This is a genomic window from Beutenbergia cavernae DSM 12333, from assembly GCF_000023105.1.
GTDB classification, from domain to species: domain Bacteria; phylum Actinomycetota; class Actinomycetes; order Actinomycetales; family Beutenbergiaceae; genus Beutenbergia; species Beutenbergia cavernae.
Window position 1 is genome coordinate 3,253,298 of sequence record NC_012669.1, and the last position, 55,888, is coordinate 3,309,185.

At 73.9% G+C, this 55,888-nt stretch carries 55 protein-coding genes (2 of these 55 cut by a window edge); 24 read left to right on the top strand and 31 right to left on the bottom strand.

Going from position 1 to position 55,888, the window contains the following annotated elements; genetic code table 11:
- Positions 1–1,001: the 3' portion of a DUF2079 domain-containing protein gene (locus BCAV_RS14675; protein ID WP_015883396.1), read on the top strand. Its footprint begins 484 nt before the window's first position; the window shows 1,001 of its 1,485 coding nt (coding positions 485–1,485); the start codon falls outside the window, past its left edge; its stop codon occupies positions 999–1,001.
- Between the two features lies 1 nt (position 1,002).
- On the opposite strand, the gene BCAV_RS14680 is transcribed toward BCAV_RS14675, so the two are convergent.
- Positions 1,003–1,719 carry a general stress protein gene (locus tag BCAV_RS14680; protein ID WP_015883397.1) on the bottom strand — a complete coding sequence of 239 codons (717 nt, stop codon included), beginning with the start codon at positions 1,717–1,719 and terminating at the stop codon, positions 1,003–1,005.
- A gap of 110 nt (positions 1,720–1,829) precedes the next feature.
- On the opposite strand from BCAV_RS14680, the gene BCAV_RS14685 reads away from it, so the two are divergent.
- Entirely contained in the window at positions 1,830–3,122 is a 1,293-nt protein-coding gene (locus tag BCAV_RS14685) for a magnesium transporter MgtE N-terminal domain-containing protein (RefSeq protein WP_015883398.1), read from the top strand.
- Entirely contained in the window at positions 3,115–3,636 is a 522-nt protein-coding gene (locus tag BCAV_RS14690; protein ID WP_015883399.1) for a DUF1003 domain-containing protein, read from the top strand. The genes BCAV_RS14685 and BCAV_RS14690 overlap by 8 nt, the downstream gene beginning before the upstream one ends.
- 3 nt (positions 3,637–3,639) lie before the next feature.
- Here the strand turns inward: BCAV_RS14690 and BCAV_RS14695 are convergent, their stop codons facing one another.
- Positions 3,640–4,449 carry a maleylpyruvate isomerase N-terminal domain-containing protein gene (locus BCAV_RS14695; RefSeq protein WP_015883400.1) on the bottom strand — a complete coding sequence of 270 codons (810 nt, stop codon included), beginning with the start codon at positions 4,447–4,449 and terminating at the stop codon, positions 3,640–3,642.
- Between the two features lie 71 nt (positions 4,450–4,520).
- Here BCAV_RS14695 and BCAV_RS14700 point away from each other — a divergent pair, with 71 nt between their 5' ends.
- Together BCAV_RS14700 and BCAV_RS14705 are read left to right on the top strand one after the other, a co-directional pair.
- Positions 4,521–5,690 (top strand): Mrp/NBP35 family ATP-binding protein, encoded by a 1,170-nt coding sequence (locus tag BCAV_RS14700; protein ID WP_015883401.1) that lies wholly within the window; start codon positions 4,521–4,523, stop codon positions 5,688–5,690.
- 76 nt (positions 5,691–5,766) lie between these two features.
- Complete coding sequence (locus tag BCAV_RS14705; protein ID WP_015883402.1) at positions 5,767–6,123, top strand: VOC family protein; 357 nt, start codon at positions 5,767–5,769, stop codon at positions 6,121–6,123.
- Positions 6,124–6,136: 13 nt separating this feature from the next.
- Here BCAV_RS14705 and BCAV_RS14710 read toward each other — a convergent pair whose 3' ends face one another.
- The 4 genes from BCAV_RS14710 to sigE all read right to left on the bottom strand — a co-directional run bounded on the left by BCAV_RS14710 (position 6,137) and on the right by sigE (position 9,804).
- Complete coding sequence (locus BCAV_RS14710) at positions 6,137–6,520, bottom strand: sec-independent translocase (protein WP_015883403.1); 384 nt, start codon at positions 6,518–6,520, stop codon at positions 6,137–6,139.
- A 98-nt stretch (positions 6,521–6,618) separates the two neighbouring features.
- Complete coding sequence (locus BCAV_RS14715; protein ID WP_015883404.1) at positions 6,619–8,295, bottom strand: S1C family serine protease; 1,677 nt, start codon at positions 8,293–8,295, stop codon at positions 6,619–6,621.
- Between the two features lie 22 nt (positions 8,296–8,317).
- On the bottom strand, positions 8,318–9,220 hold the full coding sequence (locus BCAV_RS21715) for a hypothetical protein (RefSeq protein WP_015883405.1): 903 nt from the start codon (positions 9,218–9,220) through the stop codon (positions 8,318–8,320).
- Entirely contained in the window at positions 9,217–9,804 is a 588-nt protein-coding gene (gene sigE, locus BCAV_RS14725) for an RNA polymerase sigma factor SigE (RefSeq protein WP_015883406.1), read from the bottom strand. Before sigE ends, BCAV_RS21715 begins: the two co-directional genes overlap by 4 nt.
- Positions 9,805–9,927: 123 nt before the next feature.
- Between sigE and BCAV_RS14730 the strand changes: the two genes are divergently transcribed.
- Positions 9,928–10,560, top strand: coding sequence for an O-methyltransferase (locus tag BCAV_RS14730; protein ID WP_015883407.1), 633 nt, complete (start codon positions 9,928–9,930; stop codon positions 10,558–10,560).
- The gene (locus BCAV_RS14735; protein ID WP_015883408.1) at positions 10,557–11,540 is read left to right on the top strand and encodes a phosphotransferase; all 984 of its coding nucleotides are present in this window, start codon (positions 10,557–10,559) and stop codon (positions 11,538–11,540) included. The genes BCAV_RS14730 and BCAV_RS14735 overlap by 4 nt, the downstream gene beginning before the upstream one ends.
- A gap of 52 nt (positions 11,541–11,592) precedes the next feature.
- On the opposite strand, the gene BCAV_RS14740 is transcribed toward BCAV_RS14735, so the two are convergent.
- From BCAV_RS14740 to BCAV_RS14775, 9 genes are all read right to left on the bottom strand, one after another.
- Entirely contained in the window at positions 11,593–13,167 is a 1,575-nt protein-coding gene (locus BCAV_RS14740) for a leucyl aminopeptidase family protein (RefSeq protein WP_015883409.1), read from the bottom strand.
- A 7-nt stretch (positions 13,168–13,174) separates the two neighbouring features.
- On the bottom strand, positions 13,175–13,342 hold the full coding sequence (locus BCAV_RS22290) for a DUF3117 domain-containing protein (protein ID WP_015883410.1): 168 nt from the start codon (positions 13,340–13,342) through the stop codon (positions 13,175–13,177).
- Positions 13,343–13,441: 99 nt separating this feature from the next.
- Positions 13,442–14,626 carry a hypothetical protein gene (locus BCAV_RS14745; protein ID WP_015883411.1) on the bottom strand — a complete coding sequence of 395 codons (1,185 nt, stop codon included), beginning with the start codon at positions 14,624–14,626 and terminating at the stop codon, positions 13,442–13,444.
- Entirely contained in the window at positions 14,623–14,877 is a 255-nt protein-coding gene (locus BCAV_RS14750; protein WP_015883412.1) for a hypothetical protein, read from the bottom strand. Before BCAV_RS14750 ends, BCAV_RS14745 begins: the two co-directional genes overlap by 4 nt.
- A 1-nt stretch (position 14,878) precedes the next feature.
- The gene (locus BCAV_RS14755) at positions 14,879–15,670 is read right to left on the bottom strand and encodes an LOG family protein (protein ID WP_015883413.1); all 792 of its coding nucleotides are present in this window, start codon (positions 15,668–15,670) and stop codon (positions 14,879–14,881) included.
- Positions 15,667–16,824: a succinyl-diaminopimelate desuccinylase gene (dapE, locus tag BCAV_RS14760; protein ID WP_050761745.1), complete on the bottom strand. Its 1,158-nt coding sequence runs from the start codon at positions 16,822–16,824 to the stop codon at positions 15,667–15,669. The genes BCAV_RS14755 and dapE overlap by 4 nt, the downstream gene beginning before the upstream one ends.
- A 97-nt stretch (positions 16,825–16,921) precedes the next feature.
- Positions 16,922–17,344, bottom strand: a complete 423-nt coding sequence (locus tag BCAV_RS14765) for a hypothetical protein (protein WP_015883415.1) — start codon at positions 17,342–17,344, stop codon at positions 16,922–16,924.
- A 54-nt stretch (positions 17,345–17,398) separates the two neighbouring features.
- On the bottom strand, positions 17,399–19,084 hold the full coding sequence (locus tag BCAV_RS14770) for an ABC-F family ATP-binding cassette domain-containing protein (RefSeq protein ID WP_015883416.1): 1,686 nt from the start codon (positions 19,082–19,084) through the stop codon (positions 17,399–17,401).
- 285 nt (positions 19,085–19,369) lie between these two features.
- Positions 19,370–20,845 carry an NAD(P)H-quinone dehydrogenase gene (locus tag BCAV_RS14775; protein WP_015883417.1) on the bottom strand — a complete coding sequence of 492 codons (1,476 nt, stop codon included), beginning with the start codon at positions 20,843–20,845 and terminating at the stop codon, positions 19,370–19,372.
- Between the two features lie 16 nt (positions 20,846–20,861).
- Between BCAV_RS14775 and BCAV_RS14780 the strand changes: the two genes are divergently transcribed.
- From BCAV_RS14780 to BCAV_RS14790, 3 genes are read left to right on the top strand one after another with little or no spacing between them, the layout of a single operon-like run.
- Positions 20,862–21,755 carry a purine-nucleoside phosphorylase gene (locus BCAV_RS14780; protein ID WP_015883418.1) on the top strand — a complete coding sequence of 298 codons (894 nt, stop codon included), beginning with the start codon at positions 20,862–20,864 and terminating at the stop codon, positions 21,753–21,755.
- Positions 21,752–23,527: a phospho-sugar mutase gene (locus tag BCAV_RS14785; protein ID WP_015883419.1), complete on the top strand. Its 1,776-nt coding sequence runs from the start codon at positions 21,752–21,754 to the stop codon at positions 23,525–23,527. The genes BCAV_RS14780 and BCAV_RS14785 overlap by 4 nt, the downstream gene beginning before the upstream one ends.
- Before the next feature lie 9 nt (positions 23,528–23,536).
- Positions 23,537–24,001 (top strand): MarR family winged helix-turn-helix transcriptional regulator, encoded by a 465-nt coding sequence (locus BCAV_RS14790; RefSeq protein ID WP_015883420.1) that lies wholly within the window; start codon positions 23,537–23,539, stop codon positions 23,999–24,001.
- 33 nt (positions 24,002–24,034) lie between these two features.
- Here the strand turns inward: BCAV_RS14790 and BCAV_RS14795 are convergent, their stop codons facing one another.
- The 5 genes from BCAV_RS14795 to BCAV_RS14815 form a co-directional block, all read right to left on the bottom strand.
- Entirely contained in the window at positions 24,035–25,153 is a 1,119-nt protein-coding gene (locus BCAV_RS14795) for an adenosine deaminase (RefSeq protein WP_015883421.1), read from the bottom strand.
- A 22-nt stretch (positions 25,154–25,175) separates the two neighbouring features.
- Positions 25,176–26,030 (bottom strand): hypothetical protein, encoded by an 855-nt coding sequence (locus tag BCAV_RS14800; protein ID WP_015883422.1) that lies wholly within the window; start codon positions 26,028–26,030, stop codon positions 25,176–25,178.
- Positions 26,023–26,355, bottom strand: a complete 333-nt coding sequence (locus tag BCAV_RS14805) for a DUF202 domain-containing protein (RefSeq protein ID WP_015883423.1) — start codon at positions 26,353–26,355, stop codon at positions 26,023–26,025. The genes BCAV_RS14800 and BCAV_RS14805 overlap by 8 nt, the downstream gene beginning before the upstream one ends.
- A complete protein-coding gene (locus tag BCAV_RS14810; protein ID WP_015883424.1) occupies positions 26,352–26,771 on the bottom strand; it encodes a YidH family protein in 420 nt (139 codons plus the stop codon). The genes BCAV_RS14805 and BCAV_RS14810 overlap by 4 nt, the downstream gene beginning before the upstream one ends.
- A gap of 100 nt (positions 26,772–26,871) precedes the next feature.
- A complete protein-coding gene (locus BCAV_RS14815) occupies positions 26,872–28,167 on the bottom strand; it encodes a thymidine phosphorylase (protein WP_015883425.1) in 1,296 nt (431 codons plus the stop codon).
- 201 nt (positions 28,168–28,368) lie between these two features.
- Between BCAV_RS14815 and BCAV_RS14820 the strand changes: the two genes are divergently transcribed.
- A complete protein-coding gene (locus tag BCAV_RS14820) occupies positions 28,369–29,094 on the top strand; it encodes a hypothetical protein (RefSeq protein ID WP_015883426.1) in 726 nt (241 codons plus the stop codon).
- A 66-nt stretch (positions 29,095–29,160) separates the two neighbouring features.
- Positions 29,161–30,441: a glycosyltransferase gene (locus tag BCAV_RS14825; protein WP_015883427.1), complete on the top strand. Its 1,281-nt coding sequence runs from the start codon at positions 29,161–29,163 to the stop codon at positions 30,439–30,441.
- Here BCAV_RS14825 and BCAV_RS14830 read toward each other — a convergent pair.
- The 7 genes from BCAV_RS14830 to BCAV_RS14860 form a co-directional block, all read right to left on the bottom strand.
- Entirely contained in the window at positions 30,438–30,854 is a 417-nt protein-coding gene (locus BCAV_RS14830; RefSeq protein WP_015883428.1) for a cytidine deaminase, read from the bottom strand. The two genes, BCAV_RS14825 and BCAV_RS14830, sit on opposite strands and share 4 nt — an antisense overlap.
- A gap of 10 nt (positions 30,855–30,864) precedes the next feature.
- Positions 30,865–32,154 (bottom strand): ABC transporter permease, encoded by a 1,290-nt coding sequence (locus tag BCAV_RS14835; protein WP_015883429.1) that lies wholly within the window; start codon positions 32,152–32,154, stop codon positions 30,865–30,867.
- Positions 32,151–33,398 carry an ABC transporter permease gene (locus tag BCAV_RS14840; RefSeq protein ID WP_015883430.1) on the bottom strand — a complete coding sequence of 416 codons (1,248 nt, stop codon included), beginning with the start codon at positions 33,396–33,398 and terminating at the stop codon, positions 32,151–32,153. Before BCAV_RS14840 ends, BCAV_RS14835 begins: the two co-directional genes overlap by 4 nt.
- Positions 33,395–34,978 carry an ABC transporter ATP-binding protein gene (locus BCAV_RS14845; RefSeq protein WP_015883431.1) on the bottom strand — a complete coding sequence of 528 codons (1,584 nt, stop codon included), beginning with the start codon at positions 34,976–34,978 and terminating at the stop codon, positions 33,395–33,397. The genes BCAV_RS14840 and BCAV_RS14845 overlap by 4 nt, the downstream gene beginning before the upstream one ends.
- 140 nt (positions 34,979–35,118) lie before the next feature.
- Positions 35,119–36,246: a BMP family lipoprotein gene (locus BCAV_RS14850; RefSeq protein ID WP_015883432.1), complete on the bottom strand. Its 1,128-nt coding sequence runs from the start codon at positions 36,244–36,246 to the stop codon at positions 35,119–35,121.
- A 164-nt stretch (positions 36,247–36,410) separates the two neighbouring features.
- The gene (locus tag BCAV_RS14855; RefSeq protein ID WP_015883433.1) at positions 36,411–37,658 is read right to left on the bottom strand and encodes an amidohydrolase; all 1,248 of its coding nucleotides are present in this window, start codon (positions 37,656–37,658) and stop codon (positions 36,411–36,413) included.
- 48 nt (positions 37,659–37,706) lie between these two features.
- On the bottom strand, positions 37,707–38,855 hold the full coding sequence (locus BCAV_RS14860) for a mannose-1-phosphate guanylyltransferase (protein WP_015883434.1): 1,149 nt from the start codon (positions 38,853–38,855) through the stop codon (positions 37,707–37,709).
- 214 nt (positions 38,856–39,069) lie between these two features.
- On the opposite strand from BCAV_RS14860, the gene sdhC reads away from it, so the two are divergent.
- From sdhC to BCAV_RS14885, 5 genes are all read left to right on the top strand, one after another.
- Entirely contained in the window at positions 39,070–39,498 is a 429-nt protein-coding gene (gene sdhC, locus BCAV_RS14865) for a succinate dehydrogenase, cytochrome b556 subunit (RefSeq protein WP_015883435.1), read from the top strand.
- Positions 39,498–39,956 (top strand): succinate dehydrogenase hydrophobic membrane anchor subunit, encoded by a 459-nt coding sequence (locus BCAV_RS14870; protein WP_015883436.1) that lies wholly within the window; start codon positions 39,498–39,500, stop codon positions 39,954–39,956. The genes sdhC and BCAV_RS14870 overlap by 1 nt, the downstream gene beginning before the upstream one ends.
- A 37-nt stretch (positions 39,957–39,993) precedes the next feature.
- Positions 39,994–41,796 (top strand): succinate dehydrogenase flavoprotein subunit, encoded by a 1,803-nt coding sequence (gene sdhA, locus BCAV_RS14875; protein WP_015883437.1) that lies wholly within the window; start codon positions 39,994–39,996, stop codon positions 41,794–41,796.
- Complete coding sequence (locus BCAV_RS14880; RefSeq protein ID WP_015883438.1) at positions 41,796–42,560, top strand: succinate dehydrogenase iron-sulfur subunit; 765 nt, start codon at positions 41,796–41,798, stop codon at positions 42,558–42,560. The genes sdhA and BCAV_RS14880 overlap by 1 nt, the downstream gene beginning before the upstream one ends.
- 91 nt (positions 42,561–42,651) lie before the next feature.
- Positions 42,652–43,419 carry a phosphotransferase gene (locus BCAV_RS14885; RefSeq protein WP_015883439.1) on the top strand — a complete coding sequence of 256 codons (768 nt, stop codon included), beginning with the start codon at positions 42,652–42,654 and terminating at the stop codon, positions 43,417–43,419.
- A 10-nt stretch (positions 43,420–43,429) separates the two neighbouring features.
- On the opposite strand, the gene BCAV_RS14890 is transcribed toward BCAV_RS14885, so the two are convergent.
- The 3 genes from BCAV_RS14890 to trpS all read right to left on the bottom strand — a co-directional run bounded on the left by BCAV_RS14890 (position 43,430) and on the right by trpS (position 46,383).
- Entirely contained in the window at positions 43,430–44,599 is a 1,170-nt protein-coding gene (locus tag BCAV_RS14890) for a YihY/virulence factor BrkB family protein (protein ID WP_015883440.1), read from the bottom strand.
- A gap of 61 nt (positions 44,600–44,660) precedes the next feature.
- Positions 44,661–45,230: a 2'-5' RNA ligase family protein gene (locus tag BCAV_RS14895; RefSeq protein ID WP_015883441.1), complete on the bottom strand. Its 570-nt coding sequence runs from the start codon at positions 45,228–45,230 to the stop codon at positions 44,661–44,663.
- A gap of 118 nt (positions 45,231–45,348) precedes the next feature.
- Positions 45,349–46,383, bottom strand: a complete 1,035-nt coding sequence (gene trpS, locus BCAV_RS14900) for a tryptophan--tRNA ligase (RefSeq protein WP_015883442.1) — start codon at positions 46,381–46,383, stop codon at positions 45,349–45,351.
- A 1,212-nt stretch (positions 46,384–47,595) separates the two neighbouring features.
- Here trpS and BCAV_RS14905 point away from each other — a divergent pair.
- The 7 genes from BCAV_RS14905 (at position 47,596) to BCAV_RS14935 (ending at position 55,503) form a co-directional block, all read left to right on the top strand.
- Complete coding sequence (locus BCAV_RS14905; protein ID WP_015883443.1) at positions 47,596–48,384, top strand: DeoR/GlpR family DNA-binding transcription regulator; 789 nt, start codon at positions 47,596–47,598, stop codon at positions 48,382–48,384.
- A complete protein-coding gene (gene galT / locus BCAV_RS14910; RefSeq protein WP_015883444.1) occupies positions 48,381–49,541 on the top strand; it encodes a galactose-1-phosphate uridylyltransferase in 1,161 nt (386 codons plus the stop codon). The genes BCAV_RS14905 and galT overlap by 4 nt, the downstream gene beginning before the upstream one ends.
- Positions 49,538–50,761: a galactokinase gene (gene galK / locus BCAV_RS14915; protein ID WP_015883445.1), complete on the top strand. Its 1,224-nt coding sequence runs from the start codon at positions 49,538–49,540 to the stop codon at positions 50,759–50,761. Before galT ends, galK begins: the two co-directional genes overlap by 4 nt.
- Positions 50,762–50,880: 119 nt before the next feature.
- Positions 50,881–51,867, top strand: a complete 987-nt coding sequence (locus tag BCAV_RS14920; protein ID WP_015883446.1) for a hypothetical protein — start codon at positions 50,881–50,883, stop codon at positions 51,865–51,867.
- Complete coding sequence (locus tag BCAV_RS14925; RefSeq protein ID WP_015883447.1) at positions 51,864–53,507, top strand: RND family efflux transporter; 1,644 nt, start codon at positions 51,864–51,866, stop codon at positions 53,505–53,507. The genes BCAV_RS14920 and BCAV_RS14925 overlap by 4 nt, the downstream gene beginning before the upstream one ends.
- Positions 53,504–54,259: an ABC transporter ATP-binding protein gene (locus tag BCAV_RS14930; protein WP_015883448.1), complete on the top strand. Its 756-nt coding sequence runs from the start codon at positions 53,504–53,506 to the stop codon at positions 54,257–54,259. Before BCAV_RS14925 ends, BCAV_RS14930 begins: the two co-directional genes overlap by 4 nt.
- Entirely contained in the window at positions 54,256–55,503 is a 1,248-nt protein-coding gene (locus BCAV_RS14935; RefSeq protein ID WP_015883449.1) for an ABC transporter permease, read from the top strand. Before BCAV_RS14930 ends, BCAV_RS14935 begins: the two co-directional genes overlap by 4 nt.
- Positions 55,504–55,517: 14 nt before the next feature.
- Here the strand turns inward: BCAV_RS14935 and BCAV_RS14940 are convergent, their stop codons facing one another.
- Positions 55,518–55,888: the 3' portion of a hypothetical protein gene (locus BCAV_RS14940; protein WP_015883450.1), read on the bottom strand. 862 nt of this gene lie beyond the right edge of the window; the window shows 371 of its 1,233 coding nt (coding positions 863–1,233); its start codon lies off the right edge, out of view; the stop codon is at positions 55,518–55,520.

The following is a 55,888-nucleotide window of genomic DNA, read 5'->3' on the forward strand; positions in this document are numbered from 1 at the left end:
CGCTCGCCTCAGCGGCCTACTCCCAGTTCCACGAGATCGCTCTCGCCCTCCCCCTGCTCGCCCTGTCGCTCGCAGCCCTCACGGAGGGGAGGCTGCGCCTGGCCGTCGCGTGGGCCGTCCCGATCGTCCTCGTCAAGGAGGACCTCGGGCTCACGCTGGCCGCGATCGGGTTCGTCGTCGCCCTGCGTGCCTCGACGCGCTCGGAGCGCCGGCTCGGGTGGGCCACTCTCGCGGGTGGCCTCGCAGCGTTCTTCGTGACGACGCTGCTCGTGCTCCCGGCGCTCAACCCGAGCGGCGTGTGGCCGTACGCGCAGGACTCGATCGCCGCGGCGTTCCTCGCCGACCCCGGCGCCGCCCTCGCGAGCCTCGGGACCGGGGCGCCCGAGAAGCTCCTCATGGTGCTGGCGCCGTTCGCGGTGACGGGCTTCGTCGCGCTCCGCTCCCCGATCGCCCTCGTCGCCGTCCCCACGCTCGCCTGGCGGCTGACGTCCGACGTGCCGTACCACTGGGGCGTGCGCTGGCACTACAGCGCGATCCTCGTGCCCATCGTCTTCTGCGCGCTCGTCGACGCGCTGCCCGCGATCCGGGAACAGGTGCGTCCGGCGTGGCGCGAGCACGTCGTGCCGGTGGTGAGCGGGGTGGTGGCGGTCGTCGCCCTCGCCCTGCTCCCGTTCTTCCCGCTGTGGACGCTCACGGATGCGGCGACGTACGCGCCCAGCGAGCGCGCCGCCGCGGCGCGGCGCATCGAGGCGCAGATCCCCGACGGCGCCCTCGTCGAGACCGATATCACCCTCATGGCGTACCTCGCGCCACGCACCACCGTGTACTGGGTGGGCAACGAGAACCCGACGCCGGACCTCCTCCCGATCGACACCCGGTCCGGCGTCCTGCACCCGCCACCGACCGACATCGTCGTGTACGCGCAGGGGCAGCACCCCGGGATCGCGTGGATCGAGATCGCCGACGACGGCGGCTTCCTCCTCGCGCGGCGCGCGGAGTAGGTCAGCTCTCCGGCGGGTTCGCCCCGTACCTCGGCGGGTTGGCGCCGTACCGGGGCTGCTGACCGGGCTGGTCCGGCTGCTGCTGCTCGGGCGCCGGCGCCGGGGGCGCGGCCGGTGCCTGCGTGGGCGGTGCCGGCGTGCTCGGCGGGGCGCCGGGTACCGGGTTCTCGCCGTAGCTCGGCGGCGTGGGGGCCTCCGGCGGCCGCGAGACGACCGTCGGGCCGCCGCGCTGCGAGCGGACCGGCGCCTCGGCGAGCAGAGCGCGTGCCTCGCCGGCACGCTCCGGCAGGCACAGCAGCGAGTACCGGTTCGCGACCACCTGCGAGCTGGACGTGAAGTCGCGCTTCCCGCCGGTGAACGAGTACGACACCACGCCGAACAGCATCCCGAAGGCAGCACCGATGGCCATGGCGGGGAGCAGGACCAGCAGGAGGTTCTGCCCCATGACGAGGCCGAGCAGGAGCCCCACGAAGATCCCGAACCAGGCGCCCGACAGCGCACCCGCGCCAGCCACGCGCGGGTACGTGAGACGGCCGGTGATGCGCTCGACCATCCGCAGGTCCGACCCGACGATCGTCACGTTCTGGACGGCGAACTCGCGGTCGGACAGGAAGTCGACCGCTTGCTGGGCCTCGAGATAGGTGGCGTAGGACGCGACCTCCTCACCCGTCGGGAGGGTCGGTACCTGTGGCGCTCTGCGTGTGCCGTACGACGTCATGCGATCGATTCTCCCCTGTTCGCCTGGAAGTTGCAGCCACGTTCGCTGAGAGCCGCCTGGGAACACGCCGCCGCGGGCCGCGGGCGGGGCCTGCGCCTAGGCTGACCCGCGTGAGCAGCCCCACCCGCGTGTTCGTCGCCCGGCTGGCGGGCGCCACGGTCTTCGACCCGCTCGGCGACGCCGTCGGGCGGGTGCACGACGTCGTCGTCCTCATCCGCGCGAAGGGTGCGCCGCGCGCCGTCGGGCTGGTCGTGGAGGTGCCGGGACGACGGCGTGTGTTCCTCCCGCTCAGCCGCGTCACCAGCATGGAGGTGGGCGCGGTCATCACGACCGGGCTCGTGAACATCCGCCGGTTCGAGCAGCGCACCGCCGAGACGCTCGTCGTCGCCCAGCTGTTCGACCGCCGGGTCACGCTAGCCGAGAGCGAGGGCGGCGGCGAGGCCACCATCGAGGACGCCGCGATCGAGCAGCAGCGCAACCGCGACTGGCTCGTCACGAAGCTGTTCGTCCGGAGACGCCGCCCCGGTTCCGGCCTGCGGTTGCGTCGAGGTGAAGGGCTGGTCGTCGACTCCGGGGCCGTGAGCGGTCTGACGGGCCGGCAGCAGCAGGGCGCTGCCGCCCTGCTCGCCACGCTCGAGGACCTCAAGCCCGCCGACCTGGCCGACGTGCTGCACGACCTGCCGGACACACGGCGCCTCGAGGTCGCCTCCGAGCTCGACGACGACCGGCTCGCGGACGTCCTCGAGGAGCTCGGCGAGGAGGACCGTGTCGAGATCGTGGTGGGCCTCCACCCGGACCGCGCCGCGCGGGTGCTCGACGTCATGCAGCCGGACGACGCCGCCGACCTCGTCGGCGAGCTGCCGGCCACCACGGCGGCCGAGCTGCTCGAGCGGATGGAGCCGGAGGAGGCCGACGACGTCCGCCGCCTCCTCGCGTACGACGAGCACACCGCCGGCGGCCTCATGACGACGGAGCCGCTGATCCTCGGGCCCGAGGCCACGATCGCGGCCGCTCTCGCCCATGCGCGCCGGCGTGACGTCACCCCGGCCCTGGCCGCGATGGTGTTCGTGGTCCGGCCGCCGCTCGACACGCCGACGGGCCGGTTCCTCGGCGTCGTCCACCTGCAGCACATGCTGCGGGAACCGCCGCACGACGCGATCGGCACGATCATCGACTCGGACATCGAGTCGCTCGCCGTCTCGGACCCCATCGGCAAGGTCACGCGGCTCCTCGCGACGTACAACCTGACGGCGCTCCCGGTGGTGGACGGCGACGGGCGCCTCGTGGGCGCGGTCAGCGTGGACGACGTGCTCGACCACCTGCTGCCCGACGACTGGCGGGATGCCGACGACGACGTGACCGACACCGCGATGAGCCCTCGAGGGAGCGTGACGCATGGCTGACCGCCTCGACACCCCGCTGGAGAAGGGCCGATCGTTCCTGCGCCGACCGCGCAGCGACGAGGACGCCGTCGGGCGCGCGTCCGAGGGCATCGCCCGGTTCCTCGGCACCCCCCGGTTCCTCGTCTACATGACGATCTTCTGCATCATGTGGCTGGCGTGGAACTCGTGGGGGCCGCAGGAGTACCGGTTCGACTCCGCCGCCAACGGCTTCACCGCCCTCACGCTCATGCTGTCGCTGCAGGCGTCGTACTCCGCGCCGCTCATCCTGCTCGCGCAGAACCGTCAGACGGACCGCGACCGGGTCAGCGCCGAGCAGGACCGCCAGCGGACGGAGCGCAACCTCGCGGACACGGAGTTCCTCGCGCGCGAGATGGCCTCGCTCCGCATGGCTCTCGCGGACGTCGCGACGCGCGACTTCGTGCGGTCCGAGATGCGCAACCTCCTCGAGGAGCTGCTCGACGAGCGCTCCGACGGAGCCCGGGAGCCTGCGGCCGCTCGCGCGGAGCCCGGCTGAGGCCTACTGCGTCGCCTCGGCGACGACGCCGCGGAGCCTCGGGACGAGGGCGGCGTCGCCCGTGACGTGCAGCGGGCCGGCGTCTCCGCGGCCCCACAGCCACAGGTCGAGGTCCCACGCCCGACCGCTGATCTCGACGTCGACAGCGCCGGCGTCGTCGGTGGGCTCCAGCCGGGCGGCGTCCCAGTCGAACTGTGTGCCGCTCTCCGGCCCGGTGCCGGTGAACCGGCCGAACGCGAGCGTCCAGACCGACGGCGCGGTGCCGCCCCCGGCGGTGGCGTGGGTGACGGCGTCGGTCGCCGACACCCGGGCGCGACGACCGTCCAAGGTCACGGTGCCCCAACCCGGGGCGTTGTCGACGCTCACGGTGAAGAGCTCGTCGACGCCGTCGGCAGCCAGTGCCGGCTCGGGCTCGGAGACCGCGAGCCCGGCCGTCTGCTCGGCGTCGACCCGGTGGACCAGCGCCTCGTGGGCCTGGCGACGCAGCACCCACGCGATCGTGCCGCCGGTCTCGCTCCACGACCAGGCCGGCTCCTCCGGGTCCCGCCGCGCCAGCTCGGCGCGCAGCCGCCCGCTGGCGGCGTCGAACGCCGCGAGGAGCTCCGCCTCCTCCGGCCGGGCGAGCTCCTCGGCATCCGCGCCCGTGGCCCCACCGGCGACCTGCGCCCAGAAGTGCTGCACCTCCGCGAGGTGGTACGTCAGATCGGCGGCGGTCCAGTCCGGGCACGCCGGCACGCGTGCCCCGCCGCTCCCGCTGCTGACCGCCGCGCGGAAGCGGTCCGACTCGCGGGCGATCACGTCCAGGAGGTCCATGTGACGCAGCGTAGATGTGGCCTCCGACACCCGGCAGCGTGAGCCCGCCCGGGCCGACCTACGATGGACGCATGCCCACGACGATCGAGCCGGTCAGCGAACAGGACGTCCGCGCGGCTCTCGATCGCGTCATCGACCCGGAGATCCGGCGTCCGATCACCGATCTGGACATGGTCCGCGACGTTCAGCTCGACGAGCGCGACGGCGCGACGCACGTCACCGTCGGCGTCGCCCTCACCACCGCCGGCTGCCCGCTGCGGGACACGATCACTCGTGACGTCAGGGAACGCGTCGGCGAGCTCGACGGCGTCGGTGGCCCCGACGCGGTGAGCGTCGTGATGACCGTGATGACCGACGACGAGCGCAAGGCGCTCCGGGTCAAGCTCCGCGGCACCGATGCCGAACCCGTGATCCCGTTCGCGCAGCCCGGGTCGCTGACCCGCGTGTACGCCGTCGCCTCCGGCAAGGGCGGCGTCGGGAAGTCCTCGGTGACGGCCAACCTGGCCGCCGCCATGGTGGCGGACGGGCTCAAGGTGGGCGTGCTCGACGCCGACATCTACGGCTTCTCGATCCCGCGCATGCTGGGCGTGACGCTGCCGCCGACCAAGGTCGACGACATGATCCTGCCGCCGGTCGCCCACGGCGTGAAGGTCATCTCGATCGGGATGTTCGCACCGCCCGGGCGGCCGGTGGTCTGGCGCGGCCCGATGCTGCACCGCGCGCTGCAGCAGTTCCTCGCCGACGTGTTCTGGGGCGACCTCGACGTTCTCCTCCTCGACCTGCCACCCGGGACCGGCGACATCGCGATCTCCGTCGCCCAGCTCCTGCCGAACGCGGAGCTGCTGCTCGTGACGACGCCGCAGCTCGCCGCCGCCGAGGTGGCCGAGCGCGCCGGCGCGATGGCGAAGCAGACGAACCAGAGGCTCGCCGGCGTCGTCGAGAACATGTCGTGGCTCACGCAGCCGGACGGGTCGCGGCTCGAGCTCTTCGGCGCGGGCGGCGGTGAGCGGGTCGCGTCGCGGCTGTCCGAGGTGCTCGGTGTCACCGTCCCGCTGCTCGGTCAGGTGCCGCTCGACGTCACCCTGCGCACCGGGGGCGACGACGGCGTCCCGTTCGTCCTCGCGGACGACTCGGGAACTCGCAGCGAGGCCGCCGAGGTGCTGCGTGGCGTCGCCCGCCGCCTGGGCGTGCGCGAGCGCGGGCTGGCCGGCATGCGGCTGGGCCTCACGCCCGTCGGCTGAGGGCGGCCGCCTTCGCCGAGCCGACCCTCGGCCTCGAACCTAGGGTGAGCACCGACGGTTCGACCGGGGAGGCAGCATGGGTGTGTTCATCGGAGCCGTCGTGCTCCACACGCCGGACCCGGGCGGCGCGAGCGAGTTCTGGCGAGGCGCCCTCGGCTACGACGCTGCGACGTCGAACGCCGACTTCCTGCACCCGCCCGAGTGGCACCCACCGTCGGGCTCGCGCGCGGAGCACGGCGCGCCGCACGTGCACCTGGACGGCGGGGACGCCACGCACCTGGACCTGTGGGTCGACGCAGACTCCGACCTCGAGACCGAGGTCGCGCGGCTGATCGCCCTCGGGGCGCGCCGCGTCGAGTGGACCTACGCCGAGGGCGCCGACCACGTCGTGCTCGAGGCACCGGACGGCACGCTGCTCTGCGTGATCCCCTGACGCGACGACGGCGTCAGGTCGCCTCGTCGTCGTACGGCGGTGTGCGGTGAGGCCGTGTCCGGGTGGCGGTCGCCGTCCCGTTCGACGCCCCGGCCGCCTTCGGCTTGGGTTTCGGCTTCGGGGTCGGGCTGAGGGAGAAGACCTCGTCGCCCAGCGCGTCGCGGATGATGCGCCGCGGGTCGTACTTGCGGGGGTCGAGGTCGGACAGGTCGAAGTCCTTGTACTCCTCGCCCAGCTCCTCCCGGACGCGCTCGGTCGCGCCCGTCGCCATGCGCTTGACCTCGCGCACGAGACGGCCCAGCTGCTCCGCGTACGTGGGTAGGCGCTCGGGCCCGATCACGATCGCCGCGACGACGAGGAGGAGCAGGATCTCACCCGTCGTGATGGAACCGAACACGCGTTGATCCTAGATGCTGAATCTGGTCCTGGTTGCTACTTCCCCCAAGATCCCGCTCGCAGCCCCCGCCGAGCACCACGGGATCGCGGCGCGAACGGCTAGTTGCTGCGCTCCTCGCCGAGCGTCACCTCGACGTCGCGGTCCTCCCCGTTCTCCCGCAGCGTGAGGACGACGACGTCGCCGGGTGCGCGGGCGCGGATCGCCACCACCAGCTCGTCCGGCACCGTGACCGGCTGCCCGTCGATCGCCACGATGACGTCCCCGGCCTCGATGCCTGCCTCGTCCGCCGGGCCTCCGGGGACGACCGGCTCGGTGTCGCCGTCGGCCTCCTCCAACACCTGGACACCCTCGCCGGTGTAGCGCTGGTCGAGCAGGACGCCGATCACGGGATACGTCGCGAAGCCGTTCTCGATCAGCTCGTCGGCCGTTCGACGCGCCTGGTTGCTCGGGATCGCGAAGCCGAGGCCGATGCTGCCGGTCTGCCCGGCCCCAGGAGTCTGCGCGATCGCGGAATTGATCCCGACCACCTCACCCGCGGCATTGAGCAGCGGACCGCCCGAGTTCCCGGGGTTGATCGCGGCGTCCGTCTGGATCGCGTTGATGTACGAGGCCTGGGTCGCATCCCCCGCCGTGACCGGACGATTCAGCGCGCTGACGATGCCTGAGGTCACGGTGCCCACCAGGCCGAGCGGTGCGCCGACGGCGACCACCGGGTCGCCGACCACGATCTGGTCCGAGTCCCCGAGCACGAGCGGCTCGAGGCCGTCACGGTCGATGTGGAGCACGGCGAGGTCGTAGTCGGTGGTGCTCCCGACGATCTCCGCCGTCTCCTGCGACCCGTCGCTGAAGACGACCGTCAGGTCGGCGTCGCCGGATTCCGCGAGTGCCACGACGTGCGCGTTCGTCAGGATGTAGCCGTCCTCGCGAAGCACGATGCCGCTCCCGCTCGAGCCCGTGTTTCCTGCGCGCACCTCGATCGACACGGTGCTCGGCAACGTGGCCGCGGCGATCCCGGCAACGCTCTCCGGTGGCCGGGCGGTGCTCCCCGGATCGCTCGTGGGCAGTGATGACCCGCCGTCGGGCGAGGGATCGTCGAGAAGGTTCGCCCCGACGATGCCGCCGAGGAGCCCCAGCACCAGCGCGAGGGCGGCGATGAGCCAGACCATCGCCACCGGGACCCCACGTCGATCGCGAGCAGGGGGCTGCTGCGGGCCGACGGCGCCCGGCTGCGGAGGTCCGAGCCGGTCCTGGTGCACCGGGCCACCCGGGCCGGACGGGCCGGACGGGCCACCCGGGCCGGACGGGCCGGACGGGCCGGACGGGCCGGACGGGCCGGACGGGCCGGGCGGCGGCGGCGCCTGGGCGGCGGCCCAGCCGGCACTCGCCGGCTCCGTAATGACGGCTGGGTGCGCCGCCGGTGCAGCCGACGCCGGCGCGTCGAAACGTGGCATCGGTGTCGTCGCGGTCGCCCGGGCGGCCGGTCCGACGGGCGGCTCGACCGGCGCGGCGGGTGGCTCGACCGGCGCGGCAGGCGGCTCGACCGGCGCGGCAGGCGTCTCCGGGCGTTCGTCCTCGACCGACGGTCCGGCCGGCTCGGGGGCCGCGGGCGCCTCGGAAGCCTCCCCCTCGGAAGCCTCGCCCTCGGACGTCTCGCCCTCGGAAGGCGGCGGCTCGGCCGGCTCGGCGGCGCGCCACTCCTCGGTCGGGTCGCCCGGCTGCCACGGTTCGGAGGCAGCACGGTCGGGGCGCGGGGCGGCGTCGTCGGGACTCGTCATCCGCCCAGGATTCCGCACACCGTCACTCTGTGCCCAGCAGGACCTGCCAGCCGCGCGCGATCCGAGCCGCCACGCTCGTGTCGAACTCGCCCGGGGGGAGGTCGGCGATGAGCTCGTGCGCCACGGAGTCCGGTCCGTCGGTCGCGACGGCGACGATCGTGTCGCCGCACTGGGTCATCCACCACCCGTCCACCTGGTACGCGTCCCGCCCCTCGATCACGACGCTCGGCGAGCCGGCGAGGGACGCGGGGTCGAGGCGGCCGCGCTGCTCGAGCACGAGCACCGCGTGATCCGGGCCGGCGAGCTGGAGCTGTAGCACCGCGGGGGCTCCGGTCTGCGCGTCGGCGTCGAGCACGCCGACGTCGGTGACGGCGAGGCCGTCCGGCAACGAGGACGGCGACACCCACCCGTTCTCGGCGACCCAGTCGAGGAGGTGCTCGCTCACGCGCAGGTTTCCGGCGGACGGCGTCGCCAGCTCGACCGGCATGTCGACGACGGCCGGCGCCACGGGATCGGCCGGGCTCTCCTGGGCGATGCCGACGGCGAACAGCCCGCCGGCCACCACGCCGGCGCCCGCCAGCGTGCCGACCGCCAGCCTGGTGCGCAGCCGGGCACCAGGCGGGGTGCGCGGCTCCAGGTCGGTCAGGGGGACGCCGAGGGTCGGCCCGCCGAACACGCCGGCACCGGGGCCGCCGGACGACCCGGGGACCTGGAGCGCGAGCAGGCGCGCCTGCAGGTCGGCCGGCGGCGGGACGTCGGGCATCGTGGACGTCATCCGCCGGGACGCCCGCTCGGCGGCGAGCAGCGCCGCGCACGCCGAGCAGCGTGCGGCGTGAGCGAGGGCACGTTCGCTCGCCTCGGGCGAGAGCTGGTGGTCGACGAGAGCGCTGACGCGCGCCCCCAGGTGCGGAGCGAGATAGATCACGTCACGACCTCGCCGGTCAGACGGGCGGCCGACGGCGTGGGGGCACGGTGCGCGAGCGCCTCGCGCAACTGTGCGCGCGCTCGGTGGATCCGGGACCGGACGGTACCCATCTTGATCCCGAGCGTCGCCCCGATCTCCTCGTAGGACAGTCCCTCGATGTCGCACAGCACCACGGCTGCCCGGTACTCCGGGCTGAGCTGCGCGAGCGCCGCCTGCACGTCGAGGTCGAGGTTGCCGTGCTCGTACCCGCGCTCCGGGGAGGACGCGTCGGACGCGGGGAGCCGCTCGGCGCGCTCCCCCAGCGCGTCCATCCTGATGCGCTTCTTCCGGCGGACCTGGTCGAGGAACAGGTTCGTCGTGATGCGGTGGAGCCAGCCCTCGAACGTGCCCGGCGTGTACGAGGAGAGGGAGCGGAACACGCGGATGAAGACCTCCTGGGTGAGGTCCTCCGCGTCGGCCTGGTTCCCGGTGAGCCGGTACGCGAGCCGATACACGCGCGCCGAGTGCTGGCGCACGATCTCCTCCCACGACGGCGGCTGCCAGGCCTCGCCGTCGTCGACACCTGCGGGGGTGGTGGAGGGCACCTGGCGGCTCCAAGGACTCGGGGACGGCTGTGGCGGGACGTCGATTCTACGCTCCGGGCGGTTCAACGCCCGGTGTCGCCCGCGAGTTCCCTACGATGAGGGGCACCGACGCGAGGAGACACCATGTCAGGCGACAAGGCGCAGAGCTGGACCTACGCGGAGAGCTACGCCGAGGAGTCCGAGGCGATCGCCGGTGCGCGCGCCCGCGCGGAGGAGTACGGCGTCCGTCCCGTGTCGCCCGGAACCGGCGCCGTGCTGCGGATGCTGGCCGCCGCGCTGGGTGCGCGGGTCGTCGCCGAGGTGGGGACCGGGACCGGCGTCAGCGGGCTCTGGCTGCTCGAGGGCATGACGCCCGACGGCGTGCTGACCACCGTCGACGTCGAGGTCGAGCACCAGCGCGCGGCCCGCGAGGCGTTCGCCGCCGCCGCGATCGCGCCCACACGGACCCGCGCGATCGGCGGTCGAGCGCTCGACGTCCTCCCCCGGCTCGCGGACGGCGCCTACGACCTCGTGCTCGTCGACGGCGACCCGGCGGAGGCCGCCGACTGTGCGGAGCAGGCCGTCCGCCTGCTCCGGCCCCGCGGCGCCCTCGTCGTCACCGACGCGCTCTGGTACGACCGCGTCGCGGACCCCGCGCGGCGCGACGAGGACACCGTCGCGATGCGCGAGCTCGGGAAGTCGCTGCGCGCGGACGAACGCCTGCAGTCGGCGCTGCTGCCCGCCGGCGACGGACTGCTCGTGGCGACGAGGCGATGACGGCGGCCGACGCCACCGACCTGGAGGCACTGGCGGCGCGGCTCGGCCCCGACGTCGACCTCGACCGCACGTCCATCTACGCGTACGCGCCGGTCCACCGCGCGCTGCTCGCCGGCGACGACGGCGAGCTGCACGTCGTCGTCAAGAAGGGGCTCGCGGACGGCGCCGGCCAACGAGCGATCGCCGCCTGGCAACGGGCGCTCGCCGCCCGCGGCGCTCCCGCCGTCGTCCCGGTCGAGGCGTTCGACGTGCCCCTCGCCGTCGGTGACGAGCACTGGGTCGTCTACCCGTTCGTCGAGGGCCGGGACTGGGACGCCACGCCCGCCGACATCGCCGCCGCCGGGCGCCTGCTCGGGCTGCAGCACGCGGTGTCGCTGAGCGTCACCGACGACGACGACGTCGCGCACCTCCCGTCGTTCTCGTGGCCGGAGCACGACGCCGAGTCCGTCGCGGAGGACGTCGCCGGGATCGCCGCGACCTGCGCGGACCAGGGCATCGGGCCCGACGTCGCCGCACGGTGGCGCGCCGAGCTCACGGCGTTCCACGCCACGACGCTGCCCGCGATCGCCGGCGCCGGCCTGCCGTCTTTCCCCGTCACGCTGGACTACCGCGCCACGAACCTCCGCTACGGCGCGGACGGGCCGGTGTTCGTGGACTTCGAGAACGGCGAGGTCGCGCCGCGTCTGCTCGACCTCGCGCTCGCCGTCCTGCTCTTCGGCCATGAGGCGCCGGCGAACCCGGGGCGCCTGTTCGACGACGCCGAGTGGGCGTCGTTCGCCGCGGCGTATCTCGCCGCCGCTCCCCCGCTGACGACGGCGGAGCGCGCCCTGTGGGAGACGGCGCAGACCTACATGCGGCTCGAGTGGGGCACGTGGGTCCTCACCGAGGGCACGGACGCCGACGAGTGGGCCGACGAGCGGCGGCGCGGCCTCCTGCTCGACCTGCTCACGCTGGAGCCGGGGCGGTTCCCGCTGCCCTGAGCAGCAGGAGGTGCGTGCTCGAACGCACGACGCGCCCCCGCCGCCGCCGGACTCAGCGGAGCTGCTCGAGCCAGCGCAGCAGCACCCGCGCGCCGAAGCCGGTCGGCCCTTCCGGGATCTCGTGCGACGCCTTCGCCGACCGCGCCGGCCCGGCGATGTCGAGGTGCGCCCAGCGCCCGGTGCCCGCGAACCGCTCCAGGAACAGCGCGGCCGTGATCGACCCGCCGCCGACGTGCGGATCCGTCGCGACGTGCGCGACGTCGGCCACCTCCGAGTCGAGGGCGTGCCGGTAGTCGTCGACGAGCGGCATCCGCCACAGCGGCTCCCCGCTCGCCTCGCCGGCCGCCAGCAGCCCTTCCGCGAGCCTGTCGTCGTTCGCGTACAGCGCGCCGTGCCGATTGCCGAGCCCGAGGGTCGCGGCCCCGGTGAGCGTGGCGACGTCGACGAGGACGTCCGGGTCGAGCTCCGCCACCGCCCACCCCATCGCGTCGGCCAGCACCATGCGCCCCTCGGCGTCGGTGTTGAGGATCTCGACGGTCGTGCCGTCGTACGTCGTGACGACGTCTCCCGGCCGGTAGGAGGAGTCGCCGACGGCGTTCTCGGCGAGGGGCAGCACGGCCGTCACCCGGTGCCGCAGCCCGGCTCGGGCGGCGCCGACCACGACAGCCAGGGCCACACCTGCCCCGGTCATGTCCGTCTTCATCGGCACCATGGCCTCGCGCGGCTTGATCGCGAGCCCGCCCGTGTCGTACGTGATGCCCTTGCCGGCGAGCACGACCGACCGACTGGCCGACGTCGTCGCCTGTGGCGTGTACGTGACGGTCACGAGCCGTGGCGGCGATGCTGACGCCGCACCGACGGCCAGCAGCGCGCGGAAGCCGTGCTCGGCGAGCCACTCCGTCTCGCGGACCTCCACGGAGAGCGTCGGTTCGCCCGCGACGGCAGCACGCGCCTGCTCGGCGACCCACTCCGGGTTCTTGACGTTCGACGGCGTCGCCGCCAGCAGCCGTGCCCAGGTCGCCGCCTCCGCGGCGGGTCGAGCGGCGTCGACGGCGCTCTGCGCGCTCGTCGCGGCCGGGGTGATGAGCTCCAGGGTGCCGACCGGGCGCGCCTTCCCGCTCGTGCGGCCCGTGCGCGGCGGGCGGTAGGCGCCGAGCCAGAACCCTTCGGCGAGGGCGCGGACGGCTGCGGGATCGCGCGCCGGGTCGTCCAGGCCGACGGTGGTCGCGACGCGGTCCAGCCCCGAGGCGACCTTCGCGAGGGCGGCGCCCGCGCGTCGGAGTGCGGCCGGTGAGCCGTCGCCGACGCCGATGAGCGCGAGCCGCCGCGGCAGCTCGCCCCACGAGGCGTCGCCGTGCAGGAGCTGCGGGAGGGCGAGCACGTACGACTCGCCCGCAGCCCCCGTCAGGCCCGACGTCTCGGCGAGATCCGCCAGGTCGATGCCGTACAGGGCAGCGGCGTCGGCCGTGCCCACGCGCGGCTGGAGCTCGTCGTGACCGCCCGCGGGCGCGATCGGCACGGCGAGCGCGTCCACCTGACGATCCGGCCTGATCTCGCGCGCGCCACGGGTGCCGCCGAGAGAGCCCTTCGTGACGAGGACGTCCGGCAGGGTGACGATCGTCGCCATCGAGTCGTCAGCTCGCGACTGCGCCGAGCGCGTCCTTCAGCTCGCCCGCCTCCGCGGGGGTCAGCTCGACGACGAGGCGGCCACCGCCCTCGAGCGGCACACGCATGACGATGCCGCGGCCCTCCTTGGTGACCTCGAGCGGTCCATCCCCGGTCCTCGGCTTCATGGCGGCCATCGCGGCGTATCCCTCCGTCGTCTAGACGGGCCGGCACGCGGCCCGGATGCGGGTCCTAGTCTATGGCACGCCGGTCCGCCGAGACCTACCGATGGCGCGTCAGGGCGGCCAACCTGCCGCGTCGCCGAGCCGCCACAGCACGAAGACCCAGGCGACCTGAGCGAGAGCGAAGGCCACCGCCACGGCCGGGAGCCACCATCGCCGTCGCACGAGCAGCACGGTGGTGGCGGCGAGCGGGAACGCGAGCAGCAGGAAGCGGAACGTCGAGCTCTGCGGCTGGATCGTGCCCAGCAGGTACAGCAGGTAGGCGCCGCTCCAGGTCACGAGCTCCGGCCCGACGACCCGCCCGCGCGGCGCCCACACCAGCAGGGCGAGCCCGGCCACCACGACGGCGACGGCGAGCACCCCCGGCCCGCCGAGCCAGCGGATCGCGAAGTCCACCCACGCAAGAACGGGCGTGACGCCGTCGCCCCCGCGCCACGCCTCCTGCGTCCGCAGGTACGCGTCCGGCACACCGGTGGCGACGCCGACGACGACCGGCCACGCGAACCCGGCCGCGACGGCCACCAGGCCGAGCGTGACGACGCGGACGGCCGCACCCCGGGTGAAGTCCTCCGTCCCGGCACGCGACGCCCGCCACCGCACCCACAGGTGCACAGCGACCACGACGGCCATCGGCAGGGCGACGGCACGCGTGAACCCCAGGGCGGCGATCGCGATGCCCGCCGCCGCGTACCAGCGACGCACGAGGAACCACAGCGAGAGCGCCACGAGCAGCAGCGAGAGCGACTCCGTGTACGCCATCTGCAGCACCGGCGCGGCCGGGAACAGGCCGAGGAGAAGCACCGACCCCAGAGCGAGCCGCCGCGCTCGCGCCGGCCCCAGGGACGCCGTCGTCCGCTCCTGGAGGAGCATGCCGACGACGACGGCCGCCGCCGCGCCGAGCACGAGCGAGAGCGTCGGTGCCACCACCTCGAACGACGCCCCGGTGAGTCCCATGAGCCCGCGCACGAGGAACGGGTAGAGCGGGAAGAACGCCCAGGCGCTCTGCGTGACGGTGCCGTCCGGCAGGGCGGGCAGCCCGTCCGGGTACCCCTCGACGGCGATCCGGTGGTACCAGCCGGCGTCCCAGAACAGCCCGGTGAACTCCGCGTACGACGGCGGCGGCTCCGCCCACGGGTTCGGTCCCTGCTCGCGCGCCGCGACGAGCAGGACCGCCGTGGTAAACGCCCGCGTCAGCAGGTAGATCGCGAGCGAGGCGACCGGCGTCGACCACCGCCTCACGGACGGGTCGGGTCGGGCGCGGGGGCGTAGTCGGCACCGTCCCGCCCCGGGCGGCCCGGCCGGGGACCGGCGGGAGGATCCTCCCCCGCGGAACCGCCGTCGCGGCCGCCGTCGTCGCGCGGGTACGGCGGATCCAGGCCGTCGGGGATGCGACGTCGGGCGATCGGACCGGCAAGGAACAGGACGACGACCGCCAGGACGAGGAGACCGATCGTCACCGGCGAGAGGATCGACGCGAGGGTCGCGTCCACCTCAGTCCGCCCCCTCCGCGGCGTCGCGCGCCGCCGAGTCCTCGGCCGCGAACAGGTCGTTCCCCGCGTCGACGACGAGCCTCACCGCATCCGCCGGGTCGTCGACGAGCTGGAGCAGCTCGAGGTCCGGCGGTGAGATGAGCCCGCGCTCGAGCACGGTGCCGCGGAGCCAGTCGATGAGGCCACCCCAGTAGTCCGTCCCGACGAGCACGATCGGGAAGCCGCGCACCTTCTTCGTCTGGACGAGCGTCATCGCCTCGAACAGCTCGTCGAACGTGCCGAACCCGCCGGGCAGCACGATGAAGCCCTCGGCGTACTTGACGAACATCGTCTTGCGGGCGAAGAAGTAGCGGAAGTCGACCCCGAGGTCGACCCACTCGTTCATGCCCTGCTCGAAGGGCAGCTCGATCCCGAGGCCGACGGACGTCCCGCCCTCCTCGTGCGCTCCCCTGTTCGCCGCCTCCATGAGACCCGGACCGCCCCCGGTGATGACGGCGTAGCCGGCGCGGACGAGCTCGCGCGCGACCTGCTCGGCGAGCTCGTACTCCGGTTCGCCCGCCTTGATCCGGGCCGAGCCGAACACGCTGACGGCGGGACCGAGCCCGGCGAGCGCGCCGAATCCCTCGACGAACTCCGACTGGATCCGCAGCACCCGCCACGGGTCCTGGTGCACCCACGACGACGAGTGGTCGGTGGCGAGGAGCCGCTCGTCGGTCGTCGTGATCGGGACGTGCTCGCCGCGCAGAGTGATCCGGCCCTTGACGTGGGTCCGACGGGTGTCGTCGGTGCTCATGCGGACTCCCCGTCGAGCCAGGCCTCGAGGGCGGCGGCGACCGACCTGATCTGGCGGGCCGGGCACCGTTCGTCGTCGGCGTGCGCCAGGAGCGGATCCCCCGGCCCGAAGTTGACGGCCGGCACGCCGAGCTCGGTGAACCGTGCGACGTCGGTCCAGCCGTACTTCGGCATGACCTGCGCCCCCGTCACCTCGCGCACGGCAGCGAGGAACTCCTGCGCCGCCGGGTGGTCGAGGCCCGGCCTGGCTCCCGCCGCGGCATCGGTGAGCTCGGTCTCGAGCCCCTCGATGCCGGCCAGGACGTCCAGGACGTACGCGACGGCGTCGTCCACGCTGCGCGACGGCGCGAACCGGTAGTTGATCTCGACGACGCAGGTGTCCGGGATCATGTTGCCGGCGATCCCGCCGCGGATCGCGACGGCGTTGAGACTCTCGCGGTAGCGCAGGCCGTCGACCTCCACCTCGGCCGGCGTGTGCACGGCGAGCCGCTCGAGCACCCGCCACGCGTCGTGCACCGCGTTGTGCCCCATCCAGGCCCGCGCGGAGTGGGCGGTGCGGCCCCGCAGGGTGACGTCGAGCCGCAGCGTGCCGTTGCACCCGCCCTCGACGTCGCCCCGGGTCGGTTCGCACAGGATCGCGACGTCGCCGCGCACCCAGTCCGGGTGCGTGCGCACGATGCGGCCGAGCCCGTTGAGGTCGGAGGCGACCTCCTCGTGGTCGTAGAAGACCCACGTGACGTCGCGCGTCGGCGCGGTCAGCCGCGCGGCGAGGTGGAGCTGCACGGCGACGCCGCCGAGCATGTCGACGGTGCCGCGCCCCCACAGGACGTCGTCGCCGGCGTCGCTCCCCTCCCCGGGGCGCACCTGCACCGGCAGGTTGCCCTGCACCGGGACCGTGTCGATGTGCCCGGCGATGACGACGCGCTCCGCGCGCCCCAGGTGCGTCCGCGCGACGACGGCGTCGCCGTCCCGGAGCACCTCGAGGTGGTCGTACCGGGACAGCGCCGCCTCGATGGCGTCGGCGAGGGCCGTCTCGTCGCCGCTGACGGAGGGGATGTCGCAGATGATCCGTGTGAGGTCGACGACGTCGACGGTGCTGAGGTCGGGGAGCACGGGGCTCGGGGCGGGTGCGTCGTCGAGCGGTGTGGCTGTCACGATCCCGAGCCTAACGACGCCGGGCACACCGCGCCGTCGGCGGCGTCGACCGACGTCGGGCTCGACACACCTGGTGGCCGGCCTGACCGCCGGGCGGTCAGGCGACGAACCGCAGCACGAGGTTGAGGACGAAGCCAGCCAGCGCCGTCGCCCCGAGCGCCGTCCCCGCGCCCGCCGCAGCCTTCGGCGCGCCCGCACGGCCGAGGCCGGAGGTCCCCGCGACCACCGCCCCGAGGGCGAGGGCCCCGATCACCCAGCCGACCACGTCGAGCGGCAGCACGATCTGCCGGGTCGACCACCCGAGGTCGTACATGAGCGTGGGCAGCAGGTACGAGTAGGCGGTCGACGCCAGACCGATCGACGCGACGACGATGCCGAGCACGAGCGAGAGCCTGCCCGGAGCATTCGTCGTCGGAGCGTAGGGCGCGGCCGTGTAGGGCGACTCGGTCGACTGCGCCGACGCGAGGCCCGCAGGCCCGGCGGATGTGGCGGGAGCGCGTGACGTCTCGGACTGGTTCATCGGGACCTCCTCAGGTCGCCGCCCATCATCGCGGCGCACACTTACGTGCCGCTGTCATGCACGCGTGCCGGGAGCGAGATTCACGACGTCACCGGTCCAGCCGCGCCGCAGCCACCGGTCGTGCGATGCGACGACGACGGCGCCCGGCCAGTCGGCGAGCGCGGCCATGAGCTCCTCGGCGAGCGTCAGCGACACGTGGTTCGTGGGCTCGTCGAGCAGCAGGACGTCCGGGGCGTGCGACGTGAGCATCGCGAGCACGACCCGGCGTCGCCCACCCACCGACAGCTCGCGCAGCGGGCGGTCGAGATCGCGCGGGGCGACGAGGCCGAACGCGTCGACCCGTGAGCTCGTGTCGCCGTCTGTGTCGCCGTCGCCGCTGCCCTGCAGCAGCGACAGCAGGCGGCGGGGAGTCCGCGGGTCGTCGCCGAGACCGTCGTCCTGCTCCAGCAGCCCGACGCTCACGCCCCGGCGTCGCCCGACCGTTCCGCGGGTCGGGGCGAGGTCCCCCGCGAGGACGTGCAGGAGGGTCGACTTGCCCGCGCCGTTCGCACCGGTGACGAGGATCCGCCCGTCGCCGGGGATCTCGAGTGCGGGCACACCCGCGGCGACCATGTCCAGCCGGGGCGACCCGGCGCCGTCGTCGACGCTCACCTCACGCGCCCACAGGGCGAGGCCCGCCGCGGGACCGCCCCGGCGCCCCTCCGGCGGCGCGAACCGCAGCGGCGGCGGGGGCTTGCGCACCTGGTCGCGGTCCAGGGCGTCGAGGCGCTGCTGGGCGTTGCGCACCCGCCGCGAGATCTGGCCCTGCACGCGCTCGCCCTTGAAGTCGTAGAGGATCTTCGCCTGGTTGCCGCGCTCCCGGTCCTTGGCGACGTCGCGCGCCGTGACGGCGACCGACCGGCGCAGGTCGCGCAGCTCCTGCTGCTCCGCCGTGAAGCGTGCCTCCCAGCGCTCCCGCTCGACCCGCTTCGCCTCGCGGTAGTCCGAGTACGTGCCGCCGTAGAGCGTGGCGGCCGGACCGCCGTCGGCCACGGTCCCGGCGGCCGGGTCGAGGTCGAGGATCTCCGTGGCGACCTCGTCGAGGAACACCCGGTCGTGGCTCGCCAGCACCACGGCGCCCGGCAGCGCGCGCAGGGCCAGCGCGAGGTACTCGGCGGCGTCGTCGTCGAGGTGGTTCGTCGGCTCGTCGAGCAGCAGCGCGGCGGGCTGAGCGATGAGCAACGCCGCGAGCCCGAGCCGCGTGCGCTGCCCTCCGGAGAGCCGACCGACGGGGATGTCCCCGAACTCGGAGTCCGGGTCGCCGAGCCGCAGGCCGGCCAGGGTGCGTGCGGCTCGGACGTCCGCGTCCCACACCTGCGCCAGCTCCGCTCGCGTGAGCGCCCGGTCGTAGGCGGCCGCCGCCGACGACGTCCCGGTCGCGAGCTCCTCCGCCGCGACGCCGAGCGCCGCCTCGACCGCCCGCACGCCGGTCAGGGCGTGGCCGACGACGTCGCGCACGCTCGCGTCGGCCGGGAACGGGAACTCCTGGTGCAGGAAGCCGACATCCGCCGGCCGGGTGACGCCGCCGCCGTCGGCCCGCAACGTGCCCGCCAGGATGCGCAGGAGGGTGGACTTGCCGGAGCCGTTCTCGCCGACGAGCCCGGTGCGATGCCCGGGGTCGACGGCGAACGTCACGCCGCGCAGGACGGCGCGGCCGTCGTAGGACTTGGCCACATCGGTGGCGACCAGGAGCTGGGACATGTGGGTTCACCTGCCAGGTGCGCCGCGGCAGTCGAGGCTGCGGGCGGCGGAAGGGGGTTCGGGGCCTGGGCAGGTCACATCCACATGGCGTCCACGGTACGGGCCGGGGGTCGCCGTGTCATCGTGATTTCCGGCACGTCGGGTCGGCTGACCGGCCTCGATCGACTGCTGACGCGACGCGGCGACCGCGCCGTCGGCCGCCCTTCGCCTCGGCGAGGGCACCCTCACCCGCGCACCACGCCTCGCGAGCGCGGCCCAGGGTGCGCTCGGGGTCCCGGGCGAGCCTCAGCCGATGCCGTCGCCGGTCTCGTGGAGCTGCCGGGCGGCCTCGGCGATCGACCCGGACAGCGACGGGTAGATCGTGAGCGCGTGCGCGACCTGGTCGACGGTCAGGCGGTGCGCCACGGCCAGCGTGATCGGGAAGATCAGCTCGCTCGCGCGCGGCGCCACGACCACGCCGCCGATCACCGAGCCCGACGACGGCCGTGAGAACAGCTTGAGGAAGCCCTCGCGGATGCCGAGCATCTTCGCGCGCGGGTTCCGGGCGAGCGGCAGCGTCGTGACGCGCCCGTCGACCTTCCCGGAGGTGATGTCCGCCTCCGACACCCCGACGGTCGCGATCTCGGGCGCCGTGAAGATGTTCGCCGCGACCTGCGCCACCTCGAACGGGGCGACGGCGTCGCCGAGCGCGTGCCACATCGCGATCCGACCCTGCATCGCCGCCACCGACGCGAGCGCCAGGACGCCCGTGACGTCGCCGGCCGCGTACACGCCGCTCTGCGTGGTCCTGGAGACCCGGTCCACGGCGACGTGCCCGGACTCCGTGAGCTCCACCCCGGCGCCCTCGAGCCCGAGGTCGCGCGTGTTCGGCACCGCCCCCACGGCGAGCAGGCAGTGCGAACCGTCGACCTCGCGCCCGTCCGCGAGCGTCACCCTGACGCCGTCGCCGTGGCGTTCCACCGACGCGGCCCGCGAGCGTGACAGCACCTCCATGCCCCGTCGGCGGAACACGCTCTCGATGAGCTCGGCGGCGTCGGAGTCCTCGCCCGGCAGCACGCGGTCGCGGCTCGACACGAGCACCACGTCGACCCCGAGCGAGTTGTAGGCGCCCGCGAACTCGGCCCCGGTCACACCCGACCCGACGACGATCAGCCGCCGGGGCAGCTCCGCGAGGTCGTACAGCTGCGTCCACGTGAGGATCCGCTCGCCGTCCGGGACGGCGGTGGGCAGGATCCGCGGCGACGCACCCGTGGCGACGAGCACGACGTCAGCGTCGAAGGCACGCTCGCCGTCGGCTGTGGTCGCGACGACGCGGGACGGTCCGTCGAGCCGGCCGGTCCCGGCCACGAGCTCCACGCCCTCCCGCTCCATGCGCACCCGGATGTCCGCCGACTGTGCCTGTGCGAGGCGCTTCACCCGCTCGTTGACCTGCGCCAGGTCGACCCGGAACTCCTCGGTCTCCGCGCGGTCGGAGTCGATCCCGAGCTCGGCCGCGCTCTCCGTGATCGCCCGCCACTCCGCCGTCGCGATGAGCGTCTTCGACGGGACGACGTCCGTCAGGACGGCGGAGCCGCCGAGCCCCTGCTGCTCGACGAGCGTCACCCGGGACCCGAGCTGGCGTGCCACGAGCGCCGCCTCGTACCCGCCGGGCCCCCCGCCGACGATGACGACGTGACTGCCGCGTCGGGTCGACGACGGGCCTCCGCCACTCGGTTGGTCGGCCGGGAGGACAGGCTGCTCGATCGACGTCACGCGCCCCATTGTGCCGGGTAGTACCGTGACGCGCGTGAGCACCCAGGCCCCGACCGGACCCGTTCCCGACATCGACGATCCGGCCACCGATCCCTTCGAGGTCGCGGCGTTCGCCGCCCATCGGATCGCGGAGATCACCGGCATCGCGAGGCACGACGTCGCGCTCGTCCTGGGCTCCGGCTGGGGTGGTGCGGCCGACCTCCTCGGCGAGACCGTCGCCGAGGTCGACGCCGCCGAGCTCCCCGGCTTCTCGCGGCCGGTCGTGCCCGGCCACGGCGGGACGATCCGGTCCGTGCGCGTCGACCACTCCGCGCTCGCCCCCACCGGCGAGGGCGCCTACGGGGCGGACACGTACGCGCTCGTGCTCGGGGCGCGCACCCACTACTACGAGGGCCGCGGCGTCCGCCGCGTCGCCCACCCGGTCCGGACCGCTGCGGCAGCAGGCGTTCGGACCCTCGTCCTCACCAACGGGTGCGGCGGCCTCGACCTGGGGGCGCCGGCTGGGACGCCCGTCCTCATCAGCGACCACATCAACCTCACGGGGGCGTCGCCCCTCGAGGGCGCGACGTTCGTGGACCTCACCGACCTGTACTCGCCTCGCCTGCGCGAGCTCGCCCGCCGGGTCGACCCCTCCCTCGGCGAGGGCGTGTACGTCCAGTTCCGCGGACCCCACTACGAGACCCCGGCCGAGGTGCGGATGGCGCACACCATCGGCGGGAGCCTCGTCGGCATGAGCACCGCGCTCGAGGCGATCGCCGCCCGGCACGTGGGGCTCGAGGTCCTCGGCATCTCGCTCGTCACGAACCTCGCCGCCGGGATCTCGCCCGAGCCGCTCTCGCACGCCGAGGTGATCGAGGCGGGCATCGCCGCCGGACCGCGGATCAGCGCCCTGCTCGCCGAGATCGTCCGCCAGCTGTGACGGCGCTCGACGACGACGTCGCGGCCCGCGCGGCCGCCTGGATCGACGACGATCCCGACCCCGCCGCCGCCGCCGAGCTCACCGCGGTGCTGGCCGCCGCCCGCGCGGGCGACCCGGACGCCGTCGTCGATCTCGCCGACCGGTTCTCCGGCCCGCTCGAGTTCGGCACGGCCGGCCTGCGAGGCCCGCTCGGTGCGGGCGAGCACCGGATGAACCGGGCCGTCGTGATCCGCGCGGCGGCCGGCCTGTCCGCGTTCCTCGCGGCCGAGCTGCCCGGCGAGCGCCCCCGCGTGGTGATCGGCTTCGACGCCCGCCACGGGTCCGCGCAGTTCGCGCGGGACACGGCCGCCGTCGTCACGGCCGCGGGAGGCGAGGCGATCCTGCTCGCGCGCGCGTGGCCGACGCCGGTGCTCGCCTTCGCCGTGCGGCAGCTGGACGCGGACGCGGGCGTGATGGTGACGGCCAGCCACAACCCGCCCGCCGACAACGGCTACAAGGTGTACCTCGGCGGGCGAGTGGTCACGGACGCCGGGCAGGGCGCCCAGATCGTGCCGCCGTACGACGCCGCCATCGCGAGCCGGATCGCCGCCGTCGACGCCGTCGCGTCCGTGCCGCGAGCCACCGAGGGCTGGACGACCCTCGGCGAGGCGGTCCTCGAGGACTACCTGGTGCGCGCCGCGGGGCTGGCCGCCCCGGGCTCCGCCGACCTGCGCATCGTGCTCACGCCGCTGCACGGCGTCGGCGGTGCCGCTGCCGCGGAGGCCCTGCGGCGGGCCGGCTTCGACGACGTCCACGTCGTCGCCGCCCAGGCCGCACCGGATCCCGACTTCCCGACCGTCGCGTTCCCGAACCCCGAGGAACCCGGCGCCCTGGACCTCGCCTTCGCGCTCGCCCGGGACGTCTCCGCCGACCTCGTGCTCGCCGTCGACCCGGACGCGGACCGGTGCGGCGTCGCGGTCCCCGACGCCGCCGCCGCGGAACGCTGGCGGCGCCTGTCCGGGGACGACGTCGGCGCGCTGCTCGGCGCCCAGGCGGCGGCGCTCGCCGTCGCGGGGGGTGCCGGCGCCGAGCCGGAGCCGCCGGTGCTCGCGAGCTCCATCGTGTCCTCCCGCCTCCTGGCGCGGATCGCCGCCGCCCACGGCCTGCGCCACCGGTCCACGCTCACCGGCTTCAAGTGGATCAGCCGCGTGCCCGGGCTCGCGTACGGCTACGAGGAGGCGCTCGGCTACTGCGTGGATCCGGCGGCGGTCCGCGACAAGGACGGCATCAGCGCCGCCGTGCGGGTCGCGTCCCTCGCCGCCGCGCTGCGCGCCGAGAACCGCTCGCTCGATGATGCCCTCGACGACCTCGCCCGGGAGCACGGGCTCCACGTCACCGCTCCGCTGACGGTCCGCGTCGACGACCTCGCGCTGATCCCGGCCGCCATGCGCCGCCTGCGGGAGCACCCGCCGACGTCGCTGGCGGGCTCGCCCGTCGTCCGATCCGTCGACCTCACGCTCGGGCTGCGCGTCGCCACGCCGGAGGGGCACTACGACGTCCCGCCGACGGAGGGCCTGCTGTACGAGACGCAGGACGGCGACCGGGTGATCGTGCGGCCCAGCGGAACCGAACCGAAGCTCAAGGCGTACCTCGAGGTGGTGCAGGAGGTGGGCCCCGGGGACCTCGCGCCGGCCCGCGCTGACGCCGCCGCCCGGCTCGCCGACATCACCGCCGACCTGCGCCGGGCGATCGGCCTCGACGGCACGGCCGCCGGCACCCCGACGAGCCGCTAACGTCGTGCCATGACGGTTCCCGCCGCCGACGACGCCCGAGACGCCGACGCGCACGGCCTCTCCTGGACGCTGCTCACGCTCGCCCGCCTCGCGACCGAGCGCACGCGTGACGAGATGCCCGTAGGTGCCGTGCTCGTCCTGTACCACCTGCGTCGATCCGGCTCGATGCGCATCACCGAGCTCGCAACCCTCGTGGGGCTCGACATCTCGACGATCTCCCGGCGCGTCGGCGCGCTCGAGGAGGAGGGCCTCGTGGAACGCGTCGGCGACCCGGCCGACGCGCGTGCCGCGCTGATCGGGCTCACTCCCGCCGGCGCCGACCGCCTGGCGCTGTTCTCGGCACGACGCCAGGCGGCGCTGGACGAGCTCGTCGCAGCGTGGTCGCCCGAGGACCTCGCCACGTTCAGCCGGCTCGCCGCGCTGCTGCGCGACTCCCTCGACGAGACGCTCCGCGGCGAGCGCCGCACCCGCTAGGGGCGCGTCCGCGAGCGCGGTCGCGCCGCCCGCTCAGCCGGCGAGCTCCGCGAACGCCGGCAGGATCTGCTCCGCGACGATCGCCTCGAGCACGTCGTGGTGCGCGAAGCCGTTGAACGCGGCCGTGAGCGTCGCGGCCTCGACGTCGTCCAGCGTCCAGCCCGCCTCGGCGGCCAGCAGCGAGATCTCGCGACTCATCGACGTGCCGGACATGAGGCGGTTGTCCGTGTTGATCGTCACCGCGAAGCCCAGGTCACGCAGCATCGTGATCGGGTGCGTCGCGATCGACTCGGCGGCGGCCGTCTGCAGGTTGGAGCTGGGGCAGATCTCGAGCGGCACCTGCCGGTCGCGCACCCAGTGCGCCAGCACCCCGAGCCTCGCGCCGTCGACGGAGCCGTCCGCGGCCAGCTCGATGTCCTCGTCGATCCGGACGCCGTGGCCGATCCGCAGCGCGCCGCACAGCTGCAGCGCCTCCCAGATCGCGTCGGCGCCGGACGACTCCCCCGCGTGGATCGTCACCGGGAAGGACGACCGGCGCAGCAGCGTGAACGCCTCGAGGTGGTTGCTGGGCGGGAACGCGGCCTCCGCGCCCGCGATGTCGAACCCGACCACGCCCGCGTCCCGGTTCGCGAGGGCGAGCTCGGCGATCTCGACGCCGCGGTCCGCGTGCCGCATCGCCGTGACCAGCGTGCCGACGGTGATCGTCCGGCCCGCCTCGGCGGCCTCCGCCACACCCTCGTCGAAGCCCTGCTGGACGGCGTCGACCACCTCCTGCAGCGACATCCCCTGCTGGAGGTGCTGCTCGGGCGCGTACCGCTGCTCGGCGTAGACGACGCCGTCGGCGGCCAGGTCGAGCACGGACTCGCGGGCCACGCGGCGCAGGGCGTCGGGCGTCTGCATGACGGCGATCGTGTGGTCGAACGTGGTGAGGTACCGCTCGAGCGACCCGGAGTCGGCGGCCTCGACGAACCAGGCGCCGAGCTCCGCGGGGTCGGTGGTCGGCAGCTCGTGCCCCGCCTCGGCGGCGAGCTCGACGATCGTCGCGGGGCGCAGCCCGCCGTCGAGATGGTCGTGCAGCACGACCTTCGGCAGCGCCGCGACGAGCTCGGGCGTGAGGGCGGGCGGTTCGGCGGTGAGATCGGCAGCGGCCATGGTCGCTACCGTAGCGCCGCTCTCAGCGCCCGAACGCCTCGACGGGCAGCACCGCCCAGGCCACGTGCGTCCATCCGCCGAGCGCCGCGTGCGGCCGACGACGGCCGAGCAGCTCCTCGGCCTCGATCGCGACGACGGCGCCCCGGCCGGGTTCGTAGAGGCGCAGCTGCCCGGCGGGTGCCGACGGCGCCGGGACCGCGAGCACGACGTGCCGCGGGAGGGCCGTGTCCCAGCCGGACGCGACGTCGCCACCGGTGTAGAGCGGGACGCCGATCCCCAGGTCGTTGGCCGCGCGGACCGTCTCGAGCACGGCGCGCGTCGCGGCGACGTCCGTGTCGTCGACGACGACGTCCGTGTACCGCACGCCACGGAAGCGCGCTTCGCGGGCGGCACCCCACGGCGGCGTGCCGAACCGCCGCGGCCACGGCAGCCCGGCGACGGCGTCGCGCCGCGCGCGTTCGTGCACGGACCTTTGCGCGAGGGCGAGCCGCCGCTCGGCGCTCGGCTCCGCGAGCTCGTGCGGGGCGAGCATGGACAGCTCAGGTGGCCGGACGCCGCTCCGTGAACCGGCCACGAGCCACGCGGCGAGGTCCGGGTCGCCCGCGGCCGCGAGCATGAGCAGCACGCTCGCGCCGCACGTCACCGGGCTGAGCTGCCGTGCCACGGCGCCGCCCAGGCGGATCGTGCCGGTGCGCCCCCCGCGCAGCGGCGCACGGATCTCGCGACGCTGCCGGGTACTCAGGGCGGGGTCGAGCTCGACGGGCTCGACGTCCGCGGGCGCACGCAGCCGGCTCGGGAGCGGCCGCCCGCGCTTCGCCGCGGGGACGCGCCACCCGAGCATGCCGAGGGCCCTGCTGAGCGACAGCGGCTCAGGCATCGCCGCCTCCGAGGACGATCCCGACGACGGCGAGCGCCGTGCCGGCCGCGGCGACGGCGACGACCGCCGCGACCAGCCGCGCGAGCCGGTCCCAGGGGCCGCGGCCGGGCCGGCGCACCCAGACCAGGACGCCGACCACGAGCGCGAGCGCGCCGACGGCGGCGAGCGCGGAGAGCGGTTCCGCCCCGCGGCGCAGCGCGCCCAGCGCGACGAGCAGCGCCCCGAGGACCGCCGCGAGCACGGACCGCTGCCACGCGAGCGCCGTCCGCTGGGGCTGCGCGCCGTCGTCGTCGGCGAGGCCCGCGACCTCCGGGACGCGCATCATCGCCACACCTGGCTCAGCGTGTACACGGCGAGCCCGAGCGCGCCGACGCCGACGCCGATCGCGAGCGGCACCAGTGCGGTCGGCGCGGGCAGGGGTTGGCGCAGCCGCAGGGCCCGTTCTGCCCGCCGCCACGTCGCCAGCGCGTTCACGGCGATCGCGGCGCCGGCGAGACAGGCGACGGCGGCGACGACGTCGAGCATCGCGGGCAGGTCGGCGAACGCGGCCAGCGAGGTCAGCGCCACGCCCCCGGCCACCAGCGCGAGGCCGGTGCGGACCCACGCGAGGGCCGTCCGCTCGTTCGCGAGCGAGAAACGCGGGTCCGGGTCGGAGCCCACCCCGTACACCGACTGCGGGCGACGTGCGGGCGAGCCCTCGTCCGCCGTCGAGCCGTCCGCCTTCACCGGCCGCACCGCCATCGCCGAGCTCGTACCTCGGCGACGAGCTCGGACGCCCCGGAGTACGACCTCGCCGCCGAGGTACGAGCTCGGCAGGATGGCGCGGAGGTCGGGTCCGTGCTCACGCCGCGTCCACGCGTTCGAGCACGACGCCGCCGCCGGCGGGCCGGGCGCCCTCGGGTGCGATCGTCACGGCCGCCTCGAGCGCCTCGTGCGCGCGCGCGAACCGTTCCGGCGTGTCCGTGTGGAGGGTGAGCAGGCGCTCCCCGGCCCGGACCAGCGCGCCCGGCTTCGCGTGCAGCTCGACGCCGGCGCCCGCCTGCACCGGGTCCTCCCGGCGGGCGCGGCCCGCGCCGAGCCGCCACGCGGCGACCCCCACGGCGTACGCGTCGAGCGTCACGAGCACGCCGTCCGCGGGGGCGAGCACGTCCTCGCTGTGCCGGGCGCTCGGCAGCGGCGCGTCCGGGTCGCCGCCCTGCGCCGCGATCATGCGCCGCCAGGTGTCCATCGCCCGGCCGTCCGCGAGCGCGGCGGCGGGGTCGGCGTCCGGGCGGCCGGCGGCGTCGAGCATCTCGCGGGCGAGGGCGAGGGTCAGTTCGACGACGTCGGCCGGTCCCCCGCCGGCGAGCACCTCGACCGACTCCCGCACCTCGAGCGCGTTCCCGGCCGTGAGCCCGAGCGGCGTCGACATGTCGGTGAGCAGCGCCGTCGTCGTCACCCCCGCATCCGTGCCCAGGGCGACCATCGTGCGCGCGAGCTCCCGCGCGTCGTCGAGGTCCTTCATGAACGCCCCCGACCCGACCTTGACGTCGAGGACCAGCGCGCCGGTGCCCTCCGCGATCTTCTTGCTCATGATCGAGCTCGCGATCAGCGGGATCGACTCCACCGTCCCGGTGACGTCGCGCAGCGCGTACAGCCTCCGGTCAGCGGGAGCGAGCCCAGATCCTGCCTGACAGATCACCGCACCGACGTCGTCGAGCTGGGCGAGCATCTCGTCGTTCGTGAGGGCCGCCCGCCAGCCGGGGATCGCCTCGAGCTTGTCGAGCGTGCCGCCCGTGTGGCCGAGCCCGCGGCCGGACAGCTGCGGGACCGCGACGTCGAACGTGGCCACGAGCGGTGCGAGCGGGAGCGTGATCTTGTCGCCGACCCCGCCCGTCGAGTGCTTGTCGACGGTCGGCCGCGACAGCCCGGAGAAGTCCATCCGCTCGCCGCTCGCGATCATCGCCGTCGTCCACGCGGCAAGCTCCTCGCGGGAGAGCCCGCGCAGCAGGATCGCCATCGCGAGCGCGGCCATCTGCTCCTCGGCGACGGCGTCCCGGACGTAGGCGTCCAGGACCCAGTCGATCTGTGCGGTGGTGAGCGCCCCGCCGTCGCGCTTCGTGCGGATGACGTCGACGGCGTCGAAGGGCTCGGCCATGGCCGCCAGCCTACTGAGAACCTCGGGTTCGGCAGTGCCGCGAGCCGGGCGCACGCCCGTCCGCCTCCTCCTGGACGAACGGGCAAGAACCCCGGAAGCACGGGCGTTCCGCCGGGGTGCGGGCCGTTCCTAGCCTGGCAGGACGTCCGCACGTCCGCCCGACCGAGCTGGGCAGCCGGACGCCGGATGAGGAGGCACATCATGAACGAGCTCAGACTGAACGTGTCGCGGGTCAAGGCCGCGGACGAGACGGGCACCTGGCCGGAGTGGGGCAGCGACGACATCTACCTCGCCGCTGTGACGGTGGACAGCCGCCTGGTCGTCAACACCGTGGACGAGGTCCGCATCGGCGAGTTCGACGACGGCGACGCCCGCGACTTCTCGCCGGCCAAGACGCTGGCCCGGTTCCGGCTGGACGACGGCGTCTACCCGCGGGCCTACGTCGCCGCCGTCGTCCTGGCCGAGCGGGACAACGGCGAGGCGATCCCCGAGTTCCTCACGGCGCTGACGAAGAGCGTGAAGGAGAACCTGCCGACGGAGCGGGACCGCCGTCGTCGTCGGCAGGGCCCCGCCGCGGACGACGCGGCCTCCGGGTTCGAGTTCCTCGGATTCACCGGGAAAGAGCTCGCGACCATCGCGTGGAAGGGTGTCCAGGAGGCGTGGAAGGTCTACAAGAAGATCAGGGCCGACGACATCTTCCTCCCCAAGACGCTGTACGTGGACATCGACGGCGAGGACCACCGGTGGGACGGCTCGCGCCGCTCGCCTCTGGAGAAGCTCCGCCTCGCGGCGCACGACGGCGTCTACTGGGTGGGGATGCACTGGGCGATCGCCGACGGGTCGCCGGTCGCGACGCCGCCGTCCGGGCGCCCGACCAGGGTGCCGCGCGAGCCCCGGCCCACGGTCCCCGCCCGCCACGAGAACTGAGACCCGCCCGACGGCGCAGGGCAGAATCGCTGTGGCGACACCGCCGACCTGTGATGGGGTGGCGGGATGCTCGACGTCATGGTGGTCGCCATGCCCTTCACGGGCCACGTCCGGCCGATGCTCGGCCTCGCCGAGGAGCTCGCCGCGCGGGGGCACACGGTGCGCGTGCACACCGGCGGCGCGTTCGCCGAGGCGGTCCGGGGATCCGGTGCGGAGCACGCCGCGTGGCACTCGGCGCAGGACTTCGACGAGACCGACCTCGCGGCCACGTTCCCTCGACTGGTCGACCGCCGCGGCGTCCGTCAGATGGCCGTCAACGTGATCGACCTGTTCATCGGGACGGCGCCGGGCCAGTCCGCGGATCTGATCGCCGCCTGGGAGGACCGGCCCTGGGACGTGCTCGTCGCCGACGGGCTCGCATTCGGAGCACGGTTCGCCGCCGAGCAGGTCACCGCACCGTGGGTGAGCGTCGGCGTCGTCCCGCCGGCGTGGCCGAGCCGGGACCTGCCGCCGCCGGGTCTCGGGCTGGCGCCGGGGCGCGGGAGCGTGGGCCGCGCCCGCGACGCGGTGCTCCGCGGCCTCGGCCGACTGGCCGTCGTGCCCTTCGAGCGGGCGTACGCCCGAGCCCGGACGGCGGCCGGGCTCGGAGCCTCCGGCATCCCGTACCCCACGGTGGCGTACTCCCGCACGCTGAGCCTCGCCAGCGGCGCGCCGGCGCTCACCCCGCCGACCCGCGACCTGCCGCCGTTCCTCGAGTTCGTCGGGCAGCTGTCGTCGCCCGGCGCCGGCGCGGCCGCACAGCAGGCGTTGCCGGCGTGGTGGGACGACGTCGTCTCCGCCGAACGCCCCGTCGTCCACGTCACGCAGGGCACGTACAACGTCGACGTGCGCGACCTGATCCGGCCGACGCTCGACGCCCTCGCCGAGCGCGACGTGCTCGTCGTCGTCGGCCTCGCGCCGGACGCCGAGCCGCCGGGACCGCTGCCCGCCAACGCTCGGGCCGCGCGGATGATCCCGTACGGGCCGCTGCTGGAGCGCACGTCGGTCGTGGTCACGAACGGGGGCTGGGGCGGTGTGCTGGCGGCGCTCGGCGCGGACGTCCCGCTCGTCGTCGCTGGCGGGGACCTCGACAAGCCGGACATCGCCGCTCGCGTGGCCCGCGCGGGCGCGGGCATCGACCTGCGGACCGGCGCACCGAGTCCTGCGCAGGTGGACCACGCCGTCGGCCGCGTGCTGCACGAGCCACGGTTCGCGCGCGAGGCCGCGAGGGTCGGCGCCGAGCTGCGAGGGCTCGGCGGAACGCGCCGAGCCGTCGACCTCGTGGAGGGGCTCGTCGCGGGAGCCTAGGCGTACCGCTCCAGGTCCGCCGGCCCGAACGCGTCGGGCAGCACCTCGGTCATCGGCACGATCCCCCGGGCGGTCTCGACGAGCAGCTCCGGCCCGCCGTGCTCCCACAGCAGCTGGCGGCACCTGCCGCACGGGGCGAGCACGGCGCCGTCCGGGCCGACGCACGTGAACGCGACGAGCCGCCCCCCGCCGCCGACCACCAGCGCCGAGACGAGCGAGCACTCCGCGCACAGCGTCACGCCGTAGGCGGCGTTCTCGACGTTGCACCCGACGACGACCCGGCCGTCGTCGACCACGGCCGCGGCGCCGACCGGGAACCCCGAGTACGGCGCGTAGGCGCGCGCCAGCACGTCGCGGGCAGCGGCCCGCAGCTCCGCCCAGTCGACGTCGGCGGCGTGGGTCGGCCCGCTCATCGCGCCCACCTCACTTCACGTAGGGGATGCCCTCGGCCGCCGGCGCACGCACGCGTCCGGCGAACCCGGCCACCGCGAGGATCGTCACGATGTACGGGAGCATGAGCAGGAGCTGCGGCGGCACGCTCACCTCGAGCGTCGGCAGCACGGTCCGCAGGTTCTCCGAGAAGCCGAACAGCAGGGCCGCCGCGACAGCGCCCTTCGGGCTCCACCGGCCCAGGATCATCGCCGCGAGCGCGATGAAGCCGCGCCCGCCGGTCATCTCCTTGCCGAACGCCAGACCGGACGCGACGGTGAAGAACGCCCCGCCCAGGCCAGCGATGGCCGACCCCAGGATCGCGTTGCGCCACCGGGTGCGGTTGACGTCGATGCCGACCGTGTCCGCCGCCTTCGGGTGCTCGCCGACCGCGCGCACCCTCAGGCCCCACCGGCTGCGGAACAGGTAGACCTGCAGGGCGATGACGACGACGTACATGAGGTACACGAGCACCGTCTGCCGGAACAGGACGGGTCCGATCAGCGGGATCTCCGACAGCACCGGGATCGGCACCGTCGGCAGCGGCGTGCGCCGGTTCCACGCGTCGTGCTCGGTCAGCACCGTCGAGAACAGGAAGCTCGTCAGGCCGATCACGAGGACGTTGAGCACGACGCCCACGATGATCTGGTTGACCTGGTACTTGATCGAGAAGAACACGAGCAGCACGCCGACGCCGGCACCCGCGATCGGGGCGGCGACGAGCCCGAGGTAGGCGCTCGTCGTCAGCGACGCCACGACGGCGGCGAGGAACGCCCCGGCGAGCAGCTGGCCCTCGATCGCGATGTTCACGATGCCGACCCGCTCGCAGACGACGCCGCTCAGCGCACCGAAGATCAGCGGCGTCGCGAGGAACAGCGCGCCCGCGAGGATGCCCGTCAGCGCGACGACCTGGGTCTTGCCCGCCCCGATCGAGACGAGGAACGCCAGGACGAGCAGGACGCCGAAGACGACGCCGACCCACGTGCCCACGGGGCGCCGTCGGACGGCCTGCACCCAGGAGAACGCGGCCAGGCCCAGCGCGAGCAGCACGAGCACCCACGTCGTCGCCGCGGCGGGGACGACCAGCAGCGGGAGCTGCCACAGGTCGGCCCCGGTGGAGACGCGGATCTGCGTGTCGCCGGCGGGTACGAGAGCCGCCATCCAGACGCCGAGCAGGCCGAGCACGGTGAACGCGATCGGCGCGCGGTAGCTGATCTTGACGGGTGCGGCACCCGGCTCGACGACGGCGTGCGGCTGCGGCTGGAGGGGCGGTGCGAGCGTCATGCGAGCGCCTCCGAGCGACGACGGGCGCCGGGGGCCGGCAGCCGGAACACCGACCTGACCAACGGGGGCGCAGCGATGAACAGGACGATGAGCGACTGGAGCACGAGGACCAGGTCGATCGGCGTCCCGGTGCGGGTCTGCATGAGACGCCCGCCCGCCGCGAACGCGCCGAACAGCAGGCCGGCGAGCACGGTCCCGAGCGGCTTCGAGCGGCCGAGCAGCGCGACGGTGATCGCGTCGAAGCCGACGGTCCCCGCGATGGACCCGGTGAGGTTGCGCTCCGTCCCGAGGAGCTGCATCCCGCCACCGAGGCCGGCCAGCGCGCCGGCGATCGCCATGACGGCCACCGTGACGCCGGCGACCGAGATGCCGGCAGTACGGGCGGCGTTCGCGTTGGAGCCGACGGCGCGGAAGCGGAACCCGAGCACCGAACGCTCCATGAGCCACCACACCCCGACCGCGGCGAGCAGCGCCAGCACGAACCCGAGGTGCAGGCGGAACCCCGGCCCGAGGAGCAGCGGCAGCATCGCGGAGTCCCGGACCGGCTTGGCGACCTGCGGGGTCCCGCTCTCGAAGACGCGCAGCGTGAGCACGTACAGCACCAGGTACACCGCGATGTTGTTGAGCATGATCGTGACGATGACCTCGTGGGCGCCGGTGCGCGCCTTGAGGACGCCGGCGATCCCCGCCCACACCGCGCCTCCGACGGCCGCTCCGACGAGCGCGACGAAGACGTGCAGCACACCGGGAAGCTGCAGCGTGAAGCCGAGGTAGGAGGCGAGGATCGCACCGAGGATCATCTGGCCCTGGGCGCCGATGTTGAACAGCCCGGAGCGGAAGCCGATGCCGATCCCCAGGCCGGCCAGGATGAGCGGCACCGAGATCGTCATCGTCTCGGTGATCGGCCGGACGGCGCGCTGGAAGGACGTGGCCTGCCAGTCCACGATCGCCCCCTGCAGGAGCGCGCTGTAGGCGGCGAAGACGGCGTCCCACGCCGCGGCGAGGAAGTCGGCCGGCCGAGCGAAGAAGTAGACGGCGGCGGCCTGCACGTCCGGGTCGGCGGCGATGACGAGCACCGCACCGATGACGAGCGCCAGCACGATCGCGGCGAGCGTCATCACCCACGACGAGGACAGGATGTCCCGGAGCAGGCTCTCGCTGCGGGTCGGGCCGGCCTCGCTCGTGTCGGGCGGGAGCGTGGCCGGTGGGGGCGTGGCCGGTGGGGGCGCCTGAGACTCGGTCATGCCGGGTCCTCCTCGGTCTCGGCCTGCAGGTCGGCCTCCGCGAGCACCGTGTGGTGCTCGGCGGACTGCGCGCGCGCCTCCTCGAGCGGGACGCCGGCCATCATGAGGCCGAGCACGTCGCGGTCCTCGCCGCCGGGGACGACGCCGACGACCCGGCCCCGGTACATGACGGCGATCCGGTCGGCGAGCGCCACCACCTCGTCCAGCTCCGTCGAGACGATGAGCACGGCGCTGCCGTGGTCACGCTCGGCGACCAGCCGCGAGTGGACGAACTCGATCGACCCGACGTCGAGGCCACGGGTGGGCTGGGAGGCGACGAGCAGGCGCAGCTCGCGGGACATCTCGCGGGCGAGCACGACCTTCTGCTGGTTCCCGCCCGACAGGGTGCTCGCCGGGACCTCGGGCGAGGTCGTCCGCACGTCGAACTCGGCGATCCGCTGCTGAGCGTTCTCCTCCAGCCGCCCCCGGTCGATCGCGCCCCCGCGGGAGTACGGGCGGGCACCGACCAGGTCGAGCACCAGGTTCTCGGTGATGGAGAAGTCGGCGATGATCCCGTCGGTGCTGCGGTCCTCCGGCACGAAGCCGAGCCCGGCGTCGAGCCGTTCGCGGACCGAGAGCGGGCCGAGATCGCGGCCGTCGAGCTCGATCGTCCCGGCGGTCGGGGCCACGACCCCGAGGATCGCCTCCGTGAGCTCGGTCTGGCCGTTGCCCTGCACCCCCGCCACCGCGAGGATCTCCCCGCGCGCGACCTCCAGATCGACGCCGTCGAGCACCGGCAGCCCCGCGGCGTCCGTGACGACCAGCCCACGCACCACCAGGCTGCTCGGCCCGGGCGTCGCCGCCTCTTTCGCCACCCCCAGCTCGACCGACCGGCCGACCATCAGCGAGGCGAGCTCCTTCTCGGACGCGCTCGGCTCGGCCGAGCCGACCACCCGGCCGCGCCGGATCACGGTGATCCGGTCGGCGATCGCCTTGACCTCGCGGAGCTTGTGGGTGATGAAGAGGATCGACGTGCCGGCGGCCTTGAGCTGGCGCATGATCTCGATGAGCTCGTCGGTCTCCTGCGGCGTGAGCACCGCCGTCGGCTCGTCGAGGATGAGCACGCGCGCCTCGCGGGAGAGCGCCTTGATGATCTCGACCCGCTGCTGGACGCCGACCGGGAGGTCCTCGATCCGCGTGTCGGGATCGACGCCGAACCCGAACCGCGCCGCCATGTCGGTGACGATCGCGCGTGCGCGCGGCAGGTTGATCAGGCCCGCGGCCTGCGTCGGCTCGTAGCCGAGCACGACGTTCTCCGCCACGGTGAAGACCGGCACGAGCATGAAGTGCTGGTGGACCATGCCGATGCCGGCGGCGATCGCGTCGCCCGGTCCGGTGAACCGCGCGGGCTCGCCGTCGACGACGATCTCACCGGCGTCGGGCTCGTACAGCCCGTAGAGCACGTTCATGAGCGTGGACTTGCCCGCCCCGTTCTCGCCGAGGAGAGCGTGGATCTCGCCGGGCTCGACCACGAGGTCGATGCCGTCGTTCGCGACCAGGTCGCCGAACCGCTTGGTGATCCCGCGCAGCTCCAGCCTCATCGGCCACTCCTCACCGAGCACTCCTCACGGCCAGTGCGGCTCACTGTGCCGCGTTGTCCCTCGATCTGCACCCCCCGCACGAACACCGGTGGTCCGGGCGCATCGCCCGGACCACCGGTGATTCGCGTCGTTCGCGGGGATCAGGGGGTGTTCGGGGACTCGACGACGAGCTCGCCCGAGATGATCTGCTCCCGGAGCTCGGCCACCCGGTCCACGACGTCCGCCGGGACCGCGTCCTCGAAGTCGTGGAACGGCGCGAGCGCCACGCCCTCGTTCTCGAGCGTGCCGACGTACGGCTCGCTGGAGAAGTTGCCCTGCGAGGCCTCGTCGATGGAGTCGAACACCGCCGCGCCGATCTCCTTCACGACGGACGTGAGGATGATGTCGCCGTACTCGGTCGACTCGAAGCCGTCGGAGTCGACCCAGATGATCCGGGTGCCCTCGACGCCCTCGGCGGCCGCGGCGGCACCGAGACCGACGGGACCGGCGACCGGCATCACGATGTCGGCGTTCTGGTTGAGGAAGCCCTGGGTGATGTTCTGCCCGTTGGCCTGGGTCTCGAAGTCGCCGGAGAACTGGCCGTCCTGCGTCTCCTTGTCCCAACCGAGCACCTGGACGTCGTCACCGCTGTCGGTGTTCCACTGGGCGACGCCGTCGACGAAGCCGTCCATGAAGATGTTCACCGACGGGATCGGGAGGCCGCCGAACGTGCCGACGACGCCGGTCTCGGTCTGCGACCCGGCGACGTAACCCGCCAGGAACGCGGCCTCGGCCGTGTTGAACAGGAGCGGCTTGACGTTGTCCAGCTCGACCGGCACCGGCGGGTCGGCCTCGGTGGCGCCCGGGTCGGACAGCGAGGAGTCGATGAGCGCGAACTGCAGGTCCGGGTTCGCGACAGCGGCGTCCTGGATCGCCTGCTCGAGCAGGAAGCCGACCCCGATGATGTAGGTGCAGCCGTCCTGGACGAGGCTGTCGATGTTGGGGCCGTAGTCCGCGTCGGCGGTGGACTCGACGGAGTTCACCTCGACGCCGAGCTCGTCGGCGGCACGCTCGAGGCCCTCGAAGCCGGACTGGTTGAACGACTGGTCGTCCCAGCCGCCCTGGTCGGACACCATGCAGGCCTTGAAGCCCTCCACCACGCCGCTGCCGCCGTCGGAGGTCTCCTCGGAGCCGCCTGCTGTCTCCTCCTCCTCGGGGGCAGCGCCGCACGCGGCGAGCGTCAGCGCGATGGCGGCGATGCCCGCCATGCCAAAGGTCGACTTCTTCACTCTGACTCCTTGAGTCCTCGTCCACCGGTGGGCGGTTGTGGAGCGCGCCGCGGGGTGCTGCGTGCGATTCGACGTCACCATAACCGCCGCGACGTTCCGGGGGTGTTACATGCTGAGACCCTGACGGAAATCGTGATGCAACCGTGCCCTGTGGGATAACGGTGTCAGGCGACCGGGAGACGCTCCGGCGCCGGACGCGACCCGGCGATGATCGCCGTCCGCGCAAGGATTCTCGCCCCGACGCCGATGGCGCGCTCGTCCACGACGAGGTCGCCGCGGTGGATGTCATAGGTCGGCCCGCCCGGCGTCCGGGTCCCCAGCCGCACCATGGCGCCCGGGACGCGGCGCAGGTACCAGGCGAAGTCCTCCCCGCCGAGCGACTGCTCGGTGAGCAGCACGCCCTCCTCGCCGAGCGCCGTCCGCGCGGCGTGCTCGATGATCGCCACGGCGCGTTCCTCGTTGACGACCGGGGGCACGCCGCGCACGTGCGTGACCTCGACCCCGACGCCGTACGGCGCCACGATCTGCTCGATCGCGTCGTCGAGCACCGCACCCGCGTGCTCCCACGCGCCGGCGTCGAGCATGCGCAGCGTCCCGCGGAGGGTTCCGACGCTCGGGATCGCGTTCGCCGCCTGCCCCGCGCGCACGCTCCCCCACGTGAGGTTGGCGCCGGCGCGCGGGTCCAGCCGCCGCCCGAGCACCGACGGCGCCTGCGTGATCACCTGGCCGAGGGCGAAGACGACGTCGCCGGTCAGGTGCGGGCGCGACGTGTGACCTCCGGCCGACGTCAGCGTCACGGTGATCGTGTCCGACGCCGACGTGATGGAGCCGATGCGGGACCCGATCGCGCCGACGTCGACCTTCGGGTCGCAGTGCAGCGCGTAGACCTGCTCGACACCCTCGAGCACGCCGGCCTCGATGACGTCGAGAGCGCCGCCGGGCATGACCTCCTCGGCCGGCTGGAACACGAGGCGGACGCCGACGGCGAGGTCGCCGGACGCGGCGAGCTCGGCGAGCGCCAGGCCCGCGCCGAGCACGACGCTCGTGTGCACGTCGTGCCCGCACGCGTGCGCCACACCGGCGTTCGTCGACGCGAACGGCAGCCCCGTGGTCTCCGGCACCGGCAGCGCGTCGAGGTCGGCACGCAGCCCGACGAGGCGGCGGCCGGTGCTCGCGGCGCTCGGGCCGACGTCGCACACGAGTCCCGAGCCGTGCAGCAGTCGCGGGCTCAGCCCGGCGGCGCGCAGCCGCTCGGCGACGGCGGCGGTGGTGCGCTGCTCCGTGCGGGCGAGCTCCGGATGCGCATGGATGTCGCGCCGGATCGCGACGAGCTCGTCGGTGAGGTCGGCGACGACGTCGTCGATGCGCGCGGCGAGCGCGGCGAGGGGACCTGTCAGGACGGGGGTGGACACGCGGGTGAGGCTACCCGCGGACGCACCGACGCCGCCGTCTGAGTCCGCCTACAGCAGGCGGTCGGCGCCCCGCTCGGCGAGCGCGTCCACGGCGCGCTTCACGCCTTGCGCCTGGTCCCGTGTCGTGACGAGCAGCGCGTCGGGGGTGTCGACGACGACGGCGTCCGGCACGCCCAGGACCGTCACCGTGCGTGCGCCGGCGGCCACGACGACGGCGCCCGCGGAGTCCCGCACGAGCGTCGCGTCGGCGTCGCCGAGCACGTGCACGCCGCCGGCGTCCGGCGCCAGCAGCGCACCGAGGGAGTCCCAGTCGCCGACGTCGTCCCAGGCGAAGTCCCCCGGGGCGACCGCGACGCCGCCGGCGGCCGCCACGGGTTCGGCGATCGCGTAGTCGATGGCGATCTTCTCGAGCGTCGGCCACACGCGCGCGAGGGTGTCGGGCTCGGCCGGTGTGTCCCAGGCGGCAGCGATCTCGGTGAGGCCGGCGGCGAGCTCCGGCCGCTGCTGGGCGAGATGGTCGAGCAGCACGCGCGCGCGGACCACGAACATGCCCGCGTTCCACCGGTGGCGGCCGTCGGCGACGTACTCCGCGGCAGTGGCGGCGTCGGGCTTCTCCCGGAAAGCGACGACGCCACGCGCGCCGCGCTCCCCCGCCGCCCCGGGCAGCGGTTCGCCCACCTCGATGTACCCGAACGCCGTCGACGGCGTGGTGGCGGCGATCCCGATGGTCGCGACGGCGCCGTCCCGGGCCGCGGCGACGGCGGCCCCGACCGCCTGCGCGAACGCGGCCTCCCCGTGGATCACGTGATCGGCGGCGAACGAGGCGAGGACGACGTCGCCGTGCCGGTGCGCGAGGACGGCGGCAGCGAGCCCGATCGCCGCCATGGAGTCGCGGGGCGACGGCTCGGCGAGCAGCGCGTCGGCGGGCAGGTCCGGCAGCTGCTCCGCGACGGCGCCGGCGTGCGCCCGCCCGGTGACGACCACCACCCGATCCGGCCCGGTCAGCGGCTGCAGCCGGTCCCAGGTGCCCTGGAGCAGGGTGCGCCCCGACCCGGTGAGGTCCAGCAGGAACTTCGGGTGTGCGCGGCGCGACAGCGGCCACAGGCGCGTCCCGGCTCCGCCGGCGGGGACGACGGCGTACAGGTCCTCGATCGGGCCGCCCACCTCGGGGGCTGCCTGCTCCGGCGCGCTCTGCATGGCGGTCAGCGTACGGCGCCCGGCGCACCCGGCTCCGGGGGCTCGACGAACGTGGCGTGGGTCACGTCCGGGCCCCATCGGGGCTCTCGTGGCGCGAGCGCCTCCACAGAATCATTACAGTGGCCCGGAGACCCCTCGGACGTCTCCTGCCCCGCGACACTCGCGCCGTCGCCCGCGCTCGGACGTCCGCACGATGCCCGGGAGGCACAGACTCGTGGCCACAGCGCCGACCACACCGCCGCCGCCGACGCCTACCTCGTCGCGGGAGGTGGGGACCGGGACGCTGTACCGCGGCCGTGAGGGCATGTGGTCCTGGGTGCTCCACCGGGTCACGGGGATGCTCATCTTCCTGTTCCTGCTGGTGCACGTGCTGGACACGGCGCTCGTGCGCGTGTCGCCCGAGGCGTACAACTCCGTCATCGGGCACTACAAGACGCCGATCATGGGCCTGGGCGAGGCCGGGCTCGTCGCGGCGATCCTGTTCCACGCGTTCAACGGCGTGCGGATCATCCTCGTGGACTTCTGGGCGAAGGGCCCGAAGTACCAGCGGCTCATGATGTGGATCGTCATCGGCCTCGCCGTCGTGCTGTTCGCCGGGTTCCTGCCCCGCCACCTGATGAACGTGTTCGGAGGGGGGCACTGATGGCGACCATCGACGACGGCGTCATCGCCAACCCGCGGGCGCGGTACACCCGGCGCCTGCGCACGCCCGGCAACAGCGAGCTGTGGGCCTGGATCTTCATGCGCGCCTCGGGCGTGCTGCTCATCGTGCTGATCTTCGGGCACCTGTTCGTCAACCTGCTCGTGGGCGACGGTGTCGGCGCGATCGACTTCGCGTTCGTGGGCGGCAAGTGGGCCTCCCCGTTCTGGCAGGTCTGGGACCTCCTCATGCTGTGGCTCGCGATGATCCACGGCACGAACGGCGTCCGCACGATCATCAACGACTACGCGGAGCGCGACGTGACGCGCGTCGTCCTCAAGTCGCTCCTCTACCTCGCGTTCGTCGTCACCGTCGTCCTCGGCACGCTCGTGATCTTCACGTTCGACCCGTGCCCCACCGGCGCCGCGGCGCACCTGCTGCCGTCGTTCTGCACCGCCTGACCGTCCCGAACCCGCCCGAACCCGAAGGAGGCCGCACGTGCAGACGCACAGCTACGACGTCGTCATCGTGGGCGCCGGGGGCGCCGGGATGCGAGCCGCGCTGGAGTCGTCCTCACGCGCCCGCACCGCCGTCCTCACCAAGCTCTACCCCACCCGCTCCCACACCGGTGCCGCCCAGGGCGGCATGTGCGCCGCCCTCGCGAACGTCGAGGAGGACAACTGGGAGTGGCACACGTTCGACACCGTCAAGGGCGGCGACTACCTGGTCGACCAGGACGCGGCCGAGGTCATGGCGAAGGAGGCCATCGACGCGGTCCTCGACCTGGAGAAGATGGGCCTGCCGTTCAACCGGACGCCCGACGGGAAGATCGACCAGCGCCGGTTCGGCGGCCACACCCGCAACCACGGCGACGCCCCTGTGCGCCGTTCCTGCTACGCCGCCGACCGCACGGGCCACATGATCCTGCAGACCCTGTACCAGCAGTGCGTCAAGGCCGGCGTGGAGTTCTTCAACGAGTTCTACGCGCTCGACCTCCTGCTGACCGCCGACCCGCAGGATCCCGACGGCGACCCGCAGGTGGCCGGCGTCGTCGCCTACGAGCTCGCCACCGGTGAGATCCACGTGGTGCGCGCCAAGTCGGTGGTCTTCGCCACGGGCGGCGCCGGCAAGGTGTACAAGACGACGTCGAACGCCCACACGCTGACCGGCGACGGCATGGCGATCGCCTACCGCCGCGGGCTCCCGCTCGAGGACATGGAGTTCTTCCAGTTCCACCCCACGGGCCTCGCGGGCCTCGGCATCCTGCTCTCGGAGGCCGCCCGCGGCGAGGGCGCGATCCTGCGCAACAGCGACGGCGAACGCTTCATGGAGCGGTACGCGCCGACGCTGAAGGACCTCGCGCCTCGCGACGTCGTCGCCCGCGCGATGGCGAACGAGGTGCGGGAGGGCCGCGGCGCCGGCCCGAACAAGGACTACGTGCTGCTCGACCTCACGCACCTCGAGCCGGCGCACATCGACGCGAAGCTCCCCGACATCACCGAGTTCGCCCGCACCTACCTCGGCGTCGAGCCGTACACGGAACCCGTGCCGGTGTACCCGACGGCGCACTACGCCATGGGTGGCATGCCCACCACCGTGGAGGGCGAGGTGCTGCGCAACAACACCGACATCGTCCCCGGGCTGTACGCCGCGGGCGAGGTGGCGTGCGTGAGCGTCCACGGCGCGAACCGGCTCGGCACGAACTCGCTGCTCGACATCAACGTGTTCGGCAAGCGGGCCGGCATCACCGCCGCCGAGTACGCGGCCGGCGCGACGCTCGCCGAGCTCCCCGACGACCCGGCCGGGCGCGTCGTCGCCCAGCTCGAGGCGATGCGGACGCGCCCCGTCGGCGAGAAGGTGGCCGACCTGCGCCGGGCGCTGCAGGAGACGATGGACGTGAACGCGCAGGTGTTCCGCACGGAGGCCAGCCTCAAGCAGGCTCTGGTCGACATCCAGCAGCTCCAGGAGCGCTACGGCCACGTCGCCGTGCAGGACAAGGGCCGGCGGTACAACCTCGACCTGCTCGAGGCCGCCGAGCTCGGCTTCCTGCTGGACCTCGCCGAGGTCGTCGTGACCGGCGCGCTCGCCCGCAACGAGTCGCGCGGCGGTCACTACCGCGAGGACTACCCGCAGCGGGACGACACGAACTTCATGCGCCACACGATGGCCTACCGGGTCGCGACGACCGGTGCCGAGGGTGCCGAGGCGGTCGACGCCGCCGGGATCGGCCCGCACGAGGTGCGCCTCGACTACAAGCCCGTCACGTTGACCCGGTACCAGCCGATGGAGCGTAAGTTCTGATGACCGCGACCCTCGAGGCGACCGACGCCGCACCAGCTGTCGGCGAGGTGCCCTCCTTCGACGTCACGCTCCGCATCGAGCGGTACGACCCGGACGCCGCCGACCCGAAGCCGTACTGGCAGGAGTTCACCGTCCGGGCGCACGGCACCGACCGCCTGCTCGACGCCCTCCACTCCATCAAGTGGGACCAGGACGGGTCGCTGACGTTCCGCCGCTCGTGCGCGCACGGCGTGTGCGGGTCGGACGCCATGCGGATCAACGGCCGCAACCGCCTCGCGTGCAAGACGCTGCTCAAGGACCTCAACCCGGAGAAGGTCATCACCGTCGAGCCCATCAAGGGCCTGCCGGTCGAGAAGGACCTCATCGTCGACATGGAGCCGTTCTTCGCGTCCTACCGCGAGGTCATGCCGTTCCTCATGACGACGGGCAACGCCCCGACCCGCGAGCGGCTGCAGTCGGCGGCGCAACGGGAGCGCTACGACGACACCACGAAGTGCATCCTGTGCGCGGCGTGCACCACGTCGTGCCCGGTCTTCTGGTCGGACGGGCAGTACTTCGGCCCGGCCGCGATCGTCAACGCGCACCGCTTCATCTTCGACAGCCGTGACGAGGGCGGGCAGCAGCGCCTGGAGATCCTCAACGACAAGGAGGGCGTGTGGCGGTGCCGCACGACCTTCAACTGCACCGAGGCGTGCCCGCGCGGCATCCAGGTGACGCAGGCGATCGCCGAGGTCAAGCGCGCGATCCTCACCCGCACCATCTGACCGCCGGCCCCTTCGCGAGAGGATTTCTGCGCCACCGCGAGAGGATTTCTGCGCCACCGCGAGAGGTTTTCTGCGCCGCTAGGGTGACGGCGTGACGCGTGAGGTCGAGGTCCGGCTCCCGGGCGGCAACGTGGGCGGCGCCGTGCGCGTGGGTGACACCGTGCGCCGGCCGACCGGCCCGTGGACGCCGGCCGTCCACGCGCTGCTCGACCACCTGGCGTCGCGCGGCCTGCGCGCCGTCCCGCGTACTCACGGCTACGATCACGCCGGCCGCGAGGTCCTCGACTACCTCCCCGGCGAGGTCATCGACGTCGACTCCGAGGTGCTGACGAACGCTCGCCTCGCCTCGGCCGCACGGTGGCTGCGCGACTACCACGCCGCCGTCGGCGACTTCCGGCCCGGCACCCTCCGCTGGCGCTTCGGGACGCTCCCGCTGGACGACGGCGAGATCGTCTGTCATCACGACGTCGCGCCGTACAACATGGCGTTCGACTGCGACGAGCTGGCCGGGGTCTTCGACTGGGACGTCGCCGGGCCGGGCCGGCCGATCGACGACCTCGGGTTCCTCGCCTGGAACGGCGTGCCGCTCTTCCGTGAGGTGCCGGGATGGACGGCCGACGACGTCGCCGCCCGGTTGCGTCTGCTGGCCGGTGCCTACGGGGACGGACCGTCACCGCTGGCGATCGCGGAGCACGCCGTCGCCCGGATGCGTGCAGCGACCGACCGCATCGAGGCCGGTCAACGCGCCGGCGATCCCGGGATGCTGCGCCTCGGCGAGATCGGCGAGCCGGCGGCCACGCGAGCCCGGATCGCCGCGTTCGCGACGCGACTGCCCGCCGTCGCCGCCGCCCTCCGCTGACCGCCCGGCGTCAGCGCAGCCGCGCCTCACGCCGCTCGAGCTTCTCGATCCGCCGCCGCACCCGCCGCAGGCGTCGCTCGCGCCATGCTCCGATCCACCCGCCCCAGTAGTGGTCCGACTCCGGCTCGGGCTCCTTCGCCTCGGCGAACTGGACGACGCCGGTGCGTTCGTCGTGCTCCCAGTCGAGCGTGGCCGGCGTGGTGACCGTCACGTAGTTCGGCGACTCCTTGAGGTGCAGGCGCTCCTGCGGCGGTGCCGGCGGCACCGCGGGCGGGTTCGCCGTCCACGCGGCGACGTAGAGCGTCACGCGGGCCACGAGGTTCACCCAGAGCAGCAGCGTGACGAGCGCGGCGAACGACGCGAGCAACGGGTTCGCCGTCGCCCCGCCGACGAGCGCCGTGCCGAGGAACCGGATGACGCCGGAGGCCAGCGCCCCGATCGAGGCACCGACGAGCAGGTCCCGGCGTGGGGGCCGGGCGCCCGCGAGGACGCGGATGAGCATGACGAAGATGGACGCGTCGACGACGAACGCCAGCAGATAGCCGAGCGCCCGGACGAGGACGGCCCCGACGCTCGAGTCGAGTCCCAGCGTGTCGACGACCCATGACCCCGCCACCCCGGCGGCGATCCCGAGCGCCGCGGTGACGACGACGGAGAGTGCGAGGACCACGAACCCCACCAGGTCGCGCACGCGGGCGAGGATCGCGTTGCCCGGGGCGGTGGCGAGGCCGAACATCGCGCGGATGGACGTGCCGAGCGCACCCATCACGGCCAGGGCCGACAAGAGCAGGACGACGCCGGCCACGACGCCTGCGACGCCGACCCCCGGGTTCGACACGAGCTGCTCCGGCTCGAGGAGACCGCCGGAGCTGTCGCCCGTGTCCACGATGCCCGGCAGAGCCCGGTCCAGGGCGTCGAGCACCGCCTGGAAGAGCTCGTCGTCGTCGCCCAGGAGCCCGACGAACACGGTGAACCCGATCGTCAGGGCGGAGAAGATGGAGAAGAGCCCTGCGTAGGCGATCCCGCCGGCGAGCAGCCCACCCTTCGCCGCGCCGTAGCGCGCGAGCGTCCGACCGGCGCGCGTGCCCTGGAACCAGGCGACGAGCGCCTGGACCCGGTCGACCAGGCCCGCCGGGCCGGAGCGCCGGGCGGGAGGTGTCGCATCGGCCGAGGTGGTCACCGAACCACCTTGCCGCGCTCCGCCCGCGGGCGCGCGTCGGCGACCCGGGTGCTGGCCTGGGTCAGGCGATGGCCTGGTGCGACCGCAGGGCGAACGCCTGCAGCACCCGCCACACGCCGTCGGCGCACAGCTCGAACAGCGCGAACTCGCCGACACCGAACGTCGCGGAGAAGTCGGCGAGCTCGGTCTCGGCCCGGTCGAGCACGCCGGCCGGGAGGTCGTGCGCGACCGTTACGTGCGGGTGGTAGTCGAAGCGGAGCTCCTGCTCGAGGGGTCCGGTGCGGACCGCCTCCTGAAGCTCGCGGCACTCCGGCGCGCCGTCGGCCACCGACACGAACACCACCTGGGTGACCGGTCGGAAGGTGGACGTCCCGGCGAGCCGCATGACGAACGGCTCCTGCGCGGCAGCGACGCGGTCGAGCTGCTCGGTGACCGCCGGCAGGACGGCGTCGTCGACCACCGTGGGCGGGAGCAGCGTCACGTGCGGCGGGATGGCGTGCGCCATCGGGTCGCCGAACTCCTCGCGGGCGGCCGTCAACGGCCCCGCGTACGGCGGCGGGATCTCGACCGCGACCCCGAGGCAGGTCTGCCCCGGTCCAGGCATCGCCATCAGGTCGGCCATCGTGCTCATCGGTCGCGATCCTCCTGCGCTCGTCCCTCGCTCCTGGGAGACCACACTGTCCTCGCGCGTCGTCCTCGGTCGCGATCCTCCTGCGCTCGTCCCTCGCTCCGGAGTCCTCGCTCGGTACTCATGACCGGCGGCCTCCCGCGGGGAGCAGCCCGACGGCGTCGTACACGTCGCCGAGCGTGCCCCGTGCGATGGCGCGGGCTCGCTCGGCGCCCTCCGCGAGCACGTCGTCCAGCTTCTCCGGCTGCGCCAGCCAGCCCTCGACCGCCTCGCGCAGCGGCGTGAGCGCCTCCACGACGACGTCGGCCACCTCGACCTTGAGGTGCCCGTACCCGCGGCCGGCGAACCTGTCCTCGAGCTCCGCGACCGGCGTCCCCGACAACGCCGAGTGGATCGTGAGCAGGTTGGAGACGCCGGGCTTGGCCTCGGGGTCGAACCGGACCTCGGTGCCGGTGTCGGTGACGGCCGACCGGATGCGCTTCGCGATGACCTTCGGGTCGTCGAGCAGCTCGATGATCCCGTTGACGGACCCGTTCGACTTGCTCATCTTCGAGGTGGGGTCTGCCAGGTCGTAGATCTTCGCGACCTCGCGGACGATGTGGGCCTCGGGCACGGGCACGAGCGGACCGTATCGGCTGTTCATCCGCTGCGCCAGGTCCCTGCTCAGCTCGAGGTGCTGCCGCTGGTCCTCCCCGACCGGGACGACGTTCGTCCGGTACAGCAGGATGTCCGCCGCCATGAGCACGGGGTAGGTGAAGAGGCCGACGGTGGTGCCCTCGGCGCCCTGCTTGGCGGACTTGTCCTTGAACTGCGTCATCCGCGCGGCCTCGCCGTATCCGGTGAGGCAGCCGAGGACCCACGCCAGCTCGGCGTGCTCCGCCACGTGGGACTGCACGAAGAGCACCGAGCGCGCCGGGTCGACGCCGGCCGCGAGGTACTGCGCGGCCGTCCGCCGGGTGCGCTCGCGCAGAACGGCTGGGTCGGGGGCCACCGTGAGTGCGTGCAGGTCGACGACGCAGTAGATCGCGTCGTGCGTGTCTTGGAGTGCCACCCACTGCGTGAGCGCGCCGAGGTAGTTCCCGAGATGGAGGGAGTCCGCGGTCGGCTGCATGCCCGAGAAGACGCGAGGGCGCCCGGGCGTCACCGGATCGGTCATCCGGCCATCTTCTCAGGTCTGCGGGACCGCTCTCGCACGCCTGTGGATCCGTCGACGGCCCGGCGACCGTGTGTCTCGTCACCCCACATCACGGCTCAGAGGACGAACCACACGGTCCAGCCCGGGCCGAACCCACCCCCCGCACCGACCGTGTCGCTAGTCCCGCAATACCCACCGCTCGCAGGACGAACCACACGGTCCAGCCCAACCCGAACCCACCCCCGCACCGACCGTGCCCCTAGTCCCGCGAAACCGACCGCCCACAGGACGAACCACACAGTCCGGCCCAGGGCAGGACCATCCCCGGCACCGACCGTGCCCCTAGTCCCGCGAAACCCACCGCCCACAGGACGAACCACACAGTCCAGCCCAACCCGAACCCACCCCCGCACCGACCGTGCCCCTAGTCCCGCGAAACCGACCGCCCACAGGACGAACCACACGGTCCAGCCCAAGCCGAGCGTCGAAGCAGCTTGTGGAGCATCGGCTACCTCTCCGGCAACCGAACTTCCACGGAGCCCGGGCGGCCAGAGCGCCCGACCAGGCGATGGGTCGTGTTCGGGGTCGCGCCGACGCGACTCATCGCCTGGTCACGGCGCGACGCGCGACTCATCGCCTGGTCGAGCGCAGCGCTGGATCCGACGACCGCACGGTGTAGCCCCACCCAGGACGAACCACACGGTCGGGCCCCACCCAGGACAAACCACACGGTCGAGCCCCACCCAGGACAAACCACACGGTCGAGCCCCACCCAGGACAAACCACACGGTCGAGCCCCACCCAGGACAAACCACACGGTCGAGCCCCACCCAGGACAAACCACACGGTCGAGCCCCACCCAGGACAAACCACACGGTCGAGCCCTACCCAGGACAAACCACACGGTCGAGCCCCACCCAGCACGAACGACACGGTCGGCGCGGGAAACCGGACGGGCAGCCTTGAGTGGCCGACCGCCCGACGGCGGAGGCGAAGCCGTCAAGCCGCAGCGGAGCTCGCGAGGAACGAGCGAGCGTGAGCGAGGCGAGCCGCCGCCGTCGGGCGGTCGGCCACGCTGGGCCGCCCTGGGCCGCCCTGGGCCGCCGGGCCGCCGTCGGGCGGTCGGCCACGCTGGGCCGCCCTGGGCCGCCGGGCCGCCGGGTCGGCGGGCCGCCGATGTCCGGTCGTGGCCGGTTGTGCGCGGATCCGTGAGGCGCGTGGGAGGATGGCGCCGTGACCGACACCCCCCTGCTCGCCGATCAGCGGCGGGCGCGCATCCTCGCCGAGGTGGCGCGCACCGGGGGCGTCCGGGTCGCGGACCTGGTCGAGGCGCTCGGCGTGTCGGAGATGACCGTGCGTCGGGACATCACGGCGCTCGACCGCGACGGACTCCTCACCCGTGTGCACGGCGGCGCGGTCGACCGCGAGGGCAGCGCGAGCGAGCCGGCGTTCGCCGAGAAGCTCGCGCGCAGCGCCCCGGCCAAGGCCGCGATCGCCGCGCGCGCTGCCGCGCTCGTCGAGCCCGGCGCCGCCGTCGCCATCTCGGGCGGCACGACGACGATGGCGCTCGCCAGCGCCGTGGCCGGCCTCGAGCACGCCGCCTCGTTGACGATCCTCACGAACTCCCTGCCCGCGGCGGACGTGCTGCACGCCGCCCCGCGCCGGCCGACGGTCATCCTCACCGGAGGAGAGCGGACGCCGTCGGACGCGCTCGTCGGTCCCGCTGCCGTCCGGACCTGCGCGGACTTCCACGTGGACGTCCTGTTCCTCGGCGTCAGCGGGATGGACGGGCGGGCCGGCCTCACGACGCCGAACCTCGCCGAGGCCGAGACGCTCGCCGCCCTGATCGGGTGCGCGCAACGCGTCGTCGTGCTGGCCGACTCGGCCAAGTGGGGAGTGGTCGGACTGCGGACGCTCGCCCGGTGGGACGCCGTCGACATCCTCGTCACCGACCCCGACCTTCCGCCGGACGCCCGCGAGGCGCTCGGCGAGACCACCGAGATCCTGGAGGCCACCCCGTGACTGCCGCCGTACGCAGGACAGCGACCCGCCTGGCGGACGGTCGCGACCTCTTCTACTTCGACGACTCCGAGCCGTACGTGTCGGGCGCCGAGACGCGTGAGCTCCACGACCCGCGCCCCCTCCCCGACCGGTTCGACGGCGCCACGGCGCCGACCATGCGGTACGACCAGCTGACCGGGGAGTGGATCCCCATGGCGACGCACCGGATGAACCGGACGTTCCTGCCGCCTGCGGGCAGCGACCCCCTGGCGCCGGCGCGCCCGGGCTCCGACTACACCGACGGCGAGATCCCCGCCACGGACTACGACGTCGTCGTCTTCGAGAACCGTTTCCCGTCGCTGCTCGCCGTCCCCGGGGAGCCGACGGTCACGACGGCGCTGGACGGCGAGGACATCTGGCCCGTGCGAGCCGCGGACGGGCGGTGCGAGGTCATCTGCTTCACGCCCGACGCGTCGGCGCGCCTCGCCGACGTCGGGCACCGCCGCATGCGCACGATCATCGAGGCGTGGGCGGACCGGACGGCGGAGCTCGGCGCGCGCGACGCCGTCGAGCAGGTCTTCTGCTTCGAGAACCGCGGCGAGGCGATCGGCGTCACGCTGCGGCACCCGCACGGGCAGATCTACGCGTACCCGTACCTCACGGCGCGCACGTCGGCGATGCTGCGTCAGGCGCACGCCTACCGCGAGCGCACCGGGGGCGACCTGCTCGTCGACCTCATGACGGCGGAGGAGCGGTCCGGGCGGCGGGTCGTGGCGCGCACGGAGCACTGGGTCGCCTACGTTCCCGCGGCCGCCCGCTGGCCGGTGGAGGTGCACCTCGCGCCGCGCGACACCACGCGGCCGATCCCTGACCTGCCCGCGCTGACCGACGCCGAGCGCGCGGACCTCGCGATCGTCTACCTCGAGATCCTGCAGCGTCTCGACCGGTACTTCGTGTCGCCGGACGGCTCCCCGATCGAGCTGCCCTACATCGCCGCCTGGCACCAGGCGCCTGTGCGTGAGGGCCGCGAGGAGCTGCGGCTGTTCGCGCAGCTGTTCTCGATCCAGCGCGCGAGCGACAAGCTGAAGTTCCTCGCGGGCTCCGAGTCCGGCATGGGTGCCTGGATCTCCGACACGACGCCCGAGAAGATCGCCGACCGACTGAACGAGGTGGCATGAGCAGCACGTCCGGACCCGAGTGGCTCACTGCGTGGAGCGACGACGACGGCGCGGCGCGCGTCGCGTCGTCGTTCGCCTCGGTCGTGGGGGGCGCCGCCGAGGGCGTGTGGTCGGCGCCCGGCCGGGTCAACCTCATCGGGGAGCACACCGACTACAACGGCGGCCTGTGCCTGCCGATCGCGATCGAGCACCGCACGTTCGTGGCGCTGCGCCGCCGGGACGACGGCGTGGTCCGGCTCGCGTCGGCGCAGCGTGACGGCGTGTGGGAGGTCGCGCTCGACGGCGTCGCGCCGGGCACCGTGCACGGCTGGGGAGCGTACGTCGCGGGCGTCGCGTGGGCGCTCGCGGGTGACGGCCACGACGTGCCCGGGTTCGACGCCGTCGTCGACTCGTGCGTGCCGTTCGGCGCGGGGCTCTCGTCGTCAGCCGCCCTCGAGAGCGCGTTCGCCGTCGCCCTCGACGACCTGCTCGGGCTCGGGCTCGCCGCCGACGACGCCGGTCGCGCCCGGCTCGCTGCCGCCTGCGTGCGCGCCGAGAACGAGATCGCCGGCGCGCCCACCGGAGGGATGGACCAGGCGGCGTCGCTCCGCTCCCGCGCCCGCCACGCGCTGCTGCTCGACTGCCTGGACCTGTCCGTGACGCACGTGCCGTACGACGCGTCGTCGGCCGGCCTGGAGCTGCTCGTCGTCGACACCCGCGCCCCGCACTCCCACGTGGACGGCGAGTACGCGGAGCGCCGGGACGCGACGCACGCGGCCGCGCTGGCGCTCGGCGTCCCGACCCTGCGGGAGTGGCTCGACGCGGACCGGAGCGTGGACGACGCCGTCGCGGCGCTCCCGGATGCCGTCTCCCGGCGTCGCGTGCGGCACGTGCTCACCGAGATCGGGCGGACGCGCGACTTCGTGACGGCGCTGACCGGCGGCGACTGGGAGCGGGCCGGCCGACTCATGGATGCCTCCCACGCCTCGCTGCGCGACGACTACGAGGTCACGGTCCCGGAGCTCGACACGGCAGTCGAGACGGCACGCTCCGAGGGCGCCGTCGGTGCGCGGATGACGGGCGGCGGGTTCGGCGGCTCCGCCATCGCGCTCGTCCCCGCCGGCACTGCCGGAGCCGTGGCGACGTCGGTCGCGGCGGAGTTCGCGCGGCACGGTTTCGCGCCTCCGGCGTTCCTCACGTCGGACGCGGCGGCGCCGGCGGCGCGGGTGACGCCCGTCTGACCCGACGTGCCGGGAGAAGCACCCGAAATACGCCCACGGGATGACCCGCGCTCTGCCACGATGGCCCTACGGTTACTCCGCAACCACCAGCGGACCACGTCCATCGATCAGGGGGCACCATGTCTCGTCGCCGCGCCAGCACCCTCCTCGCACTCGTCGCCGTCGGCACGTTGACGGCCTGCTCGTCCGGTGGGCCGGGCGGCGGAGGCGGTGGTGACCTCACCTACGAGGACTCGCCACTGGCCGAGATCTTCGCGCAGATCGACGACACGGCCGAGCAGTCCCAGGAGGACGCCCAGGCCGAGATGGACGAGCAGAACCGGCAGGTCGAGCAGCTCGTGTCCGCCTGCATGGCGGACGAGGGCTTCGAGTACATCCCGGTGGACAACTCCGGCACCGTCGTCTTCTCGGACGAGACGGACATCGAGGACATGAACACCGAGGAGTACGTGGCCGAGCACGGCTACGGCTTCACGACGTACGAGGAGCAAGAGGCGCCCGCCGAGGACGAGTACGTCGATCCGAACGCCGACTACGTCGCGGCGATGTCCGAGACGGAGCAGGCGGCGTACTACGAGGCGCTCTGGGGACCCGCCACCACGGAGGAGTACGACGAGGACGAGGAGATCCCGGAGTACGACTGGACGCAGGGCGGCTGCTACGGCGCCGCCCAGCACGAGGTGTACGAGGGCGAGGACTCCGACAACTACTGGTCGGACCCACAGTTCGAGGAGCTGTTCGAGGAGATGAACGGCCTGTGGGAGGACGCGATGTCCGACCCGCGGATCGCCGAGCTGGACGCCGAGTGGGCCTCGTGCATGGCCGACGCCGGGTACGCGGACTTCGCGACATCCCAGGAGGCCCAGGACAGCATCATGAACGCGCAGAACGCCCTGTGGGAGTCCGGCGAGGAGCCGGACGACGAGGCGATGGCCGAGCTGCGCCAGCAGGAGATCGACACGGCACTCGCGGACTTCCGCTGCAAGCAGGACGTCGACTACGAGCAGACCCAGCTCGAGATCCAGTTCGAGCTCGAGCGGGAGTTCGTCGAGGAGCACCAGACGGAGCTCGACGCGCTCGTCGCCGCGCACGGGCAGGACCAGTGAGCCGGTGGCCATGGCGCCGCACGGACGGTGCCGACTCCCCGGAGGGCACCTCCTCCGTCGACGTGCTCGACCCTTCCGCTGAGCCGGATCCGGCCGGCCCGGCGGACGAGGGGCTCGAGGGTGTGCGCGCACCCCGGCCGAACCGCACGATCTGGGTCGTGGCAGCGGTCGCCGTCGTCAGCCTGGGTGCCGGCCTCGCGCTGAGCCGGTTCGTCATCTCGCCCGCCCAGGCCGCTGCCGACGCCGAGCCGCCGGAGGCCGGCCTCATCACGGTGCCGGTCGAGCAGCGGGAGCTGTCCAGCGACGTGACGATCCGCGGTGACGCGCTGTACGACGACCCGGTCGACGTGCGGCTGGAGACGGGTGAGCTCGGCGGTCCCGCCGTGGTCACGGGGCAGGTGCCCGAGGTCGGCGCGGAGATCGGGGCGGGCGGGATCCTGCTCGAGGTGACGGGACGTCCCGTGATCGTCCTGCCGGGCGAGCTTCCGGTGTACCGGTCGCTGCGCGTCGGCACGTCCGGTCCGGACGTCCTGCAGCTCAAGGCCGCGCTCGTGGCGCTCGGGATCGACCCGGGCAACGCTGACTCCGACGTGTTCGACGGCGCGACGGCGTCGGCTGTCGACGCGCTGTACGCGCGGGCCGGCTACCCCTCGCCCGAGCCGGAGGAGGGCGCTCGCGAGAACGTACGAGCGGCCGAGGAGTCGCTGCGCTCCGCGCAGGACGCGCTCGCCCAGGCGCAGGCCGACCTCGACCGCGCCGCGAGCGGCCCGTCCGACGCCGTCCGGGTCGAGCAGGACAACCTCGTCCGCGCCGCCGAACGGCAGCTGGCCGACGCCCGGGCCGGGGTGGGCGAGCTGAGCGTCGCCGAGGCGGAGGACGCGCTCCGCCTCGCGCAGGTCCAGCGGGACGAGGCGCTCGCGCCGGCCGACACCTCCGCCGAGGCCGCCGGCCGCGACGCCGCCGCCCGCGGCGTCGAGGATGCGCGCACCGCGCTCGCCGACGCGGCTGAGGCGACGCTCACCCACCTGCCCGCGTCCGAGGTCGTCTACGTCGGCACGCTCCCCCGCCGGGTCGACTCCGTCGCCGTGCAGCGCGGCAGCACCGTGGAAGGATCCGTCCTCACGATCTCGGGCGCCTCGCTCGAGATCGTGGCGTCCGCCTCCGTGGCGGACGCCGAGCTGCTCGCCGTCGACATGCCGGCCGTCCTCACGCTCGGCGACACCGAGGTCGCGGCGCACATCACGAACATCGGCCGCCCGTCGGCCGGCTCCGAGGGCGACGGCGAGGGGGACGGCGAGGGCGAGGGCGAAGGAGACGACGGTGGTGGTGGCGGCGACGGCGCCCGGGTCGACGTCACGCTCGTGCCGGACGAGCTCACCGAGGAGCAGCGCGCCCAGCTCGTGGGGACGAACGTGCGGGTCCGCGTCCCCGTCAGCTCCACGGGCGGCGAGGTGCTCGCCGTGCCTGTCGCCGCGCTCACCGCGGGGCCGGGAGGAGAGTCTCGCGTGGAGGTCGACCGCGGCGACGGCGAGACCGAGCTCGTCGTCGTCGAGACGGGTCTGTCCGCCGAGGGGTTCGTGGAGATCACCTCGTCCGAGGAGCCGCTCGAGGCGGGTGACCTGGTCGTGGTGGGCGAGTGAGCATCCTCGACCTCACCAGCGCCGGCGAGGGCCCGGAGCCGACCACCGGTGAGGGCACGGACGGCGCAGCCGCCGAGCAGCACCCCGTCGTCGAGCTGCGCGGCGTCTCGCGATCGTTCCCGGGCGACCCGCCGGTGGTCGCCTTGCATCCGACGTCGCTGCGCGTCGCGGCCGGGGACTACGTCTCGATCGTCGGCCCGTCTGGCTCGGGGAAGTCGACGCTCCTCAACGTCCTGGGCCTGCTCGACCGACCGTCGACCGGCGAGTACCTGCTCGACGGCGAGGCGACCCGCGCTGCCGGCGAGCGACGACGGACGGCGCTGCGCGGGGGGCGCATCGGGTTCGTGTTCCAGGCGTTCCACCTCCTGCCGCACCGGACGGTGCTCGAGAACGTCGTCCTGGCCACGATGTACTCCGGCGTCCCGCGCGCCGAACGGCTGCCCCGCGCTGTCGCCGCCCTGCGCCGGGTGCGGCTGGAGCACCGGCTCGACTTCCGCCCCACGACCCTCTCCGGCGGGGAGCGCCAGCGGGTCGCCGTCGCCCGCGCCGTCGTCACCAATCCCCACCTCCTGCTCGCCGACGAGCCGACCGGGAACCTCGACTCCTCGACGTCCGGCGAGGTCCTCGACCTGTTCGACGAGCTCCACGCCGACGGGCTGACCCTGCTGGTGATCACGCACGACGACGCCGTCGCCGCCCGGGCGCAGCGTCAGGTGCGGATCACCGACGGCGTCGTGACGGAAGTCGCGTGAGCACGCCGTCGGCCAAGCCCGACCGCCGGGGCCACTTCGGGGTGCGCGACCTCATGACGGAGGCGACGCACGGGATCGGCGCTCGCCCCGGGCGGCTCTTCCTCACGATCCTCGGGACCGTGCTCGGCATCTGCGCGCTCGTCGTGACGATGGGGATGGCGCAGACGGGCGCCGGCCAGATCGCCCGCCAGTTCGACGCCGTCGCCGCGACGCAGGTCGTGGTGGAGCCCGCCTCGACCACGACCATGGGCGGCGAGCAGCGGGCCCGCGCGCAGCTGCCCTGGGACTCCCCCGAGCGCGTCGCGCGCCTCGCCGGCGTCGAGGCGGCGGCCCTCCTGGCGGACGTGGACACGGGCGGGGCGCAGGTCACCGCCGTGCCGGTCACGGACCCGACGGCGCCGCGCGTCGCCTCTCCCCCCGTCGTGGCGGCGTCGGCCGACCTGCTCCCCGCGGTGCGGGGCAATCTCGGCACGGGGCGGTTCTTCGACGCCGGACACGACGCGCGCGCCGATCGCGTCGTCGTCCTCGGGGCGGCGGCCGCGGAGCGGCTCGGCGTCAACCGGGTGGACTCGCAGCCGTCGATCTTCATCGGCTCGCGTTCCTACACGGTCATCGGGATCCTCGAGGACGTCGCCCGCCGGCGTGACCTCGTCGACGCGGTGATCCTCCCGCTCGGCACGGCGCGCGCGGACTTCGGCCTCACCGCGCCGAAGGAGCTCCAGATCCGGATCACCGTCGGAGCGGGGTCGGTGGTCGCGCGGCAGGCGCCGATCGCGCTCGCGCCGAACACACCCGAGAACATCGAGGTCCAGGCGCCGGCGTCGGGCGGAGGGCTGCAGGAGAACGTGCAGGCCGACGTCAACGCGATCTTCCTCGCGCTCGGCGGCTTGGCGCTCCTCGTCGGCGGGCTCGGCATCGCGAACGTCACGCTGCTGTCGGTGATGGAGCGCGTCGGTGAGATCGGGCTGCGGCGGGCGCTGGGCGCCACGCGTCGGCAGATCGCCGCGCAGTTCATCGTCGAGTCGGTGGTGATCGGGCTGCTCGGCGGCCTCATCGGCGCCGCGCTGGGCGTGTTCGCCGTCGTCGGCGTGAGCGCCCTGCAGAGGTGGACGCCGATCCTCGACCTGCGGATGGCGCTCGGCTCGGCGCTCCTCGGCGGGCTCATCGGCCTGGTCGCCGGCGCCTATCCGGCGATCAAGGCGGCGTCGCTCGAACCGGTGGCGGCGCTCCGGGGTGGCCTGTAGGGCGGTCGGAGGGCTCAGGGGACGGTCACGAGCCACGGGCCGCCCACGGCGGTGACGTCCGTGCGGTCACCCTCCGGCCCCTCGGTCCCGGCGGGCTCGGTGAAGAAGAAGTGCGAGATCGCGTACACCTCGTACTCGCCGGGCGGCAGCGGTTCGCCGAGGCCCGTCTCAGGGTCCTGCCCCATGGTCGCGCAGTCGTGCAGCGGCATCCACGCCCCGAGCTCCAGCTCCGCCCGGGGGGTCATCGTCGCGTCGATGCCGACGTCGTCGGAGGCGCCTGGGACGCCGACGACGATCCCGTCGCGCACCACGACGAGCCAGGGGTGGCCGGTCCAACCGACCAGCTCCGCTCCGGAGTCGTTGCGCACCGTGACCGGGAACTCCA

What these genes read in the sequence shown, in the direction of transcription:
- BCAV_RS14680 (WP_015883397.1), bottom strand. Translation starts at nt 1,719, where the DNA reads ATGACGTCGTACGGCACACGCAGAGCGCCACAGGTACCGACCCTCCCG.
- BCAV_RS14690 (WP_015883399.1), top strand. Translation starts at nt 3,115, where the DNA reads ATGGCTGACCGCCTCGACACCCCGCTGGAGAAGGGCCGATCGTTCCTG.
- BCAV_RS14695 (WP_015883400.1), bottom strand. Translation starts at nt 4,449, where the DNA reads ATGGACCTCCTGGACGTGATCGCCCGCGAGTCGGACCGCTTCCGCGCG.
- BCAV_RS14700 (WP_015883401.1), top strand. Translation starts at nt 4,521, where the DNA reads ATGCCCACGACGATCGAGCCGGTCAGCGAACAGGACGTCCGCGCGGCT.
- BCAV_RS14705 (WP_015883402.1), top strand. Translation starts at nt 5,767, where the DNA reads ATGGGTGTGTTCATCGGAGCCGTCGTGCTCCACACGCCGGACCCGGGC.
- BCAV_RS14715 (WP_015883404.1), bottom strand. Translation starts at nt 8,295, where the DNA reads ATGACGAGTCCCGACGACGCCGCCCCGCGCCCCGACCGTGCTGCCTCC.
- BCAV_RS14730 (WP_015883407.1), top strand. Translation starts at nt 9,928, where the DNA reads ATGTCAGGCGACAAGGCGCAGAGCTGGACCTACGCGGAGAGCTACGCC.
- BCAV_RS14735 (WP_015883408.1), top strand. Translation starts at nt 10,557, where the DNA reads ATGACGGCGGCCGACGCCACCGACCTGGAGGCACTGGCGGCGCGGCTC.
- BCAV_RS14740 (WP_015883409.1), bottom strand. Translation starts at nt 13,167, where the DNA reads ATGGCGACGATCGTCACCCTGCCGGACGTCCTCGTCACGAAGGGCTCT.
- BCAV_RS22290 (WP_015883410.1), bottom strand. Translation starts at nt 13,342, where the DNA reads ATGGCCGCCATGAAGCCGAGGACCGGGGATGGACCGCTCGAGGTCACC.
- BCAV_RS14755 (WP_015883413.1), bottom strand. Translation starts at nt 15,670, where the DNA reads ATGAGCACCGACGACACCCGTCGGACCCACGTCAAGGGCCGGATCACT.
- BCAV_RS14765 (WP_015883415.1), bottom strand. Translation starts at nt 17,344, where the DNA reads ATGAACCAGTCCGAGACGTCACGCGCTCCCGCCACATCCGCCGGGCCT.
- BCAV_RS14770 (WP_015883416.1), bottom strand. Translation starts at nt 19,084, where the DNA reads ATGTCCCAGCTCCTGGTCGCCACCGATGTGGCCAAGTCCTACGACGGC.
- BCAV_RS14775 (WP_015883417.1), bottom strand. Translation starts at nt 20,845, where the DNA reads ATGGGGCGCGTGACGTCGATCGAGCAGCCTGTCCTCCCGGCCGACCAA.
- BCAV_RS14790 (WP_015883420.1), top strand. Translation starts at nt 23,537, where the DNA reads ATGACGGTTCCCGCCGCCGACGACGCCCGAGACGCCGACGCGCACGGC.
- BCAV_RS14795 (WP_015883421.1), bottom strand. Translation starts at nt 25,153, where the DNA reads ATGGCCGCTGCCGATCTCACCGCCGAACCGCCCGCCCTCACGCCCGAG.
- BCAV_RS14800 (WP_015883422.1), bottom strand. Translation starts at nt 26,030, where the DNA reads ATGCCTGAGCCGCTGTCGCTCAGCAGGGCCCTCGGCATGCTCGGGTGG.
- BCAV_RS14805 (WP_015883423.1), bottom strand. Translation starts at nt 26,355, where the DNA reads ATGATGCGCGTCCCGGAGGTCGCGGGCCTCGCCGACGACGACGGCGCG.
- BCAV_RS14810 (WP_015883424.1), bottom strand. Translation starts at nt 26,771, where the DNA reads ATGGCGGTGCGGCCGGTGAAGGCGGACGGCTCGACGGCGGACGAGGGC.
- BCAV_RS14815 (WP_015883425.1), bottom strand. Translation starts at nt 28,167, where the DNA reads ATGGCCGAGCCCTTCGACGCCGTCGACGTCATCCGCACGAAGCGCGAC.
- BCAV_RS14820 (WP_015883426.1), top strand. Translation starts at nt 28,369, where the DNA reads ATGAACGAGCTCAGACTGAACGTGTCGCGGGTCAAGGCCGCGGACGAG.
- BCAV_RS14825 (WP_015883427.1), top strand. Translation starts at nt 29,161, where the DNA reads ATGCTCGACGTCATGGTGGTCGCCATGCCCTTCACGGGCCACGTCCGG.
- BCAV_RS14830 (WP_015883428.1), bottom strand. Translation starts at nt 30,854, where the DNA reads ATGAGCGGGCCGACCCACGCCGCCGACGTCGACTGGGCGGAGCTGCGG.
- BCAV_RS14835 (WP_015883429.1), bottom strand. Translation starts at nt 32,154, where the DNA reads ATGACGCTCGCACCGCCCCTCCAGCCGCAGCCGCACGCCGTCGTCGAG.
- BCAV_RS14840 (WP_015883430.1), bottom strand. Translation starts at nt 33,398, where the DNA reads ATGACCGAGTCTCAGGCGCCCCCACCGGCCACGCCCCCACCGGCCACG.
- BCAV_RS14845 (WP_015883431.1), bottom strand. Translation starts at nt 34,978, where the DNA reads ATGAGGCTGGAGCTGCGCGGGATCACCAAGCGGTTCGGCGACCTGGTC.
- BCAV_RS14860 (WP_015883434.1), bottom strand. Translation starts at nt 38,855, where the DNA reads ATGCAGAGCGCGCCGGAGCAGGCAGCCCCCGAGGTGGGCGGCCCGATC.
- BCAV_RS14870 (WP_015883436.1), top strand. Translation starts at nt 39,498, where the DNA reads ATGGCGACCATCGACGACGGCGTCATCGCCAACCCGCGGGCGCGGTAC.
- BCAV_RS14880 (WP_015883438.1), top strand. Translation starts at nt 41,796, where the DNA reads ATGACCGCGACCCTCGAGGCGACCGACGCCGCACCAGCTGTCGGCGAG.
- BCAV_RS14895 (WP_015883441.1), bottom strand. Translation starts at nt 45,230, where the DNA reads ATGAGCACGATGGCCGACCTGATGGCGATGCCTGGACCGGGGCAGACC.
- trpS (WP_015883442.1), bottom strand. Translation starts at nt 46,383, where the DNA reads ATGACCGATCCGGTGACGCCCGGGCGCCCTCGCGTCTTCTCGGGCATG.
- galK (WP_015883445.1), top strand. Translation starts at nt 49,538, where the DNA reads ATGAGCAGCACGTCCGGACCCGAGTGGCTCACTGCGTGGAGCGACGAC.
- BCAV_RS14920 (WP_015883446.1), top strand. Translation starts at nt 50,881, where the DNA reads ATGTCTCGTCGCCGCGCCAGCACCCTCCTCGCACTCGTCGCCGTCGGC.